Annotated in this window: 35 protein-coding genes; 10 read left to right on the top strand and 25 right to left on the bottom strand. The window is 75.2% G+C overall.

Annotation, left to right across the window (positions count from 1 at the left end; genetic code table 11):
* Nucleotides 1–39 precede the first annotated feature (39 nt).
* Nucleotides 40–969 carry an amidohydrolase family protein gene (locus ACFV1L_RS32320; protein WP_380372798.1) on the bottom strand — a complete coding sequence of 310 codons (930 nt, stop codon included), beginning with the start codon at nucleotides 967–969 and terminating at the stop codon, nucleotides 40–42.
* A gap of 430 nt (nucleotides 970–1399) precedes the next feature.
* Here ACFV1L_RS32320 and ACFV1L_RS32315 point away from each other — a divergent pair, with 430 nt between their 5' ends.
* Nucleotides 1400–2905, top strand: coding sequence for a tyrosinase family protein (locus ACFV1L_RS32315; protein ID WP_380372795.1), 1506 nt, complete (start codon nucleotides 1400–1402; stop codon nucleotides 2903–2905).
* Nucleotides 2906–3132: 227 nt separating this feature from the next.
* Here ACFV1L_RS32315 and ACFV1L_RS32310 read toward each other — a convergent pair whose 3' ends face one another.
* Nucleotides 3133–6744 carry a DUF4132 domain-containing protein gene (locus ACFV1L_RS32310; protein WP_380372792.1) on the bottom strand — a complete coding sequence of 1204 codons (3612 nt, stop codon included), beginning with the start codon at nucleotides 6742–6744 and terminating at the stop codon, nucleotides 3133–3135.
* Between the two features lie 128 nt (nucleotides 6745–6872).
* Entirely contained in the window at nucleotides 6873–7547 is a 675-nt protein-coding gene (locus ACFV1L_RS32305) for a response regulator (RefSeq protein ID WP_380372789.1), read from the bottom strand.
* 642 nt (nucleotides 7548–8189) lie between these two features.
* On the opposite strand from ACFV1L_RS32305, the gene ACFV1L_RS32300 reads away from it, so the two are divergent.
* Nucleotides 8190–10073 carry an amino acid transporter gene (locus ACFV1L_RS32300; RefSeq protein WP_380372806.1) on the top strand — a complete coding sequence of 628 codons (1884 nt, stop codon included), beginning with the start codon at nucleotides 8190–8192 and terminating at the stop codon, nucleotides 10071–10073.
* Between the two features lie 105 nt (nucleotides 10074–10178).
* Here the strand turns inward: ACFV1L_RS32300 and ACFV1L_RS32295 are convergent, their stop codons facing one another.
* The 8 genes from ACFV1L_RS32295 to ACFV1L_RS32260 all read right to left on the bottom strand — a co-directional run bounded on the left by ACFV1L_RS32295 (nucleotide 10179) and on the right by ACFV1L_RS32260 (nucleotide 17079).
* Entirely contained in the window at nucleotides 10179–11114 is a 936-nt protein-coding gene (locus tag ACFV1L_RS32295) for a DUF4232 domain-containing protein (protein ID WP_380372787.1), read from the bottom strand.
* 125 nt (nucleotides 11115–11239) lie between these two features.
* Nucleotides 11240–12295 carry an NAD(P)-dependent oxidoreductase gene (locus ACFV1L_RS32290; protein WP_380372784.1) on the bottom strand — a complete coding sequence of 352 codons (1056 nt, stop codon included), beginning with the start codon at nucleotides 12293–12295 and terminating at the stop codon, nucleotides 11240–11242.
* Nucleotides 12292–12816: a GNAT family N-acetyltransferase gene (locus ACFV1L_RS32285; RefSeq protein ID WP_380372781.1), complete on the bottom strand. Its 525-nt coding sequence runs from the start codon at nucleotides 12814–12816 to the stop codon at nucleotides 12292–12294. The genes ACFV1L_RS32290 and ACFV1L_RS32285 overlap by 4 nt, the downstream gene beginning before the upstream one ends.
* Before the next feature lie 20 nt (nucleotides 12817–12836).
* Nucleotides 12837–14072, bottom strand: coding sequence for a DUF5685 family protein (locus tag ACFV1L_RS32280; RefSeq protein WP_380372779.1), 1236 nt, complete (start codon nucleotides 14070–14072; stop codon nucleotides 12837–12839).
* 161 nt (nucleotides 14073–14233) lie between these two features.
* Nucleotides 14234–15004, bottom strand: coding sequence for an HAD-IIB family hydrolase (locus ACFV1L_RS32275; protein ID WP_380372777.1), 771 nt, complete (start codon nucleotides 15002–15004; stop codon nucleotides 14234–14236).
* Nucleotides 15005–15155: 151 nt separating this feature from the next.
* Nucleotides 15156–15575, bottom strand: coding sequence for a DUF6188 family protein (locus ACFV1L_RS32270; protein WP_380372775.1), 420 nt, complete (start codon nucleotides 15573–15575; stop codon nucleotides 15156–15158).
* A gap of 73 nt (nucleotides 15576–15648) precedes the next feature.
* Nucleotides 15649–16737, bottom strand: a complete 1089-nt coding sequence (locus ACFV1L_RS32265) for an NUDIX domain-containing protein (protein ID WP_380372772.1) — start codon at nucleotides 16735–16737, stop codon at nucleotides 15649–15651.
* Nucleotides 16738–16890: 153 nt separating this feature from the next.
* Entirely contained in the window at nucleotides 16891–17079 is a 189-nt protein-coding gene (locus tag ACFV1L_RS32260) for a YegP family protein (protein ID WP_380372769.1), read from the bottom strand.
* A 312-nt stretch (nucleotides 17080–17391) separates the two neighbouring features.
* Here ACFV1L_RS32260 and ACFV1L_RS32255 point away from each other — a divergent pair, with 312 nt between their 5' ends.
* Nucleotides 17392–18798, top strand: a complete 1407-nt coding sequence (locus tag ACFV1L_RS32255; RefSeq protein WP_380372767.1) for an IPT/TIG domain-containing protein — start codon at nucleotides 17392–17394, stop codon at nucleotides 18796–18798.
* Nucleotides 18799–18886: 88 nt separating this feature from the next.
* On the opposite strand, the gene ligD is transcribed toward ACFV1L_RS32255, so the two are convergent.
* From ligD to ACFV1L_RS32210, 9 genes are all read right to left on the bottom strand, one after another.
* The gene (gene ligD / locus ACFV1L_RS32250; protein ID WP_380372804.1) at nucleotides 18887–19813 is read right to left on the bottom strand and encodes a non-homologous end-joining DNA ligase; all 927 of its coding nucleotides are present in this window, start codon (nucleotides 19811–19813) and stop codon (nucleotides 18887–18889) included.
* 113 nt (nucleotides 19814–19926) lie between these two features.
* Nucleotides 19927–20721 carry a phosphotransferase gene (locus tag ACFV1L_RS32245; protein WP_380372764.1) on the bottom strand — a complete coding sequence of 265 codons (795 nt, stop codon included), beginning with the start codon at nucleotides 20719–20721 and terminating at the stop codon, nucleotides 19927–19929.
* A 49-nt stretch (nucleotides 20722–20770) separates the two neighbouring features.
* Nucleotides 20771–22093, bottom strand: coding sequence for an aldehyde dehydrogenase family protein (locus ACFV1L_RS32240; protein ID WP_380372761.1), 1323 nt, complete (start codon nucleotides 22091–22093; stop codon nucleotides 20771–20773).
* Between the two features lie 62 nt (nucleotides 22094–22155).
* Nucleotides 22156–23958 carry an asparagine synthetase B family protein gene (locus tag ACFV1L_RS32235; protein ID WP_380372758.1) on the bottom strand — a complete coding sequence of 601 codons (1803 nt, stop codon included), beginning with the start codon at nucleotides 23956–23958 and terminating at the stop codon, nucleotides 22156–22158.
* The gene (locus ACFV1L_RS32230; RefSeq protein ID WP_380372755.1) at nucleotides 23951–24532 is read right to left on the bottom strand and encodes a hypothetical protein; all 582 of its coding nucleotides are present in this window, start codon (nucleotides 24530–24532) and stop codon (nucleotides 23951–23953) included. Before ACFV1L_RS32230 ends, ACFV1L_RS32235 begins: the two co-directional genes overlap by 8 nt.
* Nucleotides 24533–24551: 19 nt before the next feature.
* Entirely contained in the window at nucleotides 24552–25376 is an 825-nt protein-coding gene (locus tag ACFV1L_RS32225) for a hypothetical protein (RefSeq protein WP_380372753.1), read from the bottom strand.
* A gap of 73 nt (nucleotides 25377–25449) precedes the next feature.
* A complete protein-coding gene (locus tag ACFV1L_RS32220) occupies nucleotides 25450–26580 on the bottom strand; it encodes a hypothetical protein (RefSeq protein WP_380372751.1) in 1131 nt (376 codons plus the stop codon).
* A gap of 66 nt (nucleotides 26581–26646) precedes the next feature.
* Nucleotides 26647–27303 (bottom strand): cupin domain-containing protein, encoded by a 657-nt coding sequence (locus ACFV1L_RS32215; protein ID WP_380372749.1) that lies wholly within the window; start codon nucleotides 27301–27303, stop codon nucleotides 26647–26649.
* A gap of 241 nt (nucleotides 27304–27544) precedes the next feature.
* Entirely contained in the window at nucleotides 27545–29134 is a 1590-nt protein-coding gene (locus ACFV1L_RS32210) for an NADP-dependent succinic semialdehyde dehydrogenase (RefSeq protein WP_380372747.1), read from the bottom strand.
* Between the two features lie 369 nt (nucleotides 29135–29503).
* Here ACFV1L_RS32210 and ACFV1L_RS32205 point away from each other — a divergent pair, with 369 nt between their 5' ends.
* Nucleotides 29504–29926 (top strand): helix-turn-helix transcriptional regulator, encoded by a 423-nt coding sequence (locus ACFV1L_RS32205; RefSeq protein WP_380372801.1) that lies wholly within the window; start codon nucleotides 29504–29506, stop codon nucleotides 29924–29926.
* Between the two features lie 10 nt (nucleotides 29927–29936).
* Nucleotides 29937–30350: a VOC family protein gene (locus ACFV1L_RS32200; RefSeq protein ID WP_035859126.1), complete on the top strand. Its 414-nt coding sequence runs from the start codon at nucleotides 29937–29939 to the stop codon at nucleotides 30348–30350.
* Between the two features lie 96 nt (nucleotides 30351–30446).
* On the opposite strand, the gene sph is transcribed toward ACFV1L_RS32200, so the two are convergent.
* Nucleotides 30447–31430 carry a sphingomyelin phosphodiesterase gene (gene sph / locus ACFV1L_RS32195; RefSeq protein WP_380372745.1) on the bottom strand — a complete coding sequence of 328 codons (984 nt, stop codon included), beginning with the start codon at nucleotides 31428–31430 and terminating at the stop codon, nucleotides 30447–30449.
* 214 nt (nucleotides 31431–31644) lie between these two features.
* On the opposite strand from sph, the gene ACFV1L_RS32190 reads away from it, so the two are divergent.
* Nucleotides 31645–32376 carry a Clp protease N-terminal domain-containing protein gene (locus ACFV1L_RS32190; RefSeq protein WP_380372742.1) on the top strand — a complete coding sequence of 244 codons (732 nt, stop codon included), beginning with the start codon at nucleotides 31645–31647 and terminating at the stop codon, nucleotides 32374–32376.
* Nucleotides 32377–32518: 142 nt separating this feature from the next.
* Nucleotides 32519–33151, top strand: a complete 633-nt coding sequence (locus ACFV1L_RS32185; protein WP_380372740.1) for a GNAT family N-acetyltransferase — start codon at nucleotides 32519–32521, stop codon at nucleotides 33149–33151.
* Between the two features lie 186 nt (nucleotides 33152–33337).
* Here the strand turns inward: ACFV1L_RS32185 and ACFV1L_RS32180 are convergent, their stop codons facing one another.
* Complete coding sequence (locus tag ACFV1L_RS32180; RefSeq protein ID WP_380372738.1) at nucleotides 33338–34516, bottom strand: FAD-dependent monooxygenase; 1179 nt, start codon at nucleotides 34514–34516, stop codon at nucleotides 33338–33340.
* An 86-nt stretch (nucleotides 34517–34602) separates the two neighbouring features.
* Here ACFV1L_RS32180 and ACFV1L_RS32175 point away from each other — a divergent pair, with 86 nt between their 5' ends.
* Nucleotides 34603–35166, top strand: a complete 564-nt coding sequence (locus ACFV1L_RS32175) for a TetR/AcrR family transcriptional regulator (protein WP_380372735.1) — start codon at nucleotides 34603–34605, stop codon at nucleotides 35164–35166.
* 51 nt (nucleotides 35167–35217) lie between these two features.
* Here the strand turns inward: ACFV1L_RS32175 and ACFV1L_RS32170 are convergent, their stop codons facing one another.
* Together ACFV1L_RS32170 and ACFV1L_RS32165 are read right to left on the bottom strand one after the other, a co-directional pair.
* Complete coding sequence (locus tag ACFV1L_RS32170; RefSeq protein ID WP_380372733.1) at nucleotides 35218–36372, bottom strand: hypothetical protein; 1155 nt, start codon at nucleotides 36370–36372, stop codon at nucleotides 35218–35220.
* 268 nt (nucleotides 36373–36640) lie between these two features.
* Nucleotides 36641–37300: a class I SAM-dependent methyltransferase gene (locus ACFV1L_RS32165; RefSeq protein ID WP_380372731.1), complete on the bottom strand. Its 660-nt coding sequence runs from the start codon at nucleotides 37298–37300 to the stop codon at nucleotides 36641–36643.
* 204 nt (nucleotides 37301–37504) lie between these two features.
* Here ACFV1L_RS32165 and ACFV1L_RS32160 point away from each other — a divergent pair, with 204 nt between their 5' ends.
* Complete coding sequence (locus tag ACFV1L_RS32160) at nucleotides 37505–38155, top strand: class I SAM-dependent methyltransferase (protein WP_380372728.1); 651 nt, start codon at nucleotides 37505–37507, stop codon at nucleotides 38153–38155.
* A gap of 309 nt (nucleotides 38156–38464) precedes the next feature.
* Here the strand turns inward: ACFV1L_RS32160 and ACFV1L_RS32155 are convergent, their stop codons facing one another.
* Entirely contained in the window at nucleotides 38465–39436 is a 972-nt protein-coding gene (locus ACFV1L_RS32155) for a helix-turn-helix transcriptional regulator (RefSeq protein ID WP_380372726.1), read from the bottom strand.
* A gap of 166 nt (nucleotides 39437–39602) precedes the next feature.
* Between ACFV1L_RS32155 and ACFV1L_RS32150 the strand changes: the two genes are divergently transcribed.
* A complete protein-coding gene (locus tag ACFV1L_RS32150; protein WP_380372723.1) occupies nucleotides 39603–43379 on the top strand; it encodes a S8 family serine peptidase in 3777 nt (1258 codons plus the stop codon).
* The last annotated feature ends 41 nt before the right edge of the window (nucleotides 43380–43420 follow it).

Here is a 43420-nt window from a genome sequence, read left to right as displayed (position 1 = left end):
GCATACGCCCGCGGGCGGACGCCGGAGCCTGACGGTCGCTCAGAGGGCGAAGAGCTTCGCGGCGTTGTCGTGGCAGACCGCCCGCAGCCAGTCGGCGCCGAGGTCCAGCCGCTCCAGGGCGCGGAGCTGGTGCAGGTACGGGTACGGGATGTTGGGGAAGTCGGTGCCGAGCAGGATCCGGTCGCCGAGGTCGGCGAGCCGGGGCAGCGCGCGGCGCGGGAACGGCATGAAGCTCTCGGTGAAGTCGGTGAACGCCATCGTGGTGTCCAGGTGCACGTGCGCGTACCGCTCCGCCAGGTCCAGGAACTCGTCGTACTCCGGCATGCCCAGGTGGGCGACGATCAGGCGCAGTCGCGGGTGCGCTTCGAGCACCCGGGCGGCAGGCCCGGGCCCGGTGAAGCGGCCCGGCGCCGGACCGGAGCCGCAGTGCATCACCACCGGCACGCCCGCGTCCGCCAGCATTCCCCACGCGCCGCGCAGTTGCTCGTCGGCCGGGTCGTAGTCGCCCACCTGCACGTGCGCCTTGAACACCCGGGCGCCCGCGTCGAGGGCCTCCCGGACGTAGGCCTCGGCGTCCGGCTCCGGGTACAGGGTCGCGGTGTGCAGGCAGTCGGGGGTGCGGCCGGCGAAGCCGACCGCCCAGTCGTTCAGCCAGCGGGCCATGCCGGGCTTGTGCGGGTACAGCATGGAGGTGAACGCCCGGACGCCGAACTCCCGCAGCACGGCGGTGCGTTCGGCCTCCTCGGTGCGGTACGTGATCGGCCAGGCCAGACCGCCGACCAGCGGCCCGTTGGCGTCGAAGTACTCCCAGACCTTGCGCAGCACCCGCTCCGGCATGAAGTGGGTGTGCACGTCGATCAGCCCGGGCAGCCCGAGCCCGGCCCAGAAGCTTCGCACCTCGGCCGCCTCCGCGCGAAGGTCCTGAGCGCCGTGCCCCCGCTCGCCGCAGGCCTGCTGGGGTGAACTCACTGGGGTGCCTCTCCGTCGAAGGGCCGCCGACCGGGAGCGCCGGGCCGGCCGCTGCCCGGTGGCGTCCGGACCGATCAGCGTATGCCGCCCGCACCCGACGGGACCGCGCCCACCCGTGTGACGATCACCACCACGGACGGCCCACGCCCCGGCCGGCCCCGGCCGGCGTCCTCCCACGCCGGATCCACCGCCGGCCCGGACCGCACCGCACGGACCGGCCCGGGCGGCGGCACCGCACCTGACGGAGGCTCGGCCGAGCGGGTGTGCACTGTCCGGCCCAGCCTGCCTCGCCCCCGCTCGCGGCCGCTCCGACCATGGCCCCATGCGTCGATCGCGCGGCAGCCCCCGGAGGATCCGGCCGACGCGACCGTCCGGGCCGACCGCGCCGTGCGGCCGGCCCCACGCCCGTCCGGAGCCCAGCGGAGGAAGCATGAACACCACCCCAGGAAACCCGCCCGCCGACCAAGTCGTCGCCGCACCGACCTACATGGCGGACATCCGCTTCTTCTTCCGCCCCGAGGACATCGACCACATGGCCGCCAAGGGGATCGAACTCGGCACCTACGACGGGGTGAAGAAGAACGCGCTCGCCGTGCTCGCGCAGACCTCGCCGCCCAACGCCCAGATGCCCCCGGACGCGGCGGGCAAGTGGAGCACCGAACGCGCCCAGACCTTCAAGAACTGGATCCTCAACGGGTTCCCGCTCGGCACCGCCACCGCCGGCGGCCCCCCGCCGCCGAGCGGAGCCGCCCCGACCCGGCTCCGCAAGGACATCACCGCCCTGACCGACGCCGAGTTCGAGCTGCTGAAGACCGCGTTCAACGGCCTGATGGCCCGTGACACCGACGCCCCCGACAGCTACTTCGCACTGGCCGGGCAGCACGGCCTCCCGCAGAGCTGGTGCCTGCACCACGAGAACCGCTTCAACCCGTGGCACCGCCAGTACCTGCTCAACTTCGAGAACGCGCTGCGCTCCGTCCCCGGCTGCGAGTCGGTGACGCTCCCCTACTGGGACATCTCGACCAACCTCCCCGACCGCCTCCAGCACCCGCCGCTCGACAAGTACGTGCTGCCCGCCGACCCCGGCGCCAACGCGACGCCGCAGCCCGTGACCGGCTACTTCCCGTACACCACCAAGCGGTACCAGGTCGCCACCATCGCGCAGAACGTCCGGAACTTCGGCGTCCTGGACGACATCGCCACCTCGCTGACCCAGTCGCTGTGGGGCACGTTCAACGTCAACGGCTACCAGGACTTCTCGATCCAGGCCCACGACGGCGGCCACGGTTCGATCGGGCCGACGATGGGCGACCAGAACGTCGCCTCGTACGACCCGGTGTTCTGGTTCTTCCACTGCAACATCGACCGCCTCTGGCTGAGCTGGCAGACCCGCGTCGGCGGCACCACCCTGACCGGCTTCCGCTCCACCCTGGGCGCCGACACGGACTGGCTCACCTCGCCGTTCAACGCGCTGCCGCCGTTCACCGAGACCGCCGACCAGACGATCGAGAGCCAGGTCTCCTACGACCGGCTGGAGCTGCCCCCCGCCCTGGAGAGCGCCTTGGAGAACCTGTCCGGGAGCATCGACGCGGCCGGCACCTTCGCGTTCCGCAGCGCCAACCCGGTGTCGGTGCGGGTGAAGGGCATCGACCGGCTGAACATCCCGGGCTCGTTCGTCGTGACGCTGCTCTCCGACGGCGAGCCGGTCGCGCAGCGCTACTTCTTCCAGCCGAAGACCCCGCGCAAGTGCCCGACCTGCGTGGAGAACGGCATCATCAACCTCGACTTCCGGATGCCGCAGGACCAGCTGGTCGACCGGTCGCTGTCCGTCCGCATCGACGTGCCCGGGCACTCCGACGAGATCGGCACCGCCTTCCCGCTCGCGCAGGCGGGCAACCCCACCGTCAACGCGCGACTCCTGGCGGAGGACGCGTAGCCACCCGGCCCCGGACACCCGGCCCGGCGCCGACGGCCCTTCCCAGGGGGCCGCCGGCGCCGGACCATTTCGGGGAACCGCCCAGGCGGACCGGGTCCGGCCCGGGCGGACGACCGCGCCCACCGCGACGGCACCGTCGCGCGGTCGCCGTCCGCCCTCGTGCCCTGTTCCCGGCCCTCGGTGCCCGTGCTCGATCTCCGGCGCCGTGCCGGTGCCGCTGCGCCGGCTCAGCCGGCCGTCAGCTCCTCCAGGTCGGCGAGGAGTTCGGAGGCGGTCACGGCGTCGAGATCGGCGAACCGGTCGCCGTACGGCTGGTTCGGCCAGTAGTCGTACGCCCGGGCGTCCAGCCACACCGTGCGGAAGGTCTGCTCGGCGTTCTCCGACACCGCGCCCACCCAGATGCCCGGGTCGAGGGCGATCACCAGGTGCCGGCCGTTCGGCAGCGGCTTGTGGAACCAGCGCTCCACCCCCGCGTCCTGCGGCGCGCCGCGCTGCCAGCCCCGCTCGGTCAGCCCCAGCAGACGGCCCACCGGCACCTTCGCCCCCTCGAACCGGTGCAGCCGGTGCCCGGCCGCCTCCTCCGCCGTCAACGCGACCGCCGGACGGGCCAGCTGACGGAACGGCTGCAACAGCTCGTAGCCGGCGAACAGCTCCGCCCACGCGGCCACGCCGTCACCCAGCAACAGCGGGTGCGCGAGCCGGACGACCGCATCCTCGGGCAGGACGAACGCCTCGTCGTGGACATCGGCGAAGGTCCGGTCCTCGGCCACCCGGAAAGCGGTTTCCGCCGTCGTCCAGACCAGCCGCCGCACCAGGTGCTGGAGCAGCGGATGCCCGACCAGCAGACCCCGGAACTCGGCCGCCGTCCACTCCCGCCCGGCCACCATCGCCGCCTCCAGCCGCACGATCTGATCGGCCGCCAGCGAACGGACGTCCTTCTTCAACGCGGCGAACCGCTTGCGCTCCGCCGGCGCAAGCTCCGGATCGTCCTTGGCGGCCGGCGCGGGAAGATCCTTGCGGCGCTTGCCGTCCCCGTCCAGCACGAACGGCCGCAACTGCTCGTCGAAGCCCACCGTGAACGTCCGCGAACCGTAGTCGACCACGGTCGTGCCGTCCGCGCCCAGCCCCAGATCGGGAACCAGCCGGTCGCCCAGCTGATCGCCCGTCAGGCCCAGCGCCTCCGCGATCTCCGCGACCTTCTCCCGCGCCCGGGACTTCAGCGCCTTGAACTTCGCCCGCTGCGCGATGCCGTGCAACTGCATCAACGCGACGTCGCTGCCGATCGCCGCCAGCACCTCCAGGCCCTCCACCGCACGGTGGTGCGCGCCCGCCCCCGGCCAGTCCCGCAGCACCGGCGCCAGCCGGCGGGCCGTCCCGTCGTCGCCCCACTCGCCCAGCACGAACAGCGCCCAACTGTCCGCCGCCGGCATCCCCGCCTGCTGCCACTCCTCGAACAGCGCCCACCCGAACTCGGCCGCCGACTCCGGCCGGACCGTCTCGCCCACCAGTGCCAGACCCGGATACGGGTCACGCAGCTTCGACAACGCCATCATGGTGACCACGTGCCGCACCGCCGACCGCGGCAGCGCCTCGCCCGAGCGCAGCACCAACGGCGGCAGCGCACCGAGCAGCAGCCACTCCGGGAACTCCGGCATCCGCGCCGGCAGCGCGTTCACCAGCGGATCCGCGCTCAGCACCTCCGCCACCACCGCCGCCACCCCGTCCCCGTGACGAGCCGTCACCGCCGCGAGCAGGGCGTCCGCGCCGTGCTGCGCCGCGACCAGCCGCAGCGCGTTCTCGGCGGCCGTCCGGGCCCGGCCGGCCTTTCCGACGGCACTCGGCACCAGCAGCAGGCCACCCGCCACGCCGTGCCGGGCGAACCACGAACGAGCCGTCGCCCGAAGCGACTTGAGCCGGATCAGGGCGTCCGCCATCACCGCCGCCACGGTGGCGTCCCGGAACGGCAGCAGCGCCGGCACGACGTGCGCCGGCTGGGTCGGCGCCCCCGCGTGCAGCAACGGCAGCGCGGCCAGGCCATACTTGGCGACCACCGGACGCAACTCCTCGGCCCCGCCCCAGAAATCGCCCGGCCGCCAGGAGGACAGGTACGGGGCCATCACCTCCGCCGGGCCGTGCACCAGCAGCTGCGCCCCGTACCAGAGGCCGCCCGCGTGGGTCAGCCGGGCTCTCGCCTCGGCCGCCCAGTCGAAGCCCGGGGCGAACGTCCACGGAGCCGGCGCGGCGACCTGCCACTGCTCCGCCTCGCCGTCCTTCCACACCAGTTCGGCGGCGTCGTCGGCGGTGATCCCGGTCAGCACCTTCGGCCTGCGGGCCGGGCGGGGGCGCGTCCACGGCGGCGAGGTCAGCAGCTCCGGCAGCGACTCCGCCGCCGCCTCCGGCACCCGGCGCGCGGCGACCAGGGCCGTGACGAACCCGGCGGTGCGGGCGTCGAGCCGGGCCACCACCTCCGGCACCTGCGCGCGGAGCTCGCCGAGATGGCTGGCCAGCAGCCGCCGCGCGGTGGCGGCGTCCGGGCCGGTCTGCTGCGCGGCCTCCGCCAACAGCCGTGCCGCGCGCACCGGGTAGCGGCGCATCGCACGCAGCAGACCCGGCCGGACGTGCCGGGCACCGATCCGGTCGAGCAGCACCCGGAACGCCTCGTCGCCGGGGAACTCGGCCAGGTGCAGCGCCAGTTCACGGATGCTCTCGTTGTCGTACATGTTCGACAGCGCCTGCTCGAACAGCGGTACGCACGCGGGGCCCACCGCGTCCGCGAGCGTGGCCAGTTGGCCCGGCGTCCAGCCGTGCCAGGACCGGACCCGCTGCTCGGCGATCCGCTCGGTCTGCTCGACGGTGTTGACGGACTGCACCAGCAGGGCGTGCGCCACCTCGTTGATCTGACGGTGCCTCGGCAGCTCGTCCAGGCACTCGTCCACCCAGCCCGGCGTCTCCGGGGCGAGGAAGGCGGTCACGATGCGGCGGTCGCGCCTGGTCCGGATCGCCGCCAACTCGGCCAGCACCGAACGGCGTTCCGCCTCGTCGGCCAGCGCCAGCACCCGCCGGACCTCCCGGGCCAGGGCGAACGCGAACTCCATTTCGCGAACCTCCCGCCGACCCGCGCTGTCCGCCACCAGCACGCCCCGGTGGTGGTTCGGCCGGGCGCACCCGTTGTCGAACTCGAAGGACGCCACCGTCGCGCGGGCCGCGAAGCCCAGCCCGAACCGGGCGATCCAGGAGTCCAGCACCTGCTCGAAGCCGCCCTTCTGCCAGGTCTCGCGCAGCATCGCCGCCACCGCCACCGCGCCGGGCGCGTTCGGCTCCCCGCGCAGGTGCGCCTCGGCCGACCGCACCAGGTGCTTGTCGGAGCCGCGGTCCTCGAGCACCCGCTGGATCCAGGTCTCGTTCCCGGCGATCCACCGGGCCTCCGCCTCCCCGGCCGCGACGGCGTCCACCACGCGCCGGGGCGACCCGAGCGGAACCCCGCCGCCACGGCGCGGCGCGACCAGCGCGAGCCAGGAATCCGGCAGCACGAAGGCGTCCTCGTCCGGGAGCCCGGCCGGTGCGGCGGCGGTCGGCGCGGCACCGGCGGAGGCGCGAGCCGGGGGAGGCACCGGAGTTGACGTCGGGTCGGCGGCGGTCGTCGGGCGGTAGCCCTTGCGCTCCTTCTCGGCGATCTGCTTCGCGAGGTGCGCCTCGGCGGCGGCCGGGTCCGCGCACTCCTTGACCCGGGTGCGTCCCGCGGCGCCGATCCGGCCGTACCGGACCTGCACCGACGCGCCGTCGGCCGCCGCCTCCCAGAACTTCGCCGAACCGTCCCCGACCCGTTCCCAGCGCCGCACTGCCCCTCCTGACACACCGATGGCCCGGGTGGCCGCCACACGCGGTCGGCCACCCACCGGGAACCCTAGCCAGCAGCCAGGACACCACCACCGGCCCCGGCCGGAGCCGGGCACGGATCAGGGCGGAGTCAGGCGCTGCGCTCGGGGGAGTGCGCGGCCAGCGTCTGGGTGGCGATCACCGCGGCCTGCACGCGGCGCTCCACGCCGAGCTTGGCCAGCAGCCGGGAGATGTGGTTCTTGACGGTCTTCTCGGCGAGGAACACCCGCTCGCCGATCTGCCGGTTGGTGAGGCCCTCGCCGATCAGCGCCAGGATCTCCCGCTCGCGCTCGGTGAGCTGCGGGAAGTCGGGGGCGGGCGTGGGGGCCTCGCCGCGGAGCCGGGCCATCAGCCGGGTCGCGGCGCCCGGGTCGAGCATGGACTGCCCGGAGGCCACCGTGCGGATCGCGGTCACCAGGTCGGTGCCGCTGATCTGCTTGAGCACGTAGCCGGCCGCGCCGGCCATGATCGAGTCGAGCAGCGCCTCCTCGTCGTCGAACGAGGTGAGCATCAGGCAGGCGAGTTGCGGCATCCGTGAACGCAACTCCCGGCACACCGAGACGCCGTCGCCGTCGGGCAGCCGCATGTCGAGCACCGCGACGTCCGGGCGCAGCGCCGGCACCCGGGCCAGGGCCTGTTCGACCGTGCCGGCCTCGCCGACCACCTCCAGGTCGGGCTCGGAGTCCAGCAGGTCGTGCACCCCGCGGCGGACCACCTCGTGGTCGTCCAGCAGGAACACCCTGATCGGTGCCGAACCCTCGGACATGGCAGCAACTCTCCTCGCGCGATTTCCGGACGCCCGGAGCGTCGCCCGGGTACAGACACCCCGCAGTCTGCCAAACCGAACACCGGCACCGACAGGGCCCATCCGCCCTGACCGCGGGCCGGTTCGGGGCCGGTCGGCCCTTGACAGCGGAAGTACAGACGTGCTCGAACCGTTCGCGGCGGCCGAACGGACTCCCGGACGGACCGCCGGCCGACCGCCGGCCGACCGCCGGACCGGGCCGCCGAACGGACTTGCCGGACGGGGCCGCCGGACGGACTTGCCGGACGGCCGTTGAGCGGTTCGCCGAGCGGTTCGCGGCGGGGGCCGGCGAGCCCTGCCGGGCGCCGTGCACGGACGTGCACCGGCGGGCAAAAGGCACGCCAAACCCGGACCAAGGGGGCGTCAAGCAGTCGGGACCGGTGCCCGGGCGGGCAGACGGGGGACGTTACGCTCCAGCCTGCCCCGGACGGCGGCGGAGGTGGCCTACATTGACGTGGGAGTCCGCCCGGTGGGCCGGAGCATCCGGCGGTCCGGGGCTCCCGACCTCGCGACAGGAGCTAGACAGTGGTCCAATCCGCCCCCACGGACGCAGGGTCGGCGCGCCAGCGCCTGCGCTCCTGGCTGCTGGAAGGCCTGTCGGACATGGCCAAGCAACACCCCGGCCCGCACGCCCAGGCCCCCGACCAGCAGCACGGGCAACGCTGGTGGCGGGTGATGTGCCTGACCGGCCTGGACTACTTCTCCACCCTCGGCTACCAGCCCGGGATCGCCGCCCTCGCCGCCGGCCTGCTCTCCCCGATCGCCACCATCGTGCTGGTCGCCGTCACCCTGCTCGGCGCGCTCCCGGTCTACCGCCGGGTCGCCCAGGAGAGCCCGCACGGCGAAGGCTCGATCGCGATGCTCGAACGACTGCTGTCGTTCTGGAAGGGCAAACTGTTCGTCCTCGCGCTGCTCGGCTTCGCCGCCACCGACTTCCTGATCACCATCACGCTGTCCGCCGCCGACGCCACCGCGCACCTGGTGGAGAACCCGCACCTGACCAGCGTGCTCAGCGGCCACCAGGTGCTGATCACCCTGCTGCTGATCGCCCTGCTCGGCGGGGTCTTCCTGAAGGGCTTCAGCGAGGCGATCGGCGTCGCGGTCCTCCTGGTCGCCGTCTACCTCGCGCTGAACGTGGTGGTGGTCGCCGTCGGCCTCTGGCACGTCCTCACCGCCCCGTCCGTGATCACCGACTGGACGCACGCGCTCAGCCTGGAGCACGGCAACCCGCTCGTGATGATCGGCGTCGCCCTGGTGGTCTTCCCCAAGCTCGCCCTCGGCCTGTCCGGCTTCGAGACCGGAGTCGCCGTCATGCCGCACATCGAGGGCGACCCGGACGACACCGAGGAGCGGCCCACCGGGCGGATCCGCGGCGCCCGCAAGCTGCTCACCACCGCCGCCGTGATCATGAGCTGCTTCCTGATCACCACCAGCTTCATCACCACGCTGCTGATCCCCGCCGACGACTTCAAGGCCGGCGGCCCCGCCAACGGCCGTGCGCTGGCCTACCTCGCGCACCACTACCTGGGCGGCGCGTTCGGCTCGGTCTACGACCTGTCGACCATCGCCATCCTGTGGTTCGCCGGCGCGTCCGCGATGGCCGGACTGCTCAACCTGATGCCCCGTTACCTGCCGCGCTACGGCATGGCCCCGCACTGGGCCCGCGCGGTGCGGCCGATGGTGCTGGTGCTCACCGCGATCGCCTTCCTGGTCACCTGGCTGTTCGACGCCAACGTCGACAAGCAGGGCGGCGCGTACGCCACCGGCGTGCTGGTGCTGATCACCTCCGCGGCGATCGCCGTCACCATCGCCGCCCACGCGGCCCGGCAGCGCAACTGGACCATCGGCTTCGCGATCATCGCCGCGGTGTTCCTCTACACCACCGCCGTCAACATCGCCGAACGCCCCGACGGCGTGAAGATCGGCGCCTGCTTCATCGCCGCCATCGTGCTGGTCTCGCTCGCCTCCCGGCTCGCCCGCGCCTTCGAACTGCGCGTCACCGACGTCCAGTTGGACGAGGTGGCGGAACGCTTCGTGCGCGACACCGCGCACCGCACGATCCGCTTCATCGCCAACGAGCCGGCCGGCCGGGACCTCGCCGAGTACCGCGACAAGGTGCACCAGATCCGCGCCGACAACGACATCCCGGTCGAGGACGACCTGGTCTTCGTCGAGGTCACGGTGCTCGACCCGTCCGACTTCGAGGCCGAACTGAAGGTCCGCGGCGAGGTGCTGCACGACCGCTACCGGGTGCTGACGCTCGAACACTCCAGCGTGCCGAACGCGCTCGCCGCGATACTCCTGCACGTGCGCGACACCACCGGGCAGCTCCCGCACATCTACTTCGAGTGGACCGAGGGCAACCCGTTCGCCCAGTTCCTCCGGTTCTTCCTGTTCGGCCAGGGCGAGGTCGCCCCGGTCACCCGCGAGGTGCTCCGCGAGGCGGAGTCCGACCGCAGCCGCCGCCCGCGCGTCCACGTCGGATAGCGCTTTCCGTGCGCGCGGCGGGTGTTGGGAAAGCGCTTGCCGCGCGCGGCGGGGCGGCGGGAAAGCGCTTGCCGCGCGCGGCGGCTGCGGCCCCGGGCGGGGTGGTCAGGAGGGCGTGGTCTCGCGGGTCCAGGCGCCGATGCCGAGGCGGCCGGTGGTGCCGAGGTCGAGTTCGGGGGTGACGGTCACGGGCGCCGCGTCCGGGGTGGGGCGCACCCGCAGGTACGGGGCGAGGACCGGCTCGGACGAGGCGTCATCGGTGTTGCGCCACACCACCGTGGAGCCCGCGCCCTCGCCCGGGGCCAGCACGATCCGCTGCGGCGGGGAGTCGGCGCCGGTGCCGGTCGCGATCGCCGCACCGCCCTTCAGGACCTGCAGCGGGTCGACCGGCTTGTGGGCCTCGTCCAGCGCCTGCACCTGCGGGTAGCCGTTCAGCGTCACCGGAGCCGTCCCGCAGTTCACCAGGTGCAGGCCCACCACCCGCAGGCCCATCGCCGCATCGCCGCGGTCCGCGTACAACCGCACCCCCGACGCCGGGCACGGCCCGCCCTCGGAGGGCGCTTCGGCGGTCGGGACGCTGCGCACCCGGGTGATCTTCACGCCCGGGACGATCGGCTGCCCGGAGGCCAGGCCGCGCGGACCGCCGGAGCCGACGTCGAGGCGGCCGCGGGCGGTCGCGCCGGGCGGCACCGCCACCACCGTGCCGGTCGGGTTGGTGTTCATCCGCTCATCGGCGCCCGTCCATTCGAACAGGACCGAGAAGTCGGCGGCCTCGGAGCCCGTGTTGGTCACCTCGAACTCCGCGCAGGCGTCGCTCACGGAGAGGATCCGCACCCCGTTCCGGACCCAGCCCTCCCGTGCCGCCCCCTGCGGCGGCGCCCCGCACGGCCCCGCGCTCGCCGACGGTCCGGCTGCTCCGGCCGCTCCGGCATCCGCGGTCACCTCCCCGCACCCGGCCAGCAGGGCGGCGGCGGACACGGCGGCGGCGGTGAGCACGGCGGAGCGGGCGGGCCGGGCAGACCGGGCGGTGATGGTAGGCATCCGAAGAGTCGATCACGCCGCGGTCGGTCAGTCCGTGACCCCGGTCACAGCGCGGGCAACAGCCCTGCAACAGCGTGCCCGCCCGGATCCTGATGCGGGGTCAGCGCGTGAGACGGCGCACCTGCTCAGGCCCGGGCGACCGGCACGCCCTCGGGACGGCCGGCCAGCAGCGCCGCCAGGTGGTCGGCGCAGCGCAGCGCGGCCTGTTCCACGGCGCCGTGCGTCATGCCCGCCACGTGCGGGGTGAGCAGGGCGTTCGGGAGGCCGGACAGTGGGGAGGCGAAGGCGGCGTGCTCGTGCTCGAAGGTGTCGACGGCCGCGCCCGCCAGCGGGTGGGCCGGGTCGCGCAGGGCCGCGGCGAGCGCGTGCTCGTCGACCAGACCGCCGCGGGCCGTGTTGACCAGCAGCGCGCCGGGACGCAGCAGGGCCAACTCCCGGGGGCCGAGCAGTCCGCGGGTGCCGGGGGTCAGCGGCAGGTGCAGCGACAGCACGTCACTGGCGGCCAACAGTCGCTCCAGGGAGTCGAGTTGCTCGACTCCGGCGATGCGTGCGGGATTCCGTGACCAGCCCAGCACCCGTGCGCCGAGTGCCGCCGCCCGGACCGCCAGGGCCCGGCCGATCCGGCCGAGCCCGACCACGCCGAGGGTCAGCTCGGACAGGCCCCGGGCCGGCGGGGGAGCGGTCCAACAACCTTTGTGGCAGGCCGTGTTCAGGTCGACCAGGCGGCGGGTCAGGGCCAGGATCCGACCGAGTGCGAACTCGGCGACGGCGTCCGCGTTCGACCCCGGGGTGTGCGTCACCGTCACGCCGAGCCGGGCGGCGGCGGCCAGGTCGACGTGGTCGGTGCCGGCGCCCGCGCGGCCGATCACCCGCAGCGGCCGGTCCAGCGCCCGATCGGTGGCCGCCGTCAGGAACCCGGCCCGCAGCGGCACTCCGGCCCGGGACTTCAGCGCGTCGAAGCCGCGTCCGCCGTCCCGCACCGCGTCGCGCAGGACCGACTTGTCGAACGGGTCGAGGTCGGTGAACGAGAGCCGCCCGGCCCAGGCGGCCCGCGTCGCCGCCGGATCGGCCACCCGGCGCAGGTTCAGCGTCACGTCGAGACCGTGACCGAGCAGTCGGTCGAGTTCCCGGCCGAGCAGTTCCCCGGGTGCCGCGTCGAGCAGCAGGACCCGCCCGGTCACATCGGAAGCGAGTGCAGACGGACCGGGCCGGCCGGCCAACCGGTGCCCGGGGAAAGCGGTTTCCACATCGCGCCGAGCGGGACGGGCACCGGGCCTTCGGGCTGATCGGCCGTCACCGGCCCGGGCAGGGCGAGCCAGCCGAGGCGGGCGTAGAGCGGAGCCCGGTCCGGGAAGCAGAACAGCAGCGCCCGGTCCAGGCCGTCGGCGCGGGCGGCGTCCAGCGCGCCGGTGACGGCCACCCGGGCCAGGCCCCGGCCGCGCAGTGCCGGATCGACGAGGACGCCGCCGACGCCCGCGACCTCGAAGCGCTGACCGCCGACCTCCACCGGCACCACCACGAACCCGGCGTGCGCGACCACCCGGCCCTCGTGCCGGACACCGAAGTGCCGCTCCTTGGGCCGCCAGGTCACCCCGAGCGGCCCGGTCCCGAACGGGTCGGCCGCGCCGCCGGCCAGCGCCCGGATCTCCGGCGGGCCCCAGTCGGCGAGCTCCGCCACCGTGAACTGCTGTGCGTCATCCATCCGTTCCGCCTCCTCCAGTGCTACGAGCAGTCGCAGCAGCACCCGTCGCAGCCGCAGCCGTCGCACCCGCAGCAGCCGTCCTCGGGGCAGCAGCTCCCGTCGCAGCCGCTGCAGCAGTCGCACGCGTCGCAGCAGGAGTCGCAGTTCCGTCGGCAGAACCCCTTGCGGCGCTCCCGGGAGAACGGGTGGTCGTGCTCGCAGCACAGCAACTGGCAGGTGCAGGCCATCGCCAGCCAGGCCGCACACCCGGCCACCAGGCCCCGGCGCGGCTTCGCCGGCACCGGCGGCAGCTGCGGATCCGACGGCGCGTCAGGGTCGGTCGGCGCGGCCGGCCCCGCCGAGGTGTCGGCAGCTGTCCCGGACGGCGCCGCACCCGCCGGCGCCCGGTGCGTGCACGCGCGCCCGGGCCGGCCGAACACCCGGTCCACCGCCTCGCCGGTCTCGTGCGCCAGCAGCCGGTGCACCAGCGCCCGGTCGGTGAACTCCACTTCCGCCAGGGCGAGTCCGATGCCGTGCACGGCGTCCCGGCAGAGCCGCTGCGCCTCCTGCTGGGAGGTGCCCGAGACGGTGAGCGGGTTCCACAGGCCCTGCGCCTCGTCCTGCTGCCGGTCCTCGGCCGCGTCCAGCAGGTGCGCCAGCCGCCCGAACAGCCGGCCCGCCTCGGCGAGCGCCGCCGCGTTGCCCGGACGCCCGGCCAGCACGGCCGTGTGCGCGAACGCCGCCGCCGTCGCCTCCTCGGTCGGCGCGGTCGCCAGCAGCAGCGGACCACCGGCCGTCACCAGCCGCTCCGCCTCCTCCTGACGGGCCGCCGCGGCCAGCAGCACGCCGGTGTCGAACCCGACGGCGGCCGCGCTGCCGGCGCTCTGCCGCTCCCAGCGCCGGGTCACCCGGCGCGCCCCCGCCGCGACCGGGCGGCGCGCGAACACGCCGTCCCCGTCCAGCACGTGGTCCCGGACCTTCACCGACGCCAGCGCGAGCGACACCGCCGCCGCCAGCCGCGCCCCCTCGCCCCGGGCCACCGGGGCCGTCCGCATTCCGCGCAGCGGGCACGGGCCCGCCGTCCGCCGGTCCGGGTCGCGCGGGGACTGCGCCTCGACCAGCACCGAGATCACCAGGCCGTCGTAGTTGGTCGCGCTCCGCGCCAACTGGCCGTGGTCGTCCCGCAGCGCCAGGCACAGCCCGCACAGGTGCGCCAGCCAGGAGGCGTGCAGGCGCTCCGACAGCCGGTGCCGACACGGCCTGATGATCCCGAACAATGCCCCGCCCCTTCCGGCCCCCGTCCGCCATGATCGGCGGTCATCCTAGTGACGCACCCTCACCCCCGAAGGTTCCGGCCCCCGCCGAACCCGGCCGGCTTCCGTCGGACTCCGGACGCTGCCGCACAGCGAGGCGGGCGGGGCCCGCACCGGGTGCGTGATCAGGCCGCGGTCGTGCCGGCGGCCAGTCGCAGGATCTCCGCGGCGACGGCTTCCGGCTCCGCGGCGACCGTGACGTGGGCGACGCCGTCGAGCGCGGGGTGGGCGCCGACGCGGACGGCGTGCCCGGCACGGCCGAGCAGGGCGAGGTCGTTGATGTCGTTGCCGAACGCGCTGTACCGGTCGACGCCCAGCGAGGCCAGGGCCTCCCACTTGTCGGTGGTGCCAGGCGCGAAGTCGATGATCGCCTCGCCCTCGTGGTGGTTGACGGACAGTCCGAGGGCGCGGCAGGACTCCGCCAGGCCGTGCAGGTCGGACGCCGAGACCACCAGGAACTTGACCACGGCGGGCAGTTCGGCCAGTTCGACCCGGCGGCCCAGCCCGTGCGCCTGGACGCGGCCGATGATCGGGTGGTCGCCGGGGCCGGTGTAGGCGTAGTCCCACGGGCCGTCGGCGAGGTAGCCGGCCCCGAACCGCTCGACCTCGCCGAGCAGCACGGCGAGGTCCTCGGCGGCGAACACGGAGCGCGTCCGGACCTGTCCGCCGACCGAGACCAGGCTGCCGTTGCCGCCTATCAGGGTCGCGCCGGGGAACGCCCCGCCGAGCACCGGGAGCAGGTCGCGGACCGGCCGCGCGGAGGCGAAGACCAGGTGGTGGCCGGCCCGTTCGCAGGCGTCGAGCGCGGACAGGATGCGGGCGTCGATCGTCCTGCCGTCGAAGCAGAGCGTGCCGTCGATGTCGAAGACCGTGATGGGACCGGTGGAAGTGATCATGATCGAGAGTACCGGGCGGCGACCGTGCACGACCTACCGGCCCCCACCGGCCGAGGGCTCCGGAGCAGTGCGCCTGACGGCCCCTCGGGCCGCCCGGCGCCGCGCGGCCACCCGGGTGGGCGCTCACCCGGGTCCGGCCACCCGGGGCCGGCTACCCGTCCGCCGGGCCGCCGTCCGGCCCGCCGGTGAAGAGCAGGCCGGCGGGGGAGGAGAGCTGCCACGGGTGGACGGGGCCGCCCGGGCCCGGATCGGGGGCGACGGCCAGAGTGTGGCCGGTGTCGAGGACCAGGCGCAGGCCCCCTGCGGGGGTGACGGCCGCGCCGGTGACCGTTGCGCCCGACAGTGCGCCCAGTGCACCGGACGGTGCGACGCCGAGCGCCGGGTAGAAGTGGTCGACCTCTGCGCCGCGCAGCAGCCGGAAGTCGTTGCGGACCGTCAGCAGCAGCCCGTCGTCCAGCCGCAGGACCAGCCGGTCGCCGCCGCCGAGCGACCGCACCGTACGGCCCGTCAGGCCCAGCCCGGATCCGGGCTCGTGGTCACGGTCGTGCGCAGTCCTCGTCGAGCGCTCCATGCCCGCATCCTCCCCCGCCGAGCGCCCCGCTATCCGTGCGACGCGCCCGGCCCGGCCACGGCCGACAGCCCCGCTACGGCTCGGCCACCACCGGCGAACCCGACTGCGGCACCCCGTTCAGCAGCTCCGCCGGGCCCGCGCCCGACGGCAGCCCGAGCACGTCCAGGCACGCCGCCAGCCGCTGCGCGCCGGGCGGCGGCAGCAGCCGCTGCGCCTCCTCGGGGGTGAACAGGCCCCACTCGGCGATCTCCTCCTCCTGTATCCGGATCGTCGACAGCAGCTCGGACGTCACCGTCCCGCCGTCGAACACCAGGACGGTGCGCGCGAGTTCGTCGCCGTGGCCGGGCACCCAGTCGATCGCCAGCAGCCGGCCCGGCTCGCGCTCCCAGCCCAGCTCCTCCCGGGTCTCCCGCCGCGCCGCCTCCCGGGGCAGCTCGCGGTCCGCCTCGATCGAGCCGCCCGGCAGCACCCACACCGACTCGTCGTTCCACGGCGTCAGCCGCACCAGCAGCACCCGGCCGCGCCCGTCCCGGAACAGCATCCGCGCCTTGCCCCGGATCCGCGGCCGGCTCGCGTAGTAGGTCGCCCGGTCCATCGGCGGCGGCGGGGCCGGCCGGTCACCGCCCGGCGGCAGCAGCGCCGCGATCCCGGCCGCGCCGGTGTACCCCGGGTCCGGCCACGGCCGCAGGTGCAGCGCCGTGTGACCGGCCGGCATCCCGTCCGCCAGCTCCAGCGGCGCGGCCGATCGCGGCGCCAGCGCGCACGACCCGACCCGGCGGGAGAGCAGCGGCGCCAGCGCCGGCAGCAGCTGCTCGGGCGTCAGGTGCACCAGCGCGTCCAGCTCCGCGGCCTCCAGCCGGATCGCCGCCCGCTGCTCCTCGGTCAGCGGGTCCGCCCAGTACAGGAACGCCGCGATGGGCGGCCTGCGGTGGTAGCGGGACCAGTCCAGGCAGGCGAGTTCGCGCAGCACCGGGGTGATGCCCAGCTCCTCCTGGATCTCCCGGACGGCGGTGTGCCGGGGCGACGGGTCGGAGGCGTCCCAGCCGCCGCCCGGCACCGAGATCGGGTGCTTCGCCCGGTACGACACGCGGGCCACCATCACCCGGCCCTGCTCGTCGGGGAACAGCACCCCGGCCGCCGCCAACAGTCCACGCCCCGTCATCGCTGTGTTCCCCTCGTCCCGGACGATCAGCCTTCCCCCGCAAGCATGCCGCAGGAGCGGTGGCCCGAACCGCCGACGACGGCGAGCCCGTGACGACCGGTCAGGTCGGTCACGGGCTCGCCGTCGCGGCCCGGAGCGGGGGCCGCCGCGCCGTCAGGCGTTCGCGCCGGTCTCCTGGAGCTGCGCGTACGGCGCGAGCTTGCGGATCGACTCGATGCTCTTCAGGCACTGCTCCCGGGACTCCTCCGGGTCTCCGGTCACCACGATCGCGCCGTTGCTCGCCTTCAGCCGGAACCGGTGGTTGCCCGACTCGTCCACGTACAGCTCGAACTTCCCAGCCATGCCAGTGATTGCCTCTCACTCGGGTACGTCCCCCGAAACGGCACCGTACGGACTGCCCGGGGGCGCCGCCCGCCGGAGCGGGCCATCCGGGGGTGCGCCGCGCGGTCGTGGCGTTCGGCCACGACGGGCCCGCGGCCGCGCGGAGCCGCGGGCATCGACAGCGGGTTGCGGAGGATCGAACTCCGAACGTCGATGGACGGGGTGCTCCTGCGTCAGCCATCCTGTGGGCCGTCAGAATACGCGTACGAAACGTGACTTCGACGCCGTCCGGCCGGCGGCCGGACGGATCGCATCCCCGGAGAGGCGGAGCAGATGACACTGGCCCCTGAGAGCGGGGCGACGCGCCCTGGCCGCAGACGAACACTGCGGCGCGGTGCGGCGGCGGGACTGGCGACCGTCGTGGTCGGGGCGCTGGCGGCGGTGCTGCCGGCCGCGGCGGGGCACGCGGAGCCGGCGCGACAGCCGGTCCACGCCGCCGACCGGAACGGCACTTCGGTCACGGCTCCCGTGCAGTACGGGTACCAGGCCCCCGCGCCCGTCGTGACCGGCATCGCGCCGAACCACGGCCCGCTGGCGGGCGGTACGGCCGTCGTCATCACCGGCAAGTACTTCACCGGGACGACCGCCGTCCGCTTCGGCGCCGACACCGCGCAGTCGTACCAGGTCGACAGCGACACCCGGATCACCGCGGCCGCGCCCGAGAACGTCACGCCCGGCGCGGTCGACGTCGTGGTCCGGACCGCGACCGGCTCCAGCGCCGCCGTGCCGTACACCTACGACGTGACGCCGCCCGTGCTGACCGGCATCGCGCCGGACCGCGGCCCGCTGGCCGGCGGCACCACCGTCACCCTCACCGGCAGCGACCTGAGCGGCGCCACCGCGGTGAACTTCGGTTCCGCGCCCGCCACTTCGTTCACCGTCGTCGGTGACGGCCGGATCACCGCCACGGCCCCGGCGGCGAGCGCCGTCGGCCCGGTCGACATCACCGTCACCACCCCCGGCGGCACCACGGCCGGCCGGGCGTTCACCTACCAGGACCCGGCGGTCACCGGCTCGTTCGTCTTCCACCAGTACTCGGACCCGAGGGCCGGTTCCACGGTGAAGGCGGGCGACAGGGTGACCTACGACGTCTCGGTCGCCCAGCAGGGCCCGGACGACGTCCGGGGCGCCAGCATCGCCGGCGACCTGTCGCAGCTGCTGGACGACGCCGCCTACAACGGGGACGTCACGGCCTCCCACGGCACCGCCGAGGTCGAGGACGGGAAGCTGACCTGGACCGGCGACCTGATCGTGGGCTCCAGCGTGGCGGTCCGGTTCTCGGTCACCGTGACGGGCGAGGGCGACGGCCGGCTGCACAGCGCCGTCACCACCACCGACCCCGGCAAGCGCGGCAGTTGCCGGGCGGAGTCGAGCTGCGAGACCGACCTGACGGTCCAGGGAGCGAGCACCCCGAGCCCGACCCCGACGCCGACGGTCGCCCCGACCCCGACGGTCGCCCCGACCCCGACGGTCGCCCCGGTGCCGACGCCGGCCGCCGTCGACGGCGGTCGGGTCACCGGCGGCAACCCGGGCCCGGCCGCGCCGGCCCAGCAGGACGGGTCGGGCATCCTGGCGAGCACCGGGGCCGACGTGGCGGCCCCGGCGGCGACCGGACTCGCGCTGCTGGTGGTCGGCGGGCTCACCGTCGCTCTCACCCGGCGCCGGGGCCGGCGGGCCTGACGGAGGCTCGGCCTGACGGGCGGGGCGCCCGCGGCAGCCGGCCGCGCGGGAGTGCCGCCCGTCGGCGTTCCGGGGACCTGACGGAGACTCAGCCCGGAGTCTCGCGGACGACCGTCGCCGCGGGGCGGTCGGTGCGGACGCCCTGGTAGCGGGGGGCGCGCAGGCGGCCGTCGCGGGTCCACTCGGTGAAGCCGACCTGCACGACGAGTTCGGGGCGCACCCAGTGCGGCCCGCGCAGCGGAACCTCCTCGGCGAACGGGCTCACCGGGGAGGCGAGTTCGACCAGGACGCGGTGCAGGGCGCGCAGCGTGCTGGTGTCGAAGCCGGTGCCGACCTTGCCCGCGTAGCGCAGCCGGCCGTGCTCGTGGTAGCCGAGCAGCAGCGCGCCGAACGCCTCCCGGCTGCCCGCCGGGTCGGTCCAGCCGCCGACCACGAACTCCTGCCCGGTCTCGCACTTCAGCTTGAGCCAGTCACCGGAGCGGGTGCCCGTGTAGCGGCCGGCGGCGCGCTTGGCGATCAGCCCCTCCCAGCCCCGGGCGCAGGCCTCGGCGAGCGGGACGGGGACGCCCGGCTCGGCGGCCGTGTACTCGGACAGGCGCAGCGGCGGGCCGAACTCGACGGCCTCGGTGAGGAGTTGCTTGCGGTCCAGCAGGGGCAGGCCGGTGGTGTCGTGCCCCTGCAGGGCCAGCAGGTCGAACAGCACGTAGTCGACGGTGACGCCGCTGGCCAGCGCCCGGACGGGGTCGTGCAGTCCCATCCGTTGCTGGAGCCGGGCGAAACTGGTCCGGCCGTCCTCGAAGGCGACGATCTCGCCGTCCACCGCGAAGCGCGGCACGGGTTGCGCGGCGAGCGCCGCCACCAGCTCCGGGTAAGCGCTTTCCAGTTGCTGGCCGGTGCGGGAGCGCAGGGTCACCCGGTCGCCGTCGCGCACCGCCAGCGCGCGGATCCCGTCCCACTTCCGTTCCAGCACCCAGCCCTCGTCGAACACCCGCCGGGCGCTCGACACCGCCAGCATCACTCCGCCACCGCTCACCCCGGCAGCCGTTCCCCGCCCGCACCGCCCGCGAATCCGGCGCTCACCCGCCCGGCTGATCGCCCGTCGTCCGCAGCCGGCCGGCCGACGGCGGGTCACTCAGCCGGCGCCCGTTCCAGCAGTGGGCGTTCGGCGGCGAGCCAGCGCTGGAGGCGGTCCCAGCGGGACCAGCCGCCGTAGGAGTCGAAGTACCCGACGAACGCGGGCTCCCCGGCGGCGACGCGACGGCCGACGAAGGCCCGGCAGACGGCGGTGGCCTGCTCCAGGACGGCCGGGAGCGCGGCCCGGTCGGCGGCCGGGAGGCCGTACGCGTCGGCGAACAGCCGCAGCCGGCGCCGGACGTCCAGCCGGGCGCGGCCGGTCTCGGCGGCCGTCTCCGGGTCGAGCACCGGCACCCAGTAGCGGGCCGCCATCGCCACGTCCCACACCGGTCGCCCGGGCGCGGCCAGGTCGAAGTCGATCAGCGCGGCGGCCGCGCCGCCCCGGAACACCACGTTCTCCACGCACACGTCGTTGTGGCAGAGCAGTGCCCCGCCCTCCGGGTCCGCCAGCTCCTGCGACCAGTCGGCGCGCCCGTCGAACGGCGTGCGCGCGGCGGCCTCGTGCCAGCGCCGCAGCAGGCGTCCCACCGAGACCAGCGCCTCCTCCCCGAGCGCCCACCGCGGGTACGGCAGCACGGCGACGTCCCCCGGCAGGAACTCCAACCGCTGCCGCCCGCCCACCGGTTCGCCCACCGGCACCGGGGCTCCCGCGAACCCGCCGGCCCGAAGCGCCGTCAGAAAGCCGTGCAGCGCCGCCGCCTGCACCGGCGCGGGCCGCTCCACCACCGCCCCGCGCCGCACCACGGCGCCGGCGTTCGCCAGCCCGCCGGTCAACTGTTCCTCGTCCATCCGCCGATCCTTCCCGCCCGGACGTCCGTGGTCCAGCGTGCCCCCGCCGTCAGACCAGCCGGGCCGTCACGGTCTTCGGGCGCTGGTACTCGCGGAGGGCGAGGGTGGACAGGTCGGTGCCGGCGCCGCTGCTACGGCGGCCGCTGTGCGGGAGTTCGGCGGACTGGGCGAGGTGGCAGTTGAGCCAGACCTCGCCGGCGGAGAGGCGGTCGGTGAGGGCCAGGCCGGTGGAGAGGTCGGTGGTCCAGACGGAGGCGGCGAGGGCCTGCGGGACGGACTCGGCGAGGGTGACGGCGTGGTCGAGCGTGGTGGCGCGCTGGACGGTGAGCAGCGGGCCGAAGACCTCCTCGACCACGGCCGGGTCGTCGGCGGGCAGGTCGGCGAGGACGGTCGCGGGCCGCCACAGGCCGTCGCCGCGGCCGGGCGCGGTGCGGACGGTCTTCGCGGCGCTGGCGGCCAGGATGCGGTCGTAGCGGGCGGCCTGGTCGCGGTTGTTGAGCGGTCCGAAGTCCCGGCCGGCGTGGCGCTCGGCCATCGCGGCGGCGAGCGCGGCCACCGCGGCGTCGTACGCCTCGTCGAGGACGATGACCCGGGCGGGGGCGGCGCAGCTCTGGCCGGCGTTGTAGGTGCAGGCGGCGGCGAGCTGCCGCCAGGTGTCGGCGGGGGCGTCGGGCAGGACCAGGACGGGGCTGTTGCCGCCGAGTTCGAGGCTGACGGGGGTGAGTCCGGCGCGGGCCGCGACGTCGGCGCCGCCGGCGGGGCTGCCGGTGAAGGCGATCAGGTCGCAGCCGGCCCCGACCAGCAGCCGGCCGGTCTCGCGGTCGCCGGGCAGGGCGGTCAACACGCCCGGGCCGAGGGCCTGTTCGGCGTGCGCGGCGAGCAGCAGCGCGCTGTCGGGGGTGGTCTCGGCGGGCTTGAGGACCACCGTGTTCCCGGCGGCCAGCGCCGGGGCGCAGCGCCAACCGGCCATCAGCAGAGGGTAGTTCCACGGGACGACGGCGGCGACCGTGCCGACCGGTTCCCAGCGCACCCAGCTCTGGTGACCGGCCAGGTAGTCGCCGGCGGCGGGCGCGGCGTTGGCCCGGACCGCGCCGCCGTAGAACCGGAACAGGTCGGCGACCTCGGCGATCTCGCCGTCCGTCTCGGACCCGGGCTTGCCGGTGCCGGCGGACTCGGCGGCGGCGTACTCGTCGGCGTGGCGCTCGATCAGGTCGGCGAGTGCGGCGAGCCGGCGGTGGCGTTCGCGCGGGGTGAGGGCGGCCCAGCGGGGCCGGGCGTCGCGGGCGGCGGCGACGGCGGCGGACACCTCGGGGGCGCGGCCGGGGGCCAGGGTGCGGCGGACGGCGCCGGTGCGGGGGTCGATCAGGTCCATCTGCGGTGCTCCAGGGGTTGCACGGTCGGTCGCACGACCGGGTGGCCGGTGACCGGGGCGGGTCACAGGTCGTAGGCGCGCAGCCAGAGTTCGAGGGTGAGCAGCAGCCACAGCTTGCCGCCCTGGCGGGGCAGCAGCAGGCCGCTGCCGCGCATCCAGGTCTCCACCGTGTCGGGCCGGAACAGGCCGCGGGCGCGGGCGGCGGGGCCGAGCAGCAGGTCGCCGGCGAGTTCGCTGAGCGGGCCGCGCAGCCACTGCTGGACGGGCACCCGCATGCCGCTCTTGGGCCGGTAGGTGACGGTGTCGGGCAGCAGGTCGCGCACCGCCTCCTTGAGGATCCACTTCTCCTCGGTGCCGCGGAGCTTGAGCGCCGGCGGGGTGCCGAAGGCGTGGTCGACCACCTGCCGGTCGAAGAGCGGCGAGCGGCCCTGGACGCCCTGCGAGGAGGTCAGCCGCTCGACCTTGGTGAGGATGTGGTGGGCGCCCTTGGTGCGCAGGTTGCAGTGCAGCAACTGGTCCAGCAGGGACGGCATCCGGCGGTCCGTCAGGTACGGGGCGACGTGCCGGCGCGGGTGCGCGGCGGGGCCGAGCGCGTCCAGTTCGGCCAGGGCGTCGCCGGTCAGCAGGACCGGCAGGTCCTCCCAGCACTTGCGGTAGGTGTGCAGGTAGGCGTCGGAGCGGGCCTGCTCGGACGGGTCGTCGCGGAGCAGCTCGAACACCAGCATGGCGAGGTTCTTCGGCCCGCCGAACACCGGGTCGCCGCCCTCGCCGTTCAGCGACACGCTCAGCCCGTCGCCGGCGACCGCCTCGGCGAGCATCAGGTTCGGAACGGTCAGCGGGTCGCCGACCGGGCTGTCGAGCAGGGCGACGGTGTCGGCGAGGCGGGCCGCGACCTGCTCGCCGGGCACCGTCAGCACCTGGTGCCGGGTGCCGCAGTGGGCGGCGACCAGCCCCGAGTAGCCCAGCTCGTTGGGCAGTTCGTTGCCGAAGCTGATCGAGTAGGTGTGCACCGGCCGGTCGTGCAGCCGCGCGGCCAGCGCCGTCACCAGCGAACTGTCCACGCCGCCGGACAGCAGCACCGCGACGTCCTCGCCGTCCGGCAGCCGTCGTGCCACCGCCCGCTCCAGCAACGCCCGCAGTTCAGCGGCGAACTGATCGGACGTCAGGTCCTGGTCGGAGGTGCGGTGCTGCGGTTCCCAGAACTCCTCGACCCGGACCGAGCCGTCCGCGCGCAGCCGGGTCACCCTGCCGGGCAGCAGTTCGGACACGCCGCGCAGCAGCGTCTCGGCGCCCGGCAAGTAGGCGAAGGTGAGGAACGAGCGGACCGCGGCCAGGTCCAACCCGGTGTCCACGTCAGGGCGTTCGCGCAGTGCGCGGAGCGAGCTGGAGACCGCCCAGCCGCCGCCGCTGGTGCGGCAGTGGAAGGCCGTGCGGGCGCCGACGTGGTCGCGGACGAGGACCAGGTCCGGGCCGTCCAGCACCGCGAGGGTGAACATGCCGTCCGCCGCGCGCAGCCCGTCCGGACCCAGCGCCAGCCAGCAGCGCAGCAGCAACTCGCCGTCCGGGCACGCAGGTTCGGCCGGGCGTCCGGCGGCGGACAGGGCGGCGTGCAGCTCCGCCCGGTTGTGCAGGGTGACTTCGCCGACGGCGGTGCGGCCGTCCACGGTGAACGGGCCGTCCGCGAAGCCGGGCACGCCGGTCAGCAGGGCGGCCGAGCTGCGCCGGCCGCCGGACTCGAACGGGCCCGCCACCAGGCCGGGTTCGGGCCGCCGCTCGCCGTCGGCGGGCAGCGAGACCACGGTGTAGCGGGCCGGCCCGCGCACCGCCGCTCGGGCGGGCGCGGCCAGGCGCTGCGGCTCAGCCAAAGTCGTCCCCGTCCCAGGCGTCGGCGCCGTCCGACGCGTCCTGCCCGTCGCCGCCGTCCCCGGCCGTGCCGAAGCCGTCGTGGTCGTCGAACCCGTCGTCGGGCCCGTCGTCGAAGCCGTCACCGTCACCGCCGTCACCGCCGCCGCCGTCACCGCCCGAGGACCGGGCGCGCTCGGCCTCCCGGCGCAGCTCCTCCTCCTCGTCGGGGGAGAGCAGTTCGGGCGCGTAGTGGGCGGCCGCGATGCCCGCGCCGAGGCCGAGCGCGCCGAGCACCACGCCGACCCGGCCGGGGAAGGAACTGCGGTTGACCAGCACGTACCGGCCCTGCCCCCACACCGTGCGGCCGTAGCCGATGTCGCGGCCGTAGCCGGCCCGGCCGTCCGCGTGCAGGCGCTTGACCAGGTCGCGGCCCAGGCGCTCGTCGGTACCGGAGTCGCCCCGGTCGTCGCGCCAGTGGATCCGGCCGTCCGCGCCGCGGCTGCGCCACTCGCTGCGGCCGTCGGAGTACCGGCGGTGCACCGTGCCGTCGGCCAACAGCTCGTCGCTGTAGGTGATTTCGGGTGGCTGAGTCATCGTCCACGGTCCTCGGGGGTCAGGGCGTCGGCCAGGTCAGGAAGCCGGTGTCGCGGGCCCGGGTGGGCGCGGCCGGACGGGCGGGCGGGGCGAAACCGCCGCCGCGGACGGTGCGCAGCACGGTCCGCAGCAGCCGGGCCGGGCGGATCGCCGCGAGCTCCGCGACCCGGCCGCGGGCCAGCCATTCCCGTTCGGCGGCCGGCAGTTCGGCGGGCAGGTCCTCGGCGTCGCACCCCGGGCGGCCGGCGGGTGCGGCCAGGTGCAGGGCGGCGGCGTGGCGCGGCAGCAGGCCCATGGTGCGCACCCGTAGCCGGGGGCCGGCGTGCTCGCGCACCCGCGCGAACAGCTCCAGCCCGGCCGGGGAGGCGTCGTGCAGCACGTGCACCACGGCGTCCCCGGCCCGCTCCAGGGCGGCCACCAGTCGGGCGTCGAGCGGCAGCCGGTCCGGCGTGAGGACCGGGCACCCCCCTTCCAGGTGCAGCCGGTTGGCCAGCAGCATGGCGGCGATCGCCGGGTCCTGGCAGACCAGCAGCCGGGGGAACGCGTAGTCGTACAGGTCGCCCTCGGGCCCGGGCCGGTGCGGGCGCGGGGCCACCGGGTCCGGGAGGACCGGAAGTCGGGGCTGCCGGGCGAGCGCCGCCGCGAACCGCTCCGCGGACAGCAGCGGCCGGGTGGTGTACCGCAGCCGGTGCGGGCCGCGGTGCAGCGGGAACAGCGTCCGGTCCGTCTCGTAGTACAACTGCCGTGCGGTGAAGGCGAGATGGCCGGGCCGCGCGCAGCGGTCGGCGGCCCGCCGGACGGCCCGGTCGAGCAGGCCGGCGGGTATCGCCGGTCCGCGCGTCACCGCGCACCGCCCACGGCCGGCGGGGCACCGAGGGCCCGGTGCCGCGGGGCCCGGGCCGCCGGTCGCAGGGGGCTCACCGGGCGCCGTCCGCGGGGCGGGCCGACGGGGCGTCAGGGGCCGGGCGCTGGGCCGGCAGGGCCTGGGGCCAGGTGAGGAAGCCGATCCGTTCGGCGCGGCGGCGGGTCTCGGCGGGCGTCTCCGCCTCGGGCGCGGCGGGCGCGGGGGCGGCGAGGGCGCGCTCGACGGCCCGCTCGGCGAGGGCGAGCAGCTTGGCGGGCCGCAGGGTGATCAGCGGGCAGTACCAGCCTTCCACCAGCCAGTTCCGCTCCTGCTCGGTGAGCCGCTGCCAGCCCGGGGAGGCGGCCAGCAGCCACGGCACCGGTCGCGGCGCGGAGAAGTGCCGCAGCCGGAGCGCCTTCGCCGGGGCGAGCACCGCGCGGGGCGCGAGTCCGGCGTCCACCACCCGCCGCCCGGCCAGTTCGGCGCGGAGCGTCGCGGTGCGGGCCAGCGCCGTCAGCGACAGGTCGCGCAGCACCACGACCGGCAGCTCGGCCGGGATCTTCTTCACGTCGTCGACCAGCAGTACCCGGTGGCGTTCCGCGAAGTCGTTGGTGCGCAGGAACGCTGCCACGGCCGGGAGTTCGCAGAGCATCACGGCCCGCGCCTCGACGGTGCCGGGCTTCGACGCCTTCGGCGGGTACTCGGTCAGCCCGGCCGGGAGGTCGCCGTAGACCTCCCGCCAGCGGCCGATCACCCGGCGCTCGAACTCCGGCAGCTGCATCCCGGGCCGCATCGGCGTGTCCGCCTTGAGCCGGCGCGAGCCGGCGAACTGCTGCCCCGACAGGATCGCGGCGACCAGCGCGACGGGCCCCAGCAGGAACCAGGCGAAGCCGCCGATCCCGGCCGCCAGCGAGACGGCGATCAGCGCGACCACGGCCAGCACTGCGCCGCCGGCGGCGCTGCCCTCGTGCTCGTCGCTGCTCGGGAACCGGTACAGGCGGCGCTCGTTGAGCCAGTACAGCTGCTCCACGGTGATCCGCAGCCCGTCGGGGGTGGCCTTGGCGACCAGGTCGCGGAACTTGGTGTCGTGCAGCCGGCCCGGCTCCACCTTCGGGTCCAGGGCGAACGCCTTGCGGCAGCGCGAGCAGGTGTGCCCGCTGCGGTTGCGCTGGAGCAGGTTGGTCTGGCAGTGCGGACAGATCATCGGGCGTTCTCCCGGTTCATCGGGCGTGCTCGATCGGGGGCGTGGTCGTGGGGCGGGACGGGCGCGTCACCGGGAGTCCTCCAGGGCCGCCGCGATCCGGCGCAGCCGGAGCGCCAGCCGCTCCCGGACGGTCACCGTACCCACCCGCTGACGGGCCGTCACCTCGCGCAGCGCCGCTGCGAGTTCGGCCTCGCCGCGCTCCTGGGCGACCTCGGCGGTGATCGCGTAGTCCTCGTGGTCGATGCCGTAGCCGGTGTTCGCGGCGAGGATCGCCAGCCGGTCGGTGCCGCGGTTGCCGAACGAGTGCGGCATCAGCTCGGGGATCCGGATCAGCGTGCCGGGCGCCAACTCGACCTCCGCCACCCGGCGCCGGCGCTCGTCGTACAGTCCGCAGGACGCCGGGCCGAGCGCCAGCACCAGGTGCTCGCCGCCGTGCGCGTGCGGGGTGAACGCGGTGTGCGGTGCGACCAGGCCCAGCTTGTAGGTGGCGTTCGACGGCCGCTCCGGAGAGGTCTTCGCGTCGCCGATGAAGTAGTGCGCGAACTGCCGGTCGTCGATGAACCGCAGCAGCCCGCTGTCCGGATCGTCCGGGCCGAGTTCCCGCACGCCCGCGCGGTCGGCGCGCAGCACCCGCCCGTCCGGGCGCAGCCGGTACAGCTCGGCGCCGTCCGGCAGCGCGGACGCCTGTCGTGCCAGGCTCCGCAGCCCCCCGCGTATCGACACTCACGACCCCCTCGTCGGTGCTCTGCGGCGATGCTACCCGGGCTGCCGGGCCCGCTGACCAGCGGGATACTCGAACAGATGCTGAATTCTGCGGAGGTGATGGCGATGGCCGCGACTGCTGCCGGAACTCCCGGTCCCCGCCCGGTGCGCGGGACCTGGGCCTGGCTCACCGAGAAGCACAACTCCTCGCTGGTCTTCCTGCTGGCCCTGTCGCTGGGCCTGGCGCTGGTCGCCCCGCAGGTCACGCAGCTCTGGCTGCTGATCGTGTTCGCGGTGGTGTGGGGCGTGACCGTGGTGGCCTTCTTCTCCCAGTTCTGGGGCCGCCACGAGCACGCCCACCCGCGTCAACGCGCCCGGCACGCCGCCTGAGCGGCCGGCCGCGGCGCCCCGCCCGCGGCGCGGCCGCCGGCCCGGGGGGCGGGCCCGCGGGGGCGCAACTGCCCGGCCACACCGGGGGGTTGTGTGAGCACAAGGGGGTGGCGTGACCGGACAGCTCCCGCCCGTAGCCGGAGCGCTTGATCCCGCCGAACGGGAACGCCGGGTGGGAGGCCGTCATCCCGTTGAAGAACACCCCGCCGGCGCGCAGGTCGCGCACGCACCGCTCGCGGTCGCCGTCGTCGCGCGTCCACACGTTGGAACTCAGGCCGAACGGCGTGTCGTTGGCGATCGCCACCGCCTCGTCCAGGTCGCCGGCCCGGTACACGGTGGCCAGCGGGCCGAACGCCTCCTCGCGGTGGATCCGCATCCGCGGCGTCACGTCGGTGAGCACCGTCGGCAGGTAGTACCAGCCGTTGGCCAGCGCCGGGGCGTCCGGCCGCCGGCCGCCGCAGGCGACGCCCGCGCCGAGGCCGACAGCGTCGGTGACCAGCTCCTCCAGGTCGGTGCGCCCCTGCTCGGTGGCGAGCGGGCCGACCTCGGTGGCGTCCGCCATCGGGTCGCCCACCGTCAGCGCCCGCATCCGCGCGGTGAACCCGGACAGGAACTCGTCGTACACGGCCGTGTGCACGATGAAGCGCTTCGCCGCGATGCACGACTGGCCGTTGTTCTGCACCCGGGCCGTGACCGCCCGCGCGACCGCGGCCGGCACGTCCGCCGACGGCAGCACCAGGAACGGGTCGCTGCCGCCCAGTTCGAGGACGGTCTTCTTCACCTCGTCGCCGGCCACCCGGGCCACCGCGCGGCCCGCGCCCTCGCTGCCGGTCAGCGTCACCGCGGCGATCCGCTCGTCCCGGATCAGCGCCTCCACCGCGCGGGAGGGGATCAGCAGGGTCTGGAAGCAGCCCTGCGGGAACCCGGCCCGGGCGAACAGCTCCTCCAGGGCGAGCGCCGTGCGCGGCACGTTCGACGCGTGCTTGAGCAGGCCGACGTTGCCGGCCATCAGCGCGGGCGCGGCGAACCGGATCACCTGCCAGAACGGGAAGTTCCACGGCATCACCGCGAGCACCGGGCCCAGCGGCCGGTAGCGGACGAACGCCGACACCCCGCCGGAGTCCTCGACGTCCTCCTTCGCCGGATGCTCGTCGGCGAGCAGTTCCTCGGCCCGGTCCGCGTACCAGTGCATCGCCTTCGCGCACTTCGCGGCCTCCGCGCGGGCCTGGGCCAGCGGCTTGCCCATCTCCAGTGTCATGGTGCGGGCGATCTCGTCGTTCGTCTGCTCCAGCAACTCGGCCGCGCGGTGCATCAGTTCGCTGCGCTGCGCGAACGTGGACAGCCGCCACGACTCGAACGCGGACTGCGCCCGGGCCAGCCGGGCCTCCACGCCCGCCTCGTCCAGCGGATCGAAGACCTCGACGGTGCGGCCGTCGGCCGGATTGACGGTGGCGATGGGCATCGGGAAACCACTCCCTGCTCGGACGCCGCCCGGCCGGTCCGGGCGGGGCGGACAACGAGGGGAGCACGCGGAGGTGGCACCCGTGAACGCGGCGCTGCAAGCCGCTGCCCCGCCTCTCGGCCACTCCACCGGACTCCCCGCGTGACCTCGAACCTAGCAGCGGGAAAACCGCGACCGACGCTGCGACGCACCCGTGTGTCGAGTGAATCGGCGCCCGCGCCCCCGGCCGCCGACCCGAGCACCGCCGACCCGAGCACGGCCGGGCCGAGCACCGCCGCCCCGAGCACGGCCGGGCCGACGGCGGGCGGCACTACCCTGGGCGGCGTGCAGATCGACGACCTGAAGCGGCTCCGCAGGGCCCGCGACACCATGGACCGCGACTACGCCGAACCGCTGGACGTCGCCGCGCTGGCGAAGGTCGCGCTGATGTCGGTGGGCCACTTCCAGCGCAGCTTCCGCGCCGCGTACGGCGAGACGCCGTACAGCTACCTGATGACCCGTCGGATCGAGCGGGCGAAGACGCTGCTGCGGCGCGGCGACCTGTCCGTCACCGAGGTCTGCATGGCCGTCGGCTGTACCTCGCTCGGCTCGTTCAGCACCCGCTTCACCGAGCTGGTCGGCGAGAGCCCCAGCGCCTACCGGGCCCGCGACCACAGCGCCGCCGAGCACATCACCGCCTGTGTGGCGATGTACCTGACCCGCCCGATCCGCGGCACCGGCACGGGCCGGCCCGACAGCTCCGCCGCGCGGCCGATCAGGAACGGAGAAGCGGAAGCGGGCGCCGATCAGTAGCGTCGGAGGCATGGACATCAAGCTTTCGCAGTGCTTCATCGCCGTCGACGACCACGAGGCCGCGCTCGGCTTCTACCGGGACGCGCTCGGACTGGAGGTGCGCAACGACGTCGGCTTCGAGGGGATGCGCTGGGTGACCCTCGGCTCGCCGACCCAGCCCGAGGTGGAGGTCGTGCTGGAGCCGCCGGTCGCCGACCCGGGCGCCACCGACGCCGACCGGCAGGCCGCCGCCGAACTGCTCGCCAAGGGCCTGCTGCGCGCCGTCAACTTCCGCACCGCCGACTGCGACGCCACCTTCGAGCAGATCCGGGCCTCCGGTGCGGACGTGCTCCAGGAGCCGATGGACCAGCCGTACGGGGTGCGGGACTGCGCCTTCCGCGACCCGGCGGGCAACATGGTCCGCTTCGCCCAGCCCCGCAAGTGACCGCCTGACCGGCGCCGACCCGGGCGCCGTCCGGAGCTCCCTCCGGGCGGCGCCCGTCCGCGTGCTGACGGCGGACCGGCTCCGGCCCGCCTCCGGTCAGCCGGCGATCAGCGGGTAGTGGTCCGACAGGTCGGTGTAGGTGTACGAGGTGCCCCAGCTGCTGACCGTCCACGGCGCGCTGTGGAAGCGGTGCACCGTGTTGGTGTACTGCTGCGGCCGGGCGTGGTCGGCCCGGTAGAGGACGTAGTCGAGGTCCTCCTTGGGCTCGCCCGGGTAGCGATAGGCGGCGATCGAGTTGTCGACCGTGTCGAAGGAGTTCGCCCAGCCGTCGCGGGTGGTGGCCGGGGCCAGGTTGCCGTTGGCCAGCAGCGCCGGGTACTCGCTGCCGTGCGAGTCGATGTTCAGGTCGCCGGCCAGCACGACCGGCTCGCTCGCCGGGATCTGCTTGGCGTCCAGGAAGGCCTTCATCGCGCGCAGCTGACGGCCCCGGATATCGGCCGCCTGGCCGCTGGAGCACCCCGAGTCGGTGGACTGCAGGTGGGTGCCGACCACGTGGGTGCGCTGCCCGTTCACGTCGAGCTGCGCGTACACGAAGCCCTTGTTGGACCACCAGTCGGAGCCGCAGGCGTCCTTGAAGACGTACTGCTCCTTGCGCAGGATCGGCCACTTGCTGAGCAGCAGCACCCCGCCGTCCTCGGGGGTGGCACTGCTGTAGCTGCCGGAGGTGGCGTCCCAGCCGCCGGTGGAGCGGCCGACCACCGGCGTGTGGTACGGGTACGCGGCCGAGGCCCTGGAGACCAGCGCGTCGGAGCTCGCGTTGTCGAACGCCTCCTGCAGGACGACCACGTCGTGGCCCTGGAAGAAGTCGGCGCCCGCGATGGCCTGCGCCCGGTACGCCTGGCCCCAGTTCGGGTACAGGTTGGTGCTCATCAGGAAGGTGTTGTAGCTGAGCACGTCCAGCGGGGCGACGGTGAGCGGGGCGCTCTCGGCGTGCGCGGCGGTGACGGCCTGAGGGGTCGTCAGCAGGGTTCCTGCGGCGGCGATCACGGCGGCGAGGCGGGCGGCGCGGGACACGGGCATCGTGGCTCCGGAACAGGGAGAGGGTGGATGGTGCCGGTGGATGTTGTGCAGTCAACTCGGGGCGGAGTGACGGGGACAAGACACCGGAGGACGGGTGGGTGAACTCGGCCGAAACAGTGCCTACCGGCGAGTAGCGAGTGGCCGGAACCAGGGCGGACCGACAGGTGTCAACCAAAGGTTGACACCCTCGGAAGTGTCAACCTAAGGTTGCCTCATGGCTGACACCACGGGAGCGAACCCCTCCATCCGGCTCGACGACCTGATCGAGGGCATCAAGAAGTCCCACACCGGAGCGCTCGACCAGCTGTCCAGCGCCGTCCTGGTCGCCGACCACCTCGGCGACATCGCCGACCACCTGATCGGACACTTCGTCGACCAGGCCCGCCGCTCCGGCGCGTCCTGGACCGACATCGGCCGCAGCATGGGCGTCACCCGGCAGGCCGCGCAGAAGCGCTTCGTCCCGAAGGACCCCGGCGAGGTCACCGGGATCGACACCGCCCAGGGCTTCAACCGCTTCACCCCGCGCGCCCGCAACGTCGTGATGGCCGCGCACCAGGCCGCCAAGGCCGCCCACAACCCCGAGGTGCGCACCGAGCACCTGCTGCTCGGCCTGCTCACCGAGCCCGAGGGCCTCGGCGCCGCCTACCTGACCACGCAGGGCGTCACCCTGGACGCCGTCCGCGAGGCGGCGCTCGCCGCCCTCCCGCCCGCCGTCGAGGACGTCCCGGAACTCGTCCCCTACGACGCCGGCGCGAAGAAGGCCCTCGAACTCACCATGCGCGAGGCCCTCCGCCTGGGCCACAACTACGTCGGCACCGAACACCTGCTGCTCGCCCTGCTCGAACACGAGGCCGGCTCCGGCGTCCTCACCTCCCTCGGCCTCGACAAGGCCGCCGCCGAGACCGCCCTCCTCGACGCCCTCGCCCAACTCGCCCCCGACGCCTGACCCCACCGGAACCCGGCGGGCCCGCCCGGGACGGGGACGGGCCCGCCGCCGCACCCCCCCCCGGCCGAATTCGGTTGACGGCCGATCGGCCCGGACGGTTCGCTGGCGATCGCCACGACGGGCGGACGAAGGGGTGGAGTGCATGGCGTACCGACTTCAGGGACCGGTGCTGGAAGGCGAGTTGGTCCGACTGGAGCCGCTGGAGCAGCGGCACGCCGGGGAGTTGGCGCAGGCCGTCGAGGAGGCCCGGGACAGCTACGGGTTCACCTGGGTGCCGCGGGCCGGCGAGGTCGCCGGGTACATCGAGGCGCAGCACCGGCGGGCCGCCGAGGGGCGGCTCGCGCCGTACGCGCAGATCGCGCGGTCCACCGGCCGGGCCGTCGGGGTGACGGCGTACTGGGAGCCGCGGACGCTGCCGGACACCGACGAACTGTTCGCCGTGGAGGTCGGGTTCACCTGGCTGGCCGCCTCGGCGCAGGGGACGGGCGTCAACGCCGAGGCGAAGCTGCTGCTGTTCCAGCACGCGTTCGAGCAGTGGGGCGTGGCCCGGGTCGACCTCAAGACCGACGCCCGCAACGCCCGTTCGCGCGCCGCGATCGCCGCCCTCGGGGCCCGGTTCGAGGGCGTGCTGCGCAAGTCCGGCCGCTCCTGGGTGCCCGGCGAGGACGGCGGCCTGCGGGACACCGCGGTCTTCTCGGTCATCGACAGCGAGTGGCCGCGGACCCGGGCCGCCCTGCGCGAGCGCGTCGCCCGCTACCCCCGCCCGCCCCGGTAGCCCGTCACTCGGCGTGCGGCGGCGGCGGATTGGCCGGGCCGGGCGGCGGCGGGGGCGCGCCGCCCATGCCGGTCGGCTTGCCGGACGGGGACTTCTGCGGGGCCACGGCGTTCCTCCTCGGGCCGTGCGGCGGCCGGGCCGCCGCGCCGGTGCGGTCATCTGCTGCGTTCCCGACCGGGCGCCCGGCTATGCGGGGCGCGGCGCCGATCCACCGGGACGGGGCGGCTCCCAGGCGTGGTGGCGCAGGATCGCCCGCAGCTGCGGCCCCGCCGGGGCCAGCCGCATCGCGGCGTTGCGGGCGGCCACCGCGAGCGGGTTCGACAACCCGTGCCCCAGCCGGCCCGCCTGCCGGGCCGCCCGGGCGACCGCCTGGGCGCGCGGACGGCGCACCGCGTCGTACCGGGAGAGCGCGGACGGCAGGTCCGGCGCGTCCGCGACGGCGGCCGCCAGGGTCACCGCGTCCTCCAGCGCCTGGCACGCGCCCTGCCCCAGGTTCGGCGTCATCGCGTGCGCCGCATCGCCGAGCAGCGCCACCCGGCCGACCGCGAACGTCGGCAGCGGGGTGCGCAGTTCGCGCAGGTCGTGGTGGAGCACGGCGGACGGCCCGGTGGCCGCCAGCAGGGCGGGGATCGGCGCGTGCCAGCCGCCGAACCTGGACCGCAGCTCGGCCAGCGGGTCGGCGAACCGGGTGCCGGGCGGCAGCGGCAGCACGGCGTGCCACTCGGCCCGGCCGTCCGGCAGCACGATGTGGCCGAACTCCGCGCCGCCGCCCCAGGTCAGCTCGAACTCGCCGTCCAGCGGGAGCGGTCGCTCGGTGATCGCGCGCAGCACGGCGGCGCCGGTGGCGACCGGCCCCGGGTGCCCGGGCAGCAGCAGGCCGCGCAGCCGACTGCCGACGCCGTCCGCCGCGACCACCAGGTCCGCGTCCAGCGTGCGGTCCGCGCAGCCCACCCGCACCGGCCCGGGCCCGTCCTGATCGACCGTCAGGGCCCGAACGCCGATCAGCAGCGCCCCGGCCGGCAGCGCCGCGCGCAGCAGCCGGTGCAGCTCGGCGCGGGTGATGCCGACGATCGGGCTGCCCACCGCCCGCTCCAGCGCGGCCCCGTCCATCCTGGCCAGCCAGCGCCCGTCCGGGGTGCGGGTGCCGCCCCGGTACTGCCCGCGCGAAGCGGCCCGGACGGCCGCGCCCACCCCGAGTTCGTCCAGCGCCCGCAGCCCGTTCGCGGCCAGCGAGATCGCCGCGCCCGCGTCGTCCGGAGCCTCGGAGCGCTCCAGCACCGTCACCTCCCAGCCGACCCGCCGCAGTCCGAGCGCGGCCGCCAGACCGCCGATCCCGCCACCGACCACCACCGCAGTACCGCGCACCGCCGAACCCCCAGTTCTTCTACAGATGTAGAAGCGACGGTAGCGGACCGAACGGCGCCGCGCGCAGCGGGGTGTTGGATGGTGCCATGGCCACCGACCGACGCACCGTGCTCGCCGACGCCGCCCTCGGCGTCCTCGCCGACCAGGGCATCCGCGGCCTCACCCACCGCGCCGTGGACCGCGCCGCCGCCCTCCCCGAGGGCACCACCTCCGCCTACTGCCGCACCCGCGCCGCGCTGCTCACCGCCCTGGTCCGGCGCCTGGTCGAACTCGACCAGCACGAACTGGAGTCCACGGCCGCACGGGTCGCCCCGCCGCGCACCGCGGCCGAACTCGTCGACGGCCTCGCCCTGCTGGCGCACGGCCGGCTCACCGGCGAGGGCCGCCGCCGCTCGCTCGCCCGGTACGCCTGCGTACTCGAGAGCGTCCGAGACCCGGAGCTGCGCGACATCCTGACGCCCCGTGAGAACACCGGCCGGGACGCCGTCCGCCACCTGCTCGCCGCACACCGGGTCGGGGACGTCGAGGGCCGCGCGCTCACCCTGCTGGCCGGGTTCGACGGGCTGGTGCTGGACGCGCTGGTGCGCGAGCAGGAGGCCCTGCGGCGCGACGCGCTGGAGGGCCTGGTCGCGGCGGCGCTGCGGCCCTGATCGGCGGCCCGGTCCTGCGGCCCTGACCGGCGGCCGGTCCTGCGGTGCTGATCAGCGGCCCGACGACGCCCACTGGTGGACGGCGCCCTGGTGGAGGGACGCGTGGACCCGGTCGCGCAGCTCGTTGGCGTCCGCGTCGGTGAGGGTGCGGTGCAGGTGCCGCAGCACCACCTTGACCAGCAGGTTGTGCTGGTCGGGGCGGGCGCCGAGCCGGGCCAGCGCCTGCGGCGGCAGGTCGCGGCACGGGGTGGAGGAGAGCACCTCGACGCTCTCCACGCAGTCCGCGTCCGCGCCGAGCGCGTCGCGGACCCGGTCGCCGAGGTCCTCCGCGAGGTCGGCGCGGTCGACGGCGATCGACAGGTCGCGGCGGACCGCGGGCAGCGCGGAGACCGGCCGGTACGGGGCCAGGTCGGTCAACTGTCCGGCCACCGCCGGGTCGGCGGAGCGCAGGATCCGGATGTCCGGGATGCCCTTGAGCAGCATCAGCACCCGGTCCAGCCCCATGCCGAGCGCCAGCCCGCTCCACTCCGGTCCGAGCCCCGCCGCCCTCAGCACCCCCGGGTGCGCGAGCCCGCACTCGGCGACCTCCACCCACTCGGCGCCGGCCCGCACGTCCAGTTGACGGCCCGCCAGGGTGTACGGGTGGACCCGGTCCTCGGTGCGGTGCTCCGCGCCGGGCAGCAGCGCCCCGGACAGCACGGCGACCATCTCCGTCAGGTCGGCCGGCCCGGCGCCCGGCCGACGGCGGGTCAGGTACCACAGGTCGAGCTGGTGCGGGGTGCCGGTGTGCAGGCGGTCGATGCTGTCGCGGCGGTAGACCAGACCCGGGCAGACCAGCAGGACGGAGCCGGGGGCGTCGGGGTCGGCGGCGAGGGTGCGCAGCGCGCCCGGCACGAGCGCGGAGGAGTGGCTGCGCAGCATCCGGCCGCCGTCCACGTAGCGGGTGTAGCGGGCGTCCCGAGTGACGTCGTCGGCACGGTAGTTGAGGTGGTCGTAGTTGTCGGCGACGGTGACGATCCGCTCGCCGCGATGCAGCCGGACCGGGCAGGACCAGTGCCGGGAGAGCGCCCCGGCGGCGCGGTCGACCAGCAGTTGCAGGGCGTGCGGGCCCTCGGTCGGGTCGCTCAGATCGCGCACCGCGAGATCGCGGGCGAGCTGGTCGGCGGAGAGCGGAACGGGGGCAGGAAGGGGAACGCGAACGGACATGGCTGGGCCTCCGGGCCTCGGCGGGAAGGGTGTCGACACCACACCCCCCGGCCCCTGGGCACGACCCGCCGACCGGGACCGAGCCGCTCAGCCGAACTGCACTACCGGCACGGCGAAACCCGACCCCTGCGGCACCCATCGGGAGCCGGGGGGCCGGTAAATCGGCGAGAGATCGCTACGACGGCCACGAGCGGATTCTAGGCACCCGGCCCGCGCCGCCCGCAACGGGTTTTCCCGCCCCCGGACGGCTTCGCGGGCGGTGGCAGGCTCACCTGCCCCGCCCGCCGGGCGGCCCCTGGGCGCGGCTCAGCACCCAGACGCCGTAGGACTCGGTCGCGGGGTGGAGCTGGTAGGTGCCCGCCCGCAGGTCGACGCGGAGGCCGGCGGCGGTGAGGTCCGCCTCGAACTCGGCCGCGGTGTAGGCCCGGGCGTGCGGCGGCCGGTCCTGGAGGTGGAAGCCGACCAGGATCCGGCCGTTGCCGCCGAGGACGGCCCGCATCGCGCGCAGGGCGTCGCGTTCGGTGCCCTCGGCCAGGTAGAGCATGACGTTGCCCACGCAGACGACCAGGTCGAACGGGCCGTCGTCGGGGCCGAGGTCGAGGATGTCGCGCTCGTCGATCGGCAGGCCGGGGTAGGTCTCCCGGGCCTGCCGGACCAGCGCCTCGTCGGGCTCGATCGCGACCACGTCGTGCCCGCGCCGCAGCAGCGCCGCAGTGACCCGGCCCATGCCGGCACCGGCGTCGAGCACCCGGGCGCCGCGTGCCAGGAGCGCGTCGGCGAGCCGGGCCTCACCGTCGATGTCCTCGCCGGACGCGACGAGCTCGGCGAACCTCTTGCCGAAGCTTCCGCTGCTGCCCGCCTCCTGCCACCGGGTCCGAGGCGTCGCCCTCGGGGTGGGGCGTCCGGGTGCCGACGTGCTCCTGTTCATGCTCCGATCCTAGGCGTCGCCCGCAGGGGTCCGGCCCGGCGGGTCCCGGCGCTCGACGGTGCTGCGCACGCGGGAGGCCGTCCGGCCGAACACGGGCGGCCGTCGGTGACGACGGAGCACGGCTGGCATGACTCCCCGATCGCTTGATCGCCTCTGCGGGCGGAGCCTAGGCTCGGCGCTCTCGACGAGTGGGAGGCGCGGGGGATGGCGGACGGGCAGGCCGGGGTCGGGCGGGCGTACGACGCGGTGGCGGAGCTGTATGCGGCCATGTTCGCGGGGGAACTCGCCGGGCGTGAGGACGAGTTGGCGCTGATCGGGGAGCTGGTCGCGGCCCCGGCCGTGGCGGGGCGCGGGCTGCCCGTGGGCGATCTCGGGTGCGGGCCGGGGGAGGGGACGGCGCTGTTGAGCGGTCTCGGGGTGCGGGCGGTCGGCCTCGACCTGTCCGCCGGGATGCTCGACCGGGCCCGGCGCGCCCGGCCCGCCGAGACCTTCCTGCGCGGCAGCCTGCTGCGCCTGCCGTTCGCCGACGCGAGCCTCGGCGCGGTGCTCGCCCGGTACTCGCTGATCCACCTGCCGCCCGCCGAAGTGCCGCACGCCCTCGCGGAGTTGCGTCGCGTGCTGGCCCCGGGAGGACGCCTGCTGGTGGGCTTCTTCGCCGCCGATCCCGCCCTCGGCGACACCGACCGGCCCGTCCCCTTCGACCACAAGGTCACCACCGCCCACCGCTGGCCCGTCGACACCCTGGCGGCCCTGATGCGCGCCGCCGGCCTGTCCGAGACGGCCCGGAGCGTGCGCCGGCCCGGCCCGGGCGAACGCTTCCCCCAGGCGGCGGTGCTCGCCGAGGCGCGCCCCTGACGGGACGTGGCCGGCGCGAACTCCGGGCGGCGGCGCGAGCTGTTCGAGAGCCTGTTCGTGCTGCCCACGCGGCCGACCCGCTCCCGGCCCACGGCCCTTCGCACGGTGCGGAGCCGGCGGCGGTCGAGTACGCGGCAGGGGCGGCCGCCGCCCGGTCGAGGACGACTGCGCCGAACAGCCCGCGAACAGCGGAGGTCTGCGTCCAGGAGAACGTCCTGGCGCAGATCGGGGGCCTGCACGCCCGCCCGAGCGTGCCGGCCGGGCTCGGGCGGCAGCTCACGCCGCAGGCCCGGGTCCACCAGCCGGCGGTCAGTCGACCCAGCCGCGGCGGTGGGCCTGCCAGCCGAGTTGGATGCGGGTGTCGGCGCGGGCCAGCGACATCAGGCGGCTGATCCGGCGCTGGACGGTGCGCAGGCCGAGGTTGAGCTGCTTGGCGACGGCCGGGTCGGTGGCGCCGGAGAGCAGCAGGGCGAGGATGCGGCGGTCCGTCTCGTCGGGGTCGCCGGCGGGGACGGGGCCGACCGCGAGGCCGGTGCCGGTGCGGCCCAGGGGGTGGGCCCACTCCCAGGTCTGCTCGAACAGCACGGTGAGGACGTTCACCAGTGCGGGCGCGCGGACCACCAGGGCGACCGGGTCCGCGGCGGAGGCGGTGAGCGGGACCAGGGCGAGCGAACGGTCCGCCACGATCAGCTTGGTGGGGACCTGTTCGACCACCCGGACCTGCTGCTGACGGTCCAGCGCCTCGAACAGCGGCCGGGCCGCGCCCGGCTCGTCCAGCGCGCGGCGCTCCAGCACCACCCGGTAGGAGACGCCGCGCGCCACGGCCGCCGACTCCGCCCCGGTCTCGTCGGCGGCCACCACCTGCTGACGGCCCGTCACCAGCGCCAGCAGCTCGTTCTCCGCGCCGGCCTGCAACTGCGCGACGCGGTGGCTGATCGCGGCCCGCCCGGACACCACCTCGATCAGGTCGCGGTGGGCCTGGCCCTCGCGGGTGGTCGCCGAACGGTAGACCTCGGTCAGCGTGGAGGCCGTCAACTCGGCCTCGCGCAGGGCGTGCCGCTGCCCGGTGAGCAGCGCCTCCAGGGCGACCGCGGGGGGAGCGGCGGTGAAGCGGCGGGCCGTGTCGGGGGCGACCAGGCCGCAGGCCTGGAGGAGTTCGAGCGAGCCGATCGGCACCGGGCCGCAGCGGGCGGCCAGTTCGGCGCGGGTCGCCGGGCCGTGGGCCACCAGGTGGGTGTAGACCCGCTCGGCGTGCTCGTCCAGACCTATCGCCGCCAGCATCCGCGCTCCGTTCGCCGTACTCAGGCCGCCGCCCGGACCTCGCCGCCGGCCCCGGAGGGCCGGTGGCGGTTTGCCGCCGGGCGGTGATCCGCCAGGCCACATCATGACCGGTCGGCCCCGTTCTCTGCCAGGCTCACCGGCCATAACCCGACACCTGGAGGCGTTCATGACACGGCCGGCGCGCATACGCGGCGCGATGGCACTGGTGGCGGCGGGCATCCTCGCCACCGGCATGCTCACCACGACCGGACAGGCAATCGCGGCTCAGCCCGGCACCCCCGGAACCCCGCTGACGGGGCGTCAGAGCGCGGCCCCGCGCACCGTCACCCTGGTCACCGGCGACCGGGTGCGGATCAGCACCGGCACCGACGGCCGCACCGCCGTCACCGTGCTGCCCGACGAGCACGGCAACGTCCCGCTGACGTTCACCCAGCAGGAGAACGGCGACCAGTACGTCGTCCCGCAGCACGCCTCCGCCGCGCTCGCCGCCGGAACCGTCGACCGCGGCCTGTTCAACGTCAGTTCGCTGCTGCGCCAGGGCTACGACGACCAGAGCGCGAAGACGATTCCGCTCATCGCCACCTACCGCGACGCGCAGGCCGCCGACGCCAGCCCGCAGTCCCGCGCCCGGGCCGCCGGCACCAAGCAGCTCAAGGCCGTCGACGGCGTCGCGTTCACCCCCGCCAAGGACGCCGCCGCCCGCACCTGGAACCAGCTGGTCGGCCCGGACGGCAAGGGCCGCGACGGGCTGACCAAGCTGTGGCTGGACCGCAAGGTCCGCACCGCCAACGACGCCGAGAACCGGCAGATCGGCGCCCCCGCCGCGTGGGCCGCCGGACTCGGCGGACAGGGCGTCAAGGTCGCCGTCCTCGACACCGGCGTCGACGACCAGCACCCCGACCTGGCCGGACAGGTCGAGGCCCGCCGCAACTTCACCGGCGCCGACCCGAACGCCCCTGACGAGGACGTGCACGACGCCGTCGGCCACGGCACCTTCGTCGCCTCCGAGATCGCCGGCACCGGCAAGGCCTCCGGCGGCGCCGAACGCGGCGTCGCCGACCGGGCCCGGCTGCTGATCGGCAAGGTCCTCGACGACAGCGGCTCCGGCACCGACTCGCAGATCATCGCCGGCATGCAGTGGGCCGCCGACTCCGGTGCCGACGTGGTGTCGATGTCCCTGGGCAGCGCCGAACCCACCGACTGCACCGACCCGATGTCCGTCGCCGCCCAGCACATCGCCGAGAGCTCCAAGGCGCTGTTCGTGGTCGCCGCCGGCAACCTCGGCCGCTACCAGTCCGTCAGCTCGCCCGGCTGCGCGCCCGCCGTGCTCACCGTCGGCGCCGTCGACGACAAGGACCGCACCGCGGACTTCTCCTCGCACGGCTCCGTCACCGGCAGCCACACCCTCAAGCCGGAGATCGCCGCGCCCGGCGTCGACGTCAAGGGCGCCGCCGCGGGCGGCCGCGGCGTCCACGCCTACACCACGATGTCCGGCACCTCGATGGCCACCCCGCTGGTGGCCGGCAGCGCCGCCCTGGTCAAGCAGGCCCACCCCGGGTGGAGCGCCGCGCAGATCAAGGCCGCCCTGGTGTCCTCCGCGCTCGCCACCGTCCCCGGCGACGTCCAGCAGACCGGCGCCGGCCGGCTGCGCGTCGACGTCGCCGCCGGCCAGCGCGTGCTCGGCGCACCCGCCGTCGGCTTCGGAGACTTCGCCTGGCCGCAGCGGAAATCCGACTCCCGCACCGTCCAACTCCCGTACACCAACACCTCCGACCGGCCCGTCACGCTCAAGCTGGCCGTGCAGCGCACCGACGGCGACGACGAGTCCGCGATCACCTCGAAGGTCGTCCGGCTCGGCGCCGACAAGGTCACCGTCGCGCCCGGCGCCACCGCGCAGGTGCCGCTCACCCTCGACCCGACCGCGCACCTGACGGGCGGTCAGTACGGGGACGTCACCGGCCGGGTGCTCGCCACCACCGACGGCGGCGCCACCGTCTCCACCCCGTTCAACGCCTACCTGGAACCCGAGACCCTCGCCGTCCGGGTCAAGCTGATCGACCGCGACGGCCGGCCCGCCGCGTCCGACGCCGGCACCAGCATCACCATGGTCGACCTCGGCCAGGCCACCGGCAGCCGCCGGGCCCCCGACGCCAACGGCGAGATCGTCTACCGGCTGCGCCCCGGCACGTACTCGCTCAGCGGCTACGTGGTCACCCCCGACCGGCGCGACACCACCGGCGAGGCCGCCCCGACCGGCGTCACCGCGCTCGCCATGCCCGAGATCCAGCTCAGCGAGGACACCGTCCTCACCCTGGACGCCCGCAAGGCGAGCCGGATCGAGGTCCAGGCCGACCGCGACCTGCAGGTCCGCAGCGCCGTCCTCGAACTCGGCCGCTGGTGGGGCGACAAGTGGGTCGACTCCACCGGGGTGCGCACCTCCGTGCTGCCCGTCGAACTCTCCGCCTGGGGCTCCGGAAAGGCCCGCACGGGTGGTTTCGAGTTCGGCAGCTACCTGCGGATGGCCGCACCCGAGGTGGTCCTCAAGGGCGCCGGCCTCACCCTCCGGCCGCACTACGCCCAGTACGCCGCCGAGGCCCAACTCCCCGCCAGTGGAAGCGCGCTGCTCACCGCCGCCGCCAGCGCCGACCCGGCCGACCTGGCCGCCGCCGACGCCCGGGGCAAGTTGGTCCTCGTCCCCGACGACGGCACCTCGCAGCGCACCGTCTCCACCAACGCCGCGAACGCGGGCGCGATCGGCGTGCTGACCTACCGTCAGAGCCCCGGCGTGTTCGGCAAGAGCGACGTCAGCCTGGACGCCCCCGTGCTGCCGGTCACCGCCGACCAGGCCGCCGCGCTGCGCACCGCCCTCGCCAAGGGCCCCGTCACCCTCGACTGGACCTCCGCCGCCGACAGCCCCTACGTCTACAACCTGGCCTTCCACCAGGCCGGTTCGATCGGCGGCCAACAGCGCCACACGGTCCGCGACCGCGACCTGGCCGCCGTCACCGAGAACTGGCACTCCGTCGGCGTGCCCGTGCGGATGAGCGACTACACCAGCATCGAACGCCCGTGGAACCCGTACGCGGCCACCAACGTCGCCCAGGGCCTGGTCGCCACCCCCTCCAGCCGCACCGCCTACTACACCGCGGACGACACCACCTGGCTGCACGACGGGCAGAGCAGCTGGCCGTTCACCGAGTTCATGCAGGACCTGCCGCGCCGCTACCGGGCCGGACAGCAGCGCACCGAGGAGTGGTACCGGGGCGTGCTGCGGCCCACCGCCGGGCACGGCGACGACGGCTCCGCCCTGCTGGTCGGCGAACGCCAGGACGACCTGATCGGCGTCGACTTCACCCGCACCCTGTGGGCCGACGGCAACCCCGACCACACCGGCAGCCAGTCCTACTTCGGCGACGCCGCCGGCGTCGAACTGTTCAGCGGCGGCGCCTCGCTGGGCCGCTCCTGGTTCGGCCCGTCCTTCGTCTGGCAGCTCCCCGCCGAGGCCCGGGACTACACGCTGGTGCTCGACCAGTCCCGGCTGTACCACCGCGACCTCTGGCAGCGCTCCACCGCCGTCCGCACCGAGTTCGGCTTCCGCTCGGCGAACGACCCGGCCGCGTACTCCCAGTCGCTGCCCCTGCTGTTCCCCGACTACCGGATCGACCTGGACGGCAACAACACCGTCGCCGCCGCCCCGCTGCGGACCGCGCTCTCCGCCACCGGCCAGAGCGGCTACGCCCCCGGCCCGCTGACGACCGCTCAGCTGGCGTACTCCTACGACGGCGGAACCACCTGGACGGACGCCGCGGTCGGCCCCGACCGCGTCGCCACCGTCGACCACACCGGCGCGTCCGGCAAGAACGTCAGCCTGCGGGTCACCCTGGCCTCCGCCGACGGCGCCAAGGTCACCCAGACCGTCACCGACGCCTACCGGGTGCGCTGACGCAGCATCCGGCCGGGGGGGGGGGCCCCCCCCCCCCCGCC

Origin of the sequence: Kitasatospora sp. NPDC059646 (assembly GCF_042734615.1) — a bacterium.
Classification (GTDB): domain Bacteria; phylum Actinomycetota; class Actinomycetes; order Streptomycetales; family Streptomycetaceae; genus Kitasatospora.
The sequence above is the reverse complement of the archived record's forward strand: the minus strand, read 5'-3'. Positions and strand labels throughout refer to the sequence as shown.

What these genes read in the sequence shown, in the direction of transcription:
- ACFV1L_RS32190 (WP_380372742.1), top strand. Translation starts at nt 31,645, where the DNA reads ATGGCTGACACCACGGGAGCGAACCCCTCCATCCGGCTCGACGACCTG.
- ACFV1L_RS32315 (WP_380372795.1), top strand. Translation starts at nt 1,400, where the DNA reads ATGAACACCACCCCAGGAAACCCGCCCGCCGACCAAGTCGTCGCCGCA.
- ACFV1L_RS32245 (WP_380372764.1), bottom strand. Translation starts at nt 20,721, where the DNA reads ATGGACGAGGAACAGTTGACCGGCGGGCTGGCGAACGCCGGCGCCGTG.
- ACFV1L_RS32220 (WP_380372751.1), bottom strand. Translation starts at nt 26,580, where the DNA reads ATGATCTGTCCGCACTGCCAGACCAACCTGCTCCAGCGCAACCGCAGC.
- ACFV1L_RS32305 (WP_380372789.1), bottom strand. Translation starts at nt 7,547, where the DNA reads ATGTCCGAGGGTTCGGCACCGATCAGGGTGTTCCTGCTGGACGACCAC.
- ligD (WP_380372804.1), bottom strand. Translation starts at nt 19,813, where the DNA reads ATGCTGGCGGTGTCGAGCGCCCGGCGGGTGTTCGACGAGGGCTGGGTG.
- ACFV1L_RS32270 (WP_380372775.1), bottom strand. Translation starts at nt 15,575, where the DNA reads ATGGAGCGCTCGACGAGGACTGCGCACGACCGTGACCACGAGCCCGGA.
- ACFV1L_RS32150 (WP_380372723.1), top strand. Translation starts at nt 39,603, where the DNA reads ATGACACGGCCGGCGCGCATACGCGGCGCGATGGCACTGGTGGCGGCG.
- ACFV1L_RS32155 (WP_380372726.1), bottom strand. Translation starts at nt 39,436, where the DNA reads ATGCTGGCGGCGATAGGTCTGGACGAGCACGCCGAGCGGGTCTACACC.
- ACFV1L_RS32300 (WP_380372806.1), top strand. Translation starts at nt 8,190, where the DNA reads ATGGCCAAGCAACACCCCGGCCCGCACGCCCAGGCCCCCGACCAGCAG.
- ACFV1L_RS32240 (WP_380372761.1), bottom strand. Translation starts at nt 22,093, where the DNA reads ATGGACCTGATCGACCCCCGCACCGGCGCCGTCCGCCGCACCCTGGCC.
- ACFV1L_RS32230 (WP_380372755.1), bottom strand. Translation starts at nt 24,532, where the DNA reads ATGACTCAGCCACCCGAAATCACCTACAGCGACGAGCTGTTGGCCGAC.
- ACFV1L_RS32275 (WP_380372777.1), bottom strand. Translation starts at nt 15,004, where the DNA reads ATGATCACTTCCACCGGTCCCATCACGGTCTTCGACATCGACGGCACG.
- ACFV1L_RS32165 (WP_380372731.1), bottom strand. Translation starts at nt 37,300, where the DNA reads ATGAACAGGAGCACGTCGGCACCCGGACGCCCCACCCCGAGGGCGACG.
- ACFV1L_RS32160 (WP_380372728.1), top strand. Translation starts at nt 37,505, where the DNA reads ATGGCGGACGGGCAGGCCGGGGTCGGGCGGGCGTACGACGCGGTGGCG.
- ACFV1L_RS32260 (WP_380372769.1), bottom strand. Translation starts at nt 17,079, where the DNA reads ATGGCTGGGAAGTTCGAGCTGTACGTGGACGAGTCGGGCAACCACCGG.
- ACFV1L_RS32185 (WP_380372740.1), top strand. Translation starts at nt 32,519, where the DNA reads ATGGCGTACCGACTTCAGGGACCGGTGCTGGAAGGCGAGTTGGTCCGA.
- sph (WP_380372745.1), bottom strand. Translation starts at nt 31,430, where the DNA reads ATGCCCGTGTCCCGCGCCGCCCGCCTCGCCGCCGTGATCGCCGCCGCA.
- ACFV1L_RS32265 (WP_380372772.1), bottom strand. Translation starts at nt 16,737, where the DNA reads ATGACGGGGCGTGGACTGTTGGCGGCGGCCGGGGTGCTGTTCCCCGAC.
- ACFV1L_RS32175 (WP_380372735.1), top strand. Translation starts at nt 34,603, where the DNA reads ATGGCCACCGACCGACGCACCGTGCTCGCCGACGCCGCCCTCGGCGTC.
- ACFV1L_RS32210 (WP_380372747.1), bottom strand. Translation starts at nt 29,134, where the DNA reads ATGCCCATCGCCACCGTCAATCCGGCCGACGGCCGCACCGTCGAGGTC.
- ACFV1L_RS32285 (WP_380372781.1), bottom strand. Translation starts at nt 12,816, where the DNA reads ATGGATGACGCACAGCAGTTCACGGTGGCGGAGCTCGCCGACTGGGGC.
- ACFV1L_RS32170 (WP_380372733.1), bottom strand. Translation starts at nt 36,372, where the DNA reads ATGTCCGTTCGCGTTCCCCTTCCTGCCCCCGTTCCGCTCTCCGCCGAC.
- ACFV1L_RS32205 (WP_380372801.1), top strand. Translation starts at nt 29,504, where the DNA reads ATGGACCGCGACTACGCCGAACCGCTGGACGTCGCCGCGCTGGCGAAG.
- ACFV1L_RS32200 (WP_035859126.1), top strand. Translation starts at nt 29,937, where the DNA reads ATGGACATCAAGCTTTCGCAGTGCTTCATCGCCGTCGACGACCACGAG.
- ACFV1L_RS32255 (WP_380372767.1), top strand. Translation starts at nt 17,392, where the DNA reads ATGACACTGGCCCCTGAGAGCGGGGCGACGCGCCCTGGCCGCAGACGA.
- ACFV1L_RS32295 (WP_380372787.1), bottom strand. Translation starts at nt 11,114, where the DNA reads ATGCCTACCATCACCGCCCGGTCTGCCCGGCCCGCCCGCTCCGCCGTG.